Raw genomic sequence first — 55340 nt, forward strand, 5'->3', positions numbered from 1 at the left:
CGAGAAGCGCGAGGCGGTCGGCTACGGCCGGGCGCCGACAGGTGGAGGAGGAGCCCCATGAACCTGCTCGAACAGATCGTCACCGCCTTCGTCGGGCGCGCCGATGTCGGCCATCTCGGCCTCCTGCTCTGGGCCGCGACGGCCTCCGCCGCCGCCTGGTTCGTCCTGCGCGAACTCTCCGCCGCCAACCGGCGCTTTGACGAGTTCGTGCGCGAACTCAACCGCTTCAACGCCCGCCATGAGGGGGACCAGCCATGACACGTTCCGGCGAGAAGAAGCCGTCGCCGCCGCCCTCCTCCGGTTCGGGGCGGATGCAGCCGCAAAAGCCGGCACGCGGGCCTGCGAACGCCGAGACCTTCGGCCGCTTCGTGCGCAACCTGGCCCGGCTGGAAGGTGGGCCCGGCCGCCTCGGCGAGGCTGGGCATCAACGCAACGGGGAGGGCGGCCGATGAGGACCGCCTTCTCGACCGGCCCCTTTGCACGCGAAGCCAAGTTCCTGGCGCTGCCGCCGGCGCGGATCAGGCCCGACGGACTGTTCGAGGGCTATGCCAGCCTGTTCGGCATCGCCGATCTCGGCAAGGACATCGTCGAACGCGGCGCCTTCCGCGACAGCCTGACCAGGCGCGGGTCGACGGGTGTCAAGCTGCTCTGGCAGCATGATCCGGCCGAGCCGATCGGCCGCTGGACCGCACTCACCGAGGATTCGCGCGGGCTGTTCGTGCGGGGCCGGCTCTCGCTTGCCGTTGCCCGCGCCCGCGAGATCCACGCGCTGATGCGGGAGGGCGCGATCGACGGCCTCTCGATCGGCTTCCGCTCAGAGAAGGCCCGAACCGAGCCGCGCAGCGGCCTGCGCCGGCTGGAGCGGATCGACCTCTGGGAGATCTCGATCGTCACCTTCCCGATGCTGCCGCAGGCGCGCGTCTCCGCTGTCAAGGCGCTGCGCGGCGCCCCGGCCTTCGCACAAGCGTCCTTCGTGCACGCCGCCTTCGCCTGACTCCCAACCGATCCACCCGAGGAGAGACCATGACCACTGCCAACCACGCTCCCGAGAGCAAGGCGGCCGGCGCCGATCTGTCGCTGGCCTTCGACGATCTGCGCTACACGCTGGAGAGCTATCGCGTCAGCAATGACGAGCGCCTGGCTGAGATCGAGACCCGCAGCGGCGTCGATCCGCTGACCGAGGAGAAGATGGCGCGGATGGATACCGCGCTTGACGACGCGATGCGCCGCATCGACCGCCTGACGCTCGACCGCAGCCGCCCGGCGCTTGGCCGCGACGAGCCACGCGATCCGCTGGTCGGCGAGCACAAGGCCGCCTTCGCGTCCTATATCCGCAGCGGCGAGGCCGGAGGGCTGAAGCGGCTGGAGGGCAAGGCGCTCTCGGCCGGCTCCGGCCCCGATGGCGGCTATCTCGCGCCCTCGACGGTCGAGAGCGAAATCCTGCGGCGGCTGGCCAGCGTTTCGCCCATCCGCTCGATTGCGACGGTGCGGACGATCTCCTCGGGCACCTACAAGAAGGCGTTCTCGACCACCGGGCCGGCCTCGGGATGGGTCGCGGAAGCCGCCGCACGTCCGCAGACCGGCACGCCGACGCTGGCCGAGCTCTCCTTCCCGGCGATGGAGCTCTACGCCATGCCGGCGGCGACCCAGACCCTGCTCGACGACGCCATCGTCAATATCGACCAGTGGATCGCCGAGGAGGTCGAGAGCGCCTTCGCCGAGCAGGAGGGGGCGGCCTTCGTCATCGGTGACGGCGTCGACAAGCCCAAGGGCTTCCTGGCCTATCCGACGGTGGCGGAGACAAGCTGGAGCTGGGGCAATATCGGCGTGCTCAACACCGGCGTCGCTGGCAATTTCGCGGCCGCGAACCCCTCCGACATCTTGGTCGATCTCGTCTATGCGCTGAAGGCCGGCTATCGCCAGAACGCGTCCTTCGTGATGAACCGCAAGACGCAGGCCACCGTCCGCAAGTTCAAGGACACGACCGGCCAGTATCTCTGGCAGCCGCCGTCCTCGGTCGGGGCGCCGGCGACGCTGCTCGGCTTCCCGCTGGTCGAGGCGGAGGACATGCCCAACATCGCCAACAATGCGGTGGCGCTCGCCTTCGGCGATTTCCGGCGCGGTTATCTGGTGGTCGACCGGGCGGGCGTGCGCATCCTGCGCGATCCCTATTCCGCCAAGCCCTATGTGCTGTTCTACACGACCAAGCGCGTCGGCGGCGGCGTGCAGGACTTCGCTGCGATCAAGGGTCTGAAATTCGCGGCCTGAAGCCAGACTTCAGCGCGAGAACCACCAGCGACGAGGCGGATTTGTGAGCGGCGGAACAGCATCGTTCCGCCGCCATTCGCCTCCGATCGACAATAGTTGATAACTGGCATTCATGATCCAGCTCTGGTGCGTTTCAAGCGATGTGATGGCGGTGAAGCCGCCGCAGACCCGACTGGCATGGGAAGTTAGCGGGCCGCTTGACCAACTCACAATTCCGACGAGGTCTGTGGATGCATAGGCATCGTCGAATGGAATATGGCGCGCGGCCTTATAGCCTTCCCAAGGGTTGATCGCACGCCTCGCCTCTGTCTGGCGCATAACAGGCCCACCTGAGTCCCCGCGGCAGGCGCCTGCACCGGGCTTCTCTCCCAGTCGCTTCGAGTCTACGGCCACTTCGACGGTGTTTTCGGTTGTGTAGCTTCCGCTATTGGCAAGCGCGACCTCGCGCAGTCGTTTCGCGGTACGCTTGTCGTTCTCACTTGATAGACCGAAACCGGATAGCGTGACGGTTTGTCCACGAGTCAGGCTGGGCCCAATAGGAAGCGATTTCATATCTGCAGGCAACGGGTTGGCAAGTCTTAGAAGCGCGAGGTCTATGCCCGGTTGCGTGCGCGGAGTCGTTCCCGGCACGAAGCTTGGGTGAGGCAGAACCGCAATCGCAGCCTGTCGACGCCCGCGGAAATCCGAACTGAGGCTGACAACGCTGACTGCCCCACCGTTCATCAGACAATGAGCGGCAGTCAGGATCAATTCTGGAGCGATCACTGCTCCCGAGCAAATCTCGCCCCGACTGGTCTCAACCATCACCGTCCACGCGCGGGGGCCATCGATCGCGCTGGACGCGATGCCCCCGACAACGGCCAAAGCGGGAGCTGGGGCTGCGCAAAGGCTGACGAGCACGCAAACAGGACCGGATCTTATGAAGTGCTCGAAGAGACTCATTTCCGCCAATCTATGGGCTGCGGCGACGCAGTCCAGCCTTTCCGTCAGCGACTGTTGGTCCAGGACGCCCGCTCTGACCATTTCGCAAGCGTGCCGTCGATCCAGTTGCGTTGCGGGGCGACCAGAACGCCTTGGCTCAACAGGCCGCAGCTCTTGCCCGCAGGGCCCGTCGACCAGCTCGTGACGGCGACGACGCCGCCATCGGCGCCGATCATCGGCCCGCCGGAATCGCCCTGGCAGGCGCCGGGGCCGGGCCGCTTGCCGGCGCCCGCGGGATCGGCCGCCCAGAGCAGGACTTTGCCGGGACCATAGGGCTCGACCACGGACAGCCCGGCGGAGCGATAGACACCCGTCGTGCGGGCCTCGCCTTCGCGCGACACGCCGTAGCCTGCCATGATGATCGGCGCTTCGGCGCGCGGCTGCGCGCCATCGACGAGGCTGGCCGGCGTGAAGCGCGACGGCAGCGCTTCGCCAAGCCGGATCAGCGCGAGATCGACCGAGCGCTGCCGCGCCTCGACGGCATTGGCCCTGAATTCGGGATGGAGCGCGACGGAGGCTGGAGCGATCAGCACCGGCTCGCCGCCGCCATCCTTCCAGTGGATGCGCAGATCCGTGCCGCCGGCGGCACAATGCGCTGCGGTCAGGATCGCCCGCGCCGACAGGACGATGCCGGTGCAGACGCCACCGCGCGCATTGAGAACCATCAGCGTCGAGCCGGCAGCAGGCCCGCCCTCGCGGCCGCCGACGACGGAACTGGCGGGGCTCGCGGCCAAGGCGAGCCCGCAAGCCAAGCCGGCCAAGGCGATCAGTTGTCCGACGCGCATCGGCGCTCCTCCTGAGGGGAGCGCTGGATACCGCGTCGCCCCTCGGAATTGAACCCTGAATCGGAGCGACCATGACGCCGCTTGCCCTGACCCCGCCGGCGCAGGAGCCGGTTTCGCTCCCAGAGGCCAGGATGTTCCTGCGCCTCGACCAGACTGCGGAGGACGAATTGCTGGGCACGCTGATCACCGCCGCCCGGCTGATGGTGGAGGCGGCGTCCGGCCGCTGCCTGGTCAACCAGGCCTGGCGCATCGTCATCGACCGTTGGCCCGACAGCGGCGAGATCCGGCTGCCGCTCTCGCCCGTCAGCGCGATCACCGCCGCGCGGGTCTATGACGTGCTCGGCGCGGCGCAGGCGGTCGCCCCTGGAGCGTTGCAACTCGACACCGCCGCCGATCCGCCGCTCGTGCGGATCGTGGCCGAGGTGCCCGAGATCGGCCGGGCGCGGGGCGCGATCGAGATCGACCTCGTCGCCGGGTTCGGCGCGACGGCCGCCGCCGTGCCGGCCCTGCTGCGCCAAGCGGTGCTGCGGCTGGCCGCGCGCTGGTTCGAGCGGCGCGGCGATGTCGTCGGCCGCGACGCAGAGGCGCTGCCGCCCGAGATCATGGCGCTGATCGCGCCGTTCCGCCGCGCGAGGCTCTGAGCCATGGCGGAATCGCGAGGGGATGGCGCCCCGGTCGGCGCGCTGCGGCGCCGGCTCGTGCTGGAGTCGGCGGCGGCGACGCCTGATGGACTCGGCGGGGGGACGCAAGCTTTTGAGACGGTCGCCGCGCTGTGGGCGCAGGTCGAATTCCTGTCCGGCGGCGAGCACTGGCGTCGCGGCAGGTCCGAACAGGCCGCGACCCATCGCGTCACGATGCGCTGGCGCGCGGGCGTCGATGCAGGCCAGCGCCTGCGCGACGGCGACCGCATCTTCGACATCCGCGCCGTCGCCGATCCCGATGGCAGCCGGCGCCGCCTGGTCTGCCTGGTGCTGGAGATCACGCCATGAGCGACGCGATCCTGGCCCTGCGCGCCGCAATCCAGTCGCGGCTGCAATCCGATGCTGGCCTCACGGCCTTGATCGGGGCGGGCCGCATCCATGACGAGGCCCCGCGCGCCGCGCGCGGCGTTTATGTCGTCCACGGCGATGTCGACGCGCGCGACTGGTCGACCGGCAGCGACAGCGGCTGCGAGCAGGAGCTCGGCCTTACCGTCTGGGCCGGCGAAAGCAGCTCGTCACGGCAGGCACTCGAAGCGGCGGCGCTTGTCGTCGCAGCGCTCAACGACACGCCGCTGACGCCGGCCGGGCATGCCTTGATCAACCTGCGCTGGCAATCGAGCCGGCTGGCGCGCGACGCCGCGACCGGGCTCGCCTTCGTCGCGATCCGCTTCCGCGCCGTGACCGAGACGTTCTGATTTTCGGCAGCACTGGACCTTCATCACCACTGGACAGGGAGAGGCCGGATGTCGGCACAAAAAGGCAAGGACCTGCTGCTCAAGGCGGCGGATGCGGAAGGAGCCTTCGTCACGGTCGCAGGCCTTCGCGCCCGCCAGATCGCGTTCAACGCGGAAACGGTCGATGTGACGCATTCCGAATCGGCTGGGCGCTGGCGCGAATTGCTGGCCGGCGCGGGCATGCGGCGCGCGGCGATCAGCGGCGCCGGCATCTTCAAGGACGAGGCCTCGGACGCGCTGGTGCGCCAGATCTTCTTCGATGGCGCGATCCGCAACTGGCAGGTGATCGTGCCGGATTTCGGCACCGTCACCGGCGCGTTCCAGCTCTCGAGCCTGGAATATCGCGGCGACCATGCCGGCGAGGTCACCTTCGATCTTTCGCTCGAATCGGCCGGCCAGCTCGCCTTCACAGCGCTTTGAGGTGCCGGTCATGATCAACCGTTACCGGGGCGAAAGCGCTCTCATGGTCGATGGCGAGCCGCTGCCGATGCGCCTGACGCTGGGCGCGCTTGCCGAACTCGAGCACGCCTTCAGCGTCGACAGCCTGCCTGCGTTGGGCGAGCGCTTCGCCGGCGGGAGGCTCTCGGCCCGCGACGTGACCCGCATCCTCGCGGCGGGTCTGCGTGGCGCCGGCGGCAGCGTCAGCGAAGACCAGGTCGCAGCGCTCGCCTTCGATGGCGGCCTGAACGGCGCGATCAGGGCGGCGATCGCGCTGCTCGACGCGACCTTCAGCGACCAGACCGAGACGCCGGCTGCGGAAGCCGGAGCCGCAAACCGCCCTTCGCAGCCGCCGGTGGCCTGAGCCCGCCGGCGGCACCGACGCCCTTTCCCTGGCGCGAGGTCATGGCCTTCGGGCTCGGCCGGCTCGGCTGGCCGCCCGAGACCTTCTGGGCCGCGACGCCGCGCGAGATCGGCGCCGCGCTGCGGGCCCACCAACTCGTTGACCTGGCCGCCGCGCCGCCTCGTGAAGCGCTCCAGTCGCTGATGACGGCCCATCCCGACGCCTGATTCCGGCCTTCCCGTTCTCTGATTGCGAGGTCCGCCATGCCCGACGACGACATCGTCCTGTCCTCTCGCCTCTCCGACATGCGGGCGCTCGGCTCGCTGACGCAAAGCCTGAGCAAATCGGCCGAGAGCTTCGGCAAATCGATCACCAATGCCTTCGCCAAGGGCATCATCGAGGGCAAGCGCTTCGAGGATGTGCTGCGCAGCGTGGGCCGCTCGATCACCGAGACGCTGCTCAAATCGGCGCTCAAGCCCCTGCAGGCCGGGCTGTCCAGCCTGCTCGGAACAGGGCTGAAGAGTCTGACAGGGCTGTTCAGCGGCGGCCTGGGCGGCTTCGGGTTCGGTGGCGGCGGCGGCGCGCCAGTGATGCCTTTCGCCGAGGGCGGCGTCATCGCTTCACCCGCCTATTTCCCGCTCGGCCGAGGGCTCGGCCTGATGGGCGAGCGCGGCGCGGAGGCGATCCTGCCGCTGTCACGCGGCGCCGATGGCCGGCTCGGCGTGCGCGCCTCGGGGCAGCAAGAGCGCCGGGCGCTCAGCGTGGTCGTCCAGGTCTCGACGCCTGATGCCGACAGCTTCCGCCGCTCCGAGGCACAGGTCTCGGCGGCGATCGCGCGTGCCGTGGCGCGCGGCAGCCGCGCGCTGTGAGGGGCTGAGGGCGATGACCGATTTCCACGAGATCCGCTTTCCGACCGACGTCGCGCGCGGTGCGCGGGGCGGGCCGGAACGCCTGACGCAGATCGTCACGCTGGCGTCGGGCCGCGAGGTCCGCAACAGCCGCTGGGCCCATTCGCGCCGACGCTACGATGCCGGCGTCGGCATCCGCACGCTCGATGCGCTGGCTGCAGTGGTCGCCTTCTTCGAGGAGCGGCGCGGCCGTCTCTACGGCTTCCGCTGGCGCGATCGGCTCGACTGGAAGAGCGGCCCGCCCTCTCAGGCGCCTGCTGCGACCGATCAGGCGATCGGCACCGGCAACGGCGTCACGGCGTCCTTCCAGCTCTGCAAGCATTACGGCACCGGCATCGCGACCTATCGCCGGCCGATCACCAAGCCCTTGCCGGGCGAGGTGCTCGTCGCGGTCGATGGCGTCGCCGTCACCGACCCGGCGCATGTCGCCTGCGACGCCACGACCGGGCTCGTCACCTTTGCCGCAGGGCACCTGCCGGGGCCGGGCGCCGTGGTTACCGCGGGCTTCCTGTTCGACGTGCCGGTGCGCTTCGACATCGACGCGATCGAGGTCGATCTGTCGGCCTTCGAGGCCGGCGAAATCCCCCGAATCCCGATCGTCGAGATCATGCCGTGAGGTCTTTCCCATGCACGACATCCCATCCGCACTCGCGGCCCATCTCGATGAACGCGCGACCACGCTTTGCCGTTGCTGGAGCCTGACCCGCCGCGACGGCGCCGTGCTCGGCTTCACCGATCATGACGGGCCTCTGTCCTTCGACGGCATCACGTTTGCGGCGACGACCGGGCTCGAGGCGGCCGAGACGACGGCCGAGCTCGGCTTCGCCATCGGTGGCGGCGAGGTCTCGGGCGCCTTCGCGGCGGTGGGCCTGAACGAGGCCGATCTGGCGCGCGGGCTCTACGACGACGCCCGCATCGCGATCTGGCTGGTGAACTGGGCCGACATCGCCCAGCGCATCCCGCTCGAAACAGGATTCGTCGGCGAGGTCAGGCGCGGCGATCTCGGCTTCACCGCCGAGGTGAGGGGGCTGGCCAAGGCCTTCGACGAGGAGCGCGGTCGGCTCTACATGCGCTCCTGCGCGGCCGATCTCGGCGACGCGCGCTGCGGCGTAGCCCTTGCGGCGGTCGCAGCCAGCGTGGCGACGAGCGATGGCCGCCTCGGGCTGACGGCGCCTGCGCTGGCTGCTTTCGCCGACGGGCATTTCACTGGCGGGCGCCTCGTCTTCACCGGCGGTGGCAATGTCGGCTTCTCGACCGAGGTGAAGCGCCATGGCGCTGCCGGCGGCCTCGTCGCGCTCCAGCTCTGGCAGGCGCCGCCCGCGCCGATCGCGCCTGGTGATGCCTTCACCGTCTCGCCCGGCTGCGACAAGAGCTTCGCCACCTGCCAGTCCAAATTCGGCAATGGAATCAACTTCCGCGGCTTCCCGCATATCCCCGGCAACGACTTCATCATCGGTGGCGTCAGGCCGGGCGACGGCGCGCTCGACGGCGGGAGCCTGTTTCGATGAACGTTCCCGTTTCGCGGGCCGACATCGTCGAGGCCGCCCGGCTCTGGCTCGGCACGCCCTATCATCATCAGGCCTCGCTGCGCGGCGTTGGCTGCGACTGCCTCGGGCTGGTGCGCGGCGTCTGGCGCGATCTCTACGGGGACGAGCCGGAAACGCCGCCGCCCTATTCGCAGAGCTGGGCGGAAAGTCTCGGGCCGGAAGGTCTTGGCGCCGAGACGCTGGCGGCGGCGGCGCTGCGCCATCTCGAGCCCGTGGCACGCGGCGCAGAGCAGCCGGGCGACGTGTTGCTGTTCCGCTGGCGCGCGCATCTGCCGGCCAAGCACTGCGCCATCCTGAGCGCGCCCGACCGCATCGTGCATGCCCATGACGGCGCGCAGGTCAGCGAGGTGGCGTTCTCTGCGTGGTGGTGGAGGCACCTGAGCCACGCCTTTTCCTTTCCCGGAGTGAGCGACTGATGGCCACGCTTCTTCTGCAGGTCGCCGGCAGCGCGCTCGGCACGGCGCTGGGCGGCCCGATCGGCGCCGTCATCGGTCAGGCCATCGGCGGTATCGCCGGCGCGCGGATCGACCAGTCGCTGCTCGGAGGCTCTGGCGGGACGCGCAGGGTCGAGGGGCCGCGCCTCACGCAGGTCGACGGGTTGGCGTCGAGCGAGGGCGCGGCGATCCCGCGGGTCTATGGTCGCGCCCGCATCGGCGGGCAGCTGATCTGGGCAACGCGCTTCGAGGAGGAGATCAAGGTCTCGGTGACGCGGACCAAGAGCGGCGGCAAGGGCAGCCCGAAGCAGAAGACCGTCGAGACCACCTACAGTTACTACGCCAATCTCGCGATCGGCCTGTGCGAAGGCCGCATCGCCTTCATCCGCCGCATCTGGGTCGATGGCAGGGAGCTCGACGTCACCACCGTCAACATGCGCGTCCATGACGGACATGAGGGGCAGGAGCCCGACCCGCTCATTGCCGCCAAGGAGGCCGGCACCGCCCCAGCCTATCGCGGCCTCGCCTATGTCGTGTTCGAGCGGTTCCCGCTCGGCGACTACGGCAATCGCGTGCCGCAATTCGCCTTCGAGGTCGTGCGCGCCGTCGAGGGGCTCGGCGGCATGATCCGCGCCGTGACGCTGATCCCCGGCGCGAGCGAGTTCGTTTACGAGATGCGCGCGGTCAGCCACGAGCCGGAGCCCGGCGTGAGCGAGAGCTTGAGCCGCCACCAGCTCTATGGCGGCTCCGACGTTGATACCGCACTCGGCCATCTCATGGCGCTCTGTCCGAACCTGCGGCGGGTCTCGCTCGTCGTGTCCTGGTTCGGCGACGATCTCCGCGCCGACGCCTGCACTCTCTCGCCGCGCGTCGAGATCGCGCACAAGCCGACCGCCGGCGCGGAATGGTCCGTCGCGGGGCTGAACCGCGCCACGGCACGCGTCGTCAGCGAGGTCGGCGGTAAGCCGGCCTTTGGCGGCACCCCGTCGGATGCCAGCGTGATCAGGCTGATCCGGCGGCTGCGCGACGATTACGGCCTGGAGGTCGTGCTCTATCCCTTCGTGATGATGGACATCCCGGCCGGCAATGCGCTGCCCAATCCAGTGACCGGCGCCGCCGGCCAGCCGCATTATCCCTGGCGCGGACGCATCACCTGCACCCCGGCGCCGGGCAGTCCGGGCAGCGTCGATGGCATGGCGGACGCCGACACGCAGGTCGGGTCCTTCCTCGGCACCGTTTCCGCCGCCGATATGTCGGCCGAGGGCGAGCAGATTGCCTGCACCAGCCCTGATGAATGGAGCTACAGCCGCTTCATCATGCACTATGCCATCCTCGCCCAGGCGGCCGGCGGCGTGCACGGCTTCGTGCTCGGTTCGGAACTGCTCGGCCTGACGCGGGTGCGCGGCACGGCAGGCTATCCGATGGTGGACGGGCTCGTCGGTCTCGCCGGCGAGGTCGCGACGCTGCTGCCATCCGCCACGCTGACCTATGCCGCCGACTGGACCGAATACGGCGCCCATGTCCGCAATGGCGGGCTGGATGTGAGCTTTCCGCTCGATCCGCTCTGGGCCTCGGCGGCGATCGGCGCGATCGGCATCGACTTCTATCCGCCGCTGTCGGACTGGCGCGATACCAGCGACCACGCCGATACCGCCATCGCGAGCGGGCCAAGCGATCTGGCCTATCTCCGCGCCCGCCTGAACTCCGGCGAGACCTATGACTGGTATTACGCAGACGCCACGGGGCGCCTCGCCCAGACGCGCCTGCCGATTACGGATGGCGCCCATGGCAAGCCCTGGGTCTTCCGCCAGAAGGATCTCGTCGGCTGGTGGAGCAATCCGCATGTCGAACGCGTCGGCGGCGCGGAGACTACCGCGACCGCTTTCGTGCCGGGGGCCAAGCCGATCTGGCTGACCGAGATCGGCATTCCCGCGGTCGACAAGGGCGCCAATGCGCCCAATGTCTTCCCCGACGCGAAATCGGCCGAGAGCGGCTATCCGCATTTCTCCAGCGGTGCCCGTGACGATCTCGTCCAGGCGCGCGGGCTCGAGGCGATCATCTCCGGCTTCGATCCAGCGCGCGAGGGCTTTGTGGCGGCGCGCAACCCGGTGCATCCGGTCACCGGAATCCGGATGATCGATCCGGCCAACATCTTCGTCTGGAGCTATGACGCCCGGCCGTTCCCGGCCTTCCCCGATCTCGGCGCGGTCTGGGCTGATGGCGCGAGCTATGACACCGGCCACTGGCTCAACGGACGCATCGAGGGCACGCCCGTCGACCGCCTCCTGCGCCGGCTCCTGGCCGATTTCGGATTGCCGGCCGCCGATGAGATCGCCGTCGACGGCTTCCTCGACGGCTATGTGCTGGATCGGCCGATGTCGGCGCGGCAGGCGCTTGAGCCGCTCGGTCAGGCGTTCGGTTTCGATGCGACGATGAGCGCTGGGCGGCTGCGCCTCCATGGCCGGGCCGGCACCATCGCAAGACGGGTCGACGAGGACGATCTCGTGCTCGATGGCGATGGCCGCCCCTATGACCTGCGCCGCGCGCAGGAGACGGAGTTGCCGCTCGAACTGCGCCTCGCCTTCAGCGATGGCGAGGACGATTATCGCACCAGCGCGGCCCGCTCGCGCCGCCTGGCGGGTGCCGCCCGTCGCGAGGTCGGCGTCGAGACGGCGATCGTCACCCGGCCGGCCGAGGGCCAGCGCCTCGCCGACCAGCGCCTGCAGGAGGAATGGGCCGGCCGCGAGACGCTGGAGATCGAACTCTCGCCGCGCTGCCTGGATCTCGAACCGGGCGATATCGTCGCCGTTCCCGTCGATGGGCATGAGCGCCTCTTCCGCCTGACGCGGATCAGCGACGGCCCGAGCCGCAAGGCCAGCGCGCGGGCCGTCGAGCCCGCCATCTATCGCAGCAGCGGCGTGCCCAGCCTGCCCCGCCCGCCCAAAACCGCGCCGGCGCTGCCTGGTCGCCCGGCGGTCATACCGCTCGCGCTGCCGATCGTGCGGACGCAACCGCCGCCACTTCTGTCGCTGGCAGCCTTTGCTTCGCCCTGGCCGGGCGCGCTGGCGATTTGGCAGGCCAACGGTGCGGGTCAGTTCGAGCTGTTGCGACTGATCGAGGCGCCCTCCATCGTCGGTGAGACCCTGACCTTGCTGCCGCCGGGGCCGCTCTGGCGCAGCGATGCCCATACCGTGCTCGATGTCCGTTTGCGCGGTGGCGTCCTGCATTCCGTGTCGCCGGAAGCAGCGCTGGCGGGAGCCAATGCGCTGGCGATTCTCGATGGGGCGGGCGAGGTCGAGATCGTCACGGCCGCGACCGTCGAACTGATCGGGCCGCAGCGCTTCCGGCTTTCGGGGTTGGTGCGCGGCATCGCCGGCTCGGAGGCTGCGGCCGCTCGCAGCCTCCCAATCGGTTCGCGCATCGTGGTTCTGGACGGCGCGGCCGTGACCCTCACCGACGACCTCGCTGATCTCGGGCAGGAGCGGCAGTACCGCATCGGCCCGGTCCAGCGCGATGTCGGCGACCCGTCGATGGCCGAACTCACGACCGCTGCCAGCGTCGCGGCCCTGCTGCCGCTGGCGCCGGTGCATCCGCGTGCACGGCGGACGGACGACGCGATCGCGATCGGCTGGATCCGGCGCACGCGCATCGATGGCGATTCCTGGGAGCTGGCCGAGGTGCCGCTCGGGGAGGAGGCCGAACTCTACGAGATCGCGATCTGGGACGGCGACACGCAATTGCGACGGATGAGGACCAACGCGCCTGTCTGGTCCTATCCGGCGGCCCTCGAACTCGCCGATTTCGGCGAGATGCAGGCCGAGATCGAGATTGTGATCGCACAACTCAGTGTTGTGGCCGGGCGAGGACATGAATGGCGTGGACGCGTAGCCGTGCGCTGACATAGGCTGGGATTTCCCAGCATTCATGGCGCGTTCACGCGTGCGGGATTAGCCCATGTCGATGATGCCCGTCGAACCTGTCCTTGCCCTTGCCCTGATGGCGACGCCGCTGCCGATCGTCCGGATCGACAGCCCGGAGCCGATTTCCTGCCTGTCTGCCGACGAGATGCGTGATGCCGTCGCCGAGGGCCGCGTCATGCAGCCGGCCCAGGCCTCGCTCCATGCCCGCCACGCAGCGCCGGGCGAGGTCGTGCGGATCAGGCTGTGCCGGCAGGGCGAGGACTATGTCTATGTGGTCACGACGTTGAAGCGCGACGGGCGCGTTGCCCGCGTGACGCTGGAAGGACAATCCGGCAAGGTCGCGACCATTCGCTGATTCCTGACCCCGCGCCGCCGACCCTATCGCCAACAGGAGCTGACCCGCCGTGAGACTGCTCGTCGTCGAGGACGACAAGGACCTCAACCGCCAGATTGTCACCGCGCTTGAGAATGCCGGCTACGCCGTCGACAAGGCTTTCGATGGCGAGGAGGGGCTGTATCTCGGCGAGACCGAGCCCTATGACGCTGTGATCCTCGATCTCGGCCTCCCCAAGGTCGATGGCGTCTCCGTGCTGCAGGGCTGGCGCCGCGCCGGCAAGCTCATGCCCGTGCTGATCCTGACCGCGCGCGACCGCTGGAGCGACAAGGTCGCGGGCTTCGATGCAGGTGCCGACGACTATGTCACCAAGCCGTTCCATGTCGAGGAACTGCTGGCGCGCGTCCGGGCCCTGCTGCGCCGCGCCGCCGGCCATGCGACCTCCGAGCTGGTCTGCGGACCCGTCAGGCTCGACACGCGGGCGAGCCGCGTCGTCGTCGACGGCAATCCGGTCAAGCTGACCTCGCATGAATACCGGCTGCTGGCCTATCTGATGCACCATCAGGGCCGCGTCGTCTCGCGCACGGAGCTGGTCGAGCATCTCTACGACCAGGATTTCGACCGCGATTCCAATACGATCGAAGTCTTCGTCGGCCGCCTGCGCAAGAAGCTCGGCGTCGAGGTGATCGAGACCGTGCGCGGCCTGGGCTATATCGCAGCCGCGCCCGAGAAGGTCTGATCACAGGAGATGCCGTTCAGGTCGCATCGCTATTCGCTCGGCGCGCGGCTTTTCATCTCGGCGGCGATCTGTTGCGCCCTGGTGCTGCTCCTGGCCGGATTCGGCCTGACGACGTTCTATCGCCGCTCGGCCGAGCGCGGCTTCGACGAGCGCCTGAGCGTCTACATCAAGGAGCTGATCGCCGATCTCGCCGCGCCGCCCGAGACCGAGCGGCAGGCGATCGGTGATCTCGGCGAGCCGCGCTTCGACCTGCCGCTGTCGGGCTGGTACTGGCAGATCATCCGGCTCGACGCCGAGCGGCCGAGCATCCGCGCCTCGCGCTCCCTCGTCGGCGGCCAACTGCCCAAGCTGCTCGACCAGCCGATCGCGCCCAATGCGCGCGGCCTGCGCGAAAGCTACATCTCCGGGCCCGACGACCGCTCGCTGCGCATACTCGAACGCGAGATCGATGTCGGCGAGGATGGCCGCTTTACGGTCGCCGTCGCCGCGCCCTCCGACGAGATCGACGCCGATATCCGCGACTTCCGCCTGGCGCTGACCATGACCTTCGTCCTTCTGGGATTGGCACTGGTCGCCTCCACCATCGCCCAGGTCCGGTTCGGCCTGCGCCCGCTCGTGCGCCTGGGTGCCGCCGTTGGTATGGTGCGCACTGGCGAGACGCCGCGCATCGTCGGGCAGTATCCGCCCGATCTTGCGCCGCTCGCCGGCGAACTCAACCAGCTCATCGACGCCAATCACGAGATCCTCGACCGTGCCCGCACCCAGGTTGGCAATCTCGCCCACGCCCTCAAGACGCCGCTCAGCGTGATGCTGAACGAGGCCGAGGCCGATGGCGGCGAGGGCCAGTTGCCCCAGACGGTGAAGAGCCAGGCCGCGATCATGCGCGATCAGGTCCAGTATTATCTCGACCGCGCCCGTGCCGCCGCGCTCTCGGGCGCGCTCGGCGGCGTGACCGAGGTTGCGCCCTCGCTCGATGCGCTGATCCGGACCTTCACCAAGATCTCGCAGGGCAGGGGCATCGCTGGCAGTCACAGCGTCCCGCCGCGTGCCCGGTTCCGCGGCGAGAAGCAGGATTTCGAGGAGATGCTGGGCAACCTGCTCGACAACGCCTTCAAATGGGCCGAGGCGACGGTCGAGGTCTCGCTGGACGATCAGCAGGATGGCGAACCCGGCCGGATCGTCCTGCTGATCGACGATGACGGCCCCGGCCTGCCGGACGAGGCGCTGGCCGATGTGCTGAAGCGTGGCCGGCGGCTCGACGAGGCGATACCGGGTTCCGGCCTCGGCTTGTCGATCGTGGTTGATCTCGCCAAGCTCTATGGCGGCGAGCTCTCGCTGCAGCGTTCGCCGCTCGGCGGCCTGCGGGCGCGCCTCGCGCTGCCCTCGGTCTGAGCCGTGCGCCCGCGTGACCCTTTGTCGCCATCTTCGGACATGAAGCTGGGCCCGTCTTTGGCTAAGACCTTCCCATGCTGATCTGGATCATCTTCGCGGTCATGACGGGGGCGGCGATCTTCGCCCTGCTCTGGCCGCTCAGCCATGGCCGCGTGGCGGCGCTCGCTGACGTGGCCGATGCGACGAGCCTCTACCGGGCCCAGCTCGGCGAGATCGATCGCGATCTGGCGCGCCGGCTGATCGGGCCAGCCGAGGCCGAAGCCGCGCGCACTGAGGCCGCACGCCGCCTGCTGCGCGCCTCCGGCGAGGACGCGGGCCCGACAGGCGAGACCGAATCCTCGCTGCGCCGCCGCCGCGCGAGTTCTGCGCTGGCCCTGTCCTGCGTGCCGCTTCTGGCCCTGCTGGTCTATGGCGCCTATGGCTCGCCGGGAAACCCGGACCAGCCCCTGTCGGCGCGTCTGCAGGCCGATCCGTCGCGCCAGGATTTCGCGCTGTCGCTATCGCGGATCGAGACCCATCTCGCCAATAATCCGTCGGACGCCAAGGGCTGGTCGGTGATCGCGCCGGTCTATCTGCGCCAGGGCCGCTATGACGATGCGGCGAGCGCCTTTGCGGCTGCGATCCGCCATGGCGAGGTGAATTCCGAGGCGCTGGCCGGGCTCGGCGAAGCCCGCACGCTGGCCGCTGGGGGCGTCGTCACGGCCTCGGCCCGCGAGAGCTTCGCCGAAGCCGTCAGGCTCGATCCGGCAAACGCTCGCGCCCGTTTCTTCCTCGCCATCGGCAAGGAGCAGGATGGCGATGCTCCCGCTGCGATCACGGCTCTGCGTGAACTGCTCGGCATGGCCGATGCCGATGCGCCCTGGAGTGCTACCGTGCGCCAGCGCCTCGAGCGGCTGGAAGCGGAGACCGCCGGCAGAGCGATCACGTCACTGGCCCCGGTCGATCAGCAGGCTGCGATCCGCGCCATGGTCGACGGATTGGCCGAGCGCCTGAAGGCCGGTGGTGGTACCCTGCCTGAATGGACGCGGCTGATCCGCTCGCAGACCGTCCTCGGCGACAGGACTGCCGCCCTGAGCGCTCTCGCCACGGCGCGGGAGCGCCTCACGGATACGGCGGCGCTGGCGGAGCTCGATGCGCTTGCGGGCGAGCTCTCGCTGAAGGAGACCGCGCCATGACGGCAGCCGAGCAGCCCCGCACCATGGCCCCGAAACGACGGCTGACGCGCAAGCAGCGGCGGTTCGTGCTGATCGCCGCGGCGGGCGCCGTGCTTTGCCTCGCGGCCGGGCTCGTGCTGTTCGCGCTGCGCGACACGATCGTGTTCTTCTATGGGCCGTCCGAGATCGCCGAGAAGGGCGTCGCGCCCGGGACCCGGATGCGCCTCGGCGGGCTGGTCGAGACCGGCTCCGTCACGCGCGGACCGGGCCAGCGCATCGTCTTCTCGATCACCGACAGCCGCACCGCGATCAAGGTCAGCTATGAAGGGCTGCTGCCCGACCTTTTCCGCGAGGGGCAGGGCGTGGTGACGGAGGGCGTGTTCCAGGGAGCTGGCCAGTTCCGCGCCGATTCCGTCCTGGCCAAGCATGACGAGACCTATATGCCGCGCGAAGTCGCCGACACGCTGAAGAAGCAGGGCCATTGGCAGCCAGGCAGCAGCGCCCCCACGCCGCAGGCCAAGCCGTGAGGCGCGCATGATCGTCGAGATCGGCCATTTCGCGCTGGCGCTGGCGCTCGGCGTTGCCGTCGTGCAGGCGCTGGTGCCGCTTTGGGGCGTCGCGCGCCATGACAGGGCGTTGGCCGGCGTCGGCTCGGCCGCAGCGGTCACTTGCTTCCTGCTTGTCGCGCTGTCCTTCGGGGCGCTGGTCGCCTCCTATGCGCGCTCCGATTTCTCGGTCGAGAACGTCGTCGCCAACTCCCATTCGACGCAGCCGCTGATCTACAAATTCACCTCCGTCTGGGGCAACCATGAGGGCTCGATGCTGCTCTGGGTGCTGATCCTGACGCTGTTCGGGGCACTGGTCGCATTGTCGCGGCGCTCCCTGCCGGTCCGGCTGCGCGCCGGCACGCTGGCCGCGCAGGGCATGGTCACCGTCGCCTTCTTGGCCTTCACCCTGCTGACCTCGAACCCGTTCCGGCGGATGCTGCCGGCCCCGCCCGAGGGACAGGATCTCAACCCGATCCTCCAGGATCTCGGCCTCGCGATCCATCCGCCGCTGCTCTATGTCGGCTATGTCGGCTTCTCCATCACTTATGCCTTCGCGGTCGCAGCCCTGATCGACGGCCGCATCGACGCGGTCTGGGCCCGCGCGGTGCGGCCCTGGACGCTGCTCGCCTGGGTCTTCCTGACGCTCGGCATCGCGATGGGCTCCTACTGGGCCTATTACGAACTCGGCTGGGGCGGTTGGTGGTTCTGGGACCCGGTCGAGAACGCCTCGCTGATGCCCTGGCTCGCCGGCACGGCGCTGATCCATTCGACGGTGGTGATGGAGAAGCGCGACGCGCTCAAGGTCTGGACGATCCTGCTCGCGATCCTGACCTTCTCGCTCTCGCTGCTCGGCACCTTCATCGTCCGCTCCGGTGTGCTGACCTCGGTGCATTCCTTCGCCAGCGATCCCTCGCGCGGGCTGTTCATCCTCGGCATCCTGATCTTTTTCGTCGGCGGCTCGCTGGCGCTGTTCGCCTGGCGTGCGCCGCTGCTGCGGCAGGGCGGGCTGTTCGCGCCGGTCTCGCGGGAAGGCGCGCTCGTCGTCAACAACGTCTTCATCGCGACCGCCTGCGCGACGGTCTTCATCGGCACGCTCTATCCGCTCGTGCTGGAGATGCTGACCGGCGACAAGATCTCGGTCGGCCCGCCCTTCTTCAACGCCACCTTCGTGCCGGTGCTGGTGCCGCTGCTGCTGGTGCTGCCGCTCGGCCAGTCGCTCGCCTGGAAGCGCGGCGACCTGCTCGGCGCGGCGCAACGCAACGCCATGGCCTTCGGCATCGCCATCGTGGTCGCCTTGGCCGCCATCGCCCTGACACGCGGCGGCCCGGTGCTGGCGCCGCTCGGCATCGGGCTCGGCATCTTCCTCGTGGCCGGGGCGGCCTTCGATCTCGGCGAGCGCATCGTGGCGCGGGCGAGCGGCTGGCCGGCGATACTGTCGCGAGCCAAGGGCCTGCCCCGCTCGACCTGGGGCGCCGCTTTCGCCCATGCCGGCGTCGGCTTGAGCGTCATCGGCATCGCGGCGGCTGCCTGGAGCACGGAGGCGATCGGCGTGCTGAAGCCGGGCGAGCGCCTGACCAGTGGCCGCTACACGATCGTGCTGGAATCGATCCTGCCCCGCAGCGGGCCGAATTTCCGGGCCGAGGTCGCGCGCTTCCAGATCTTTTCCGGAAACCGGGAGCTCGGTCCGCTCGAAGCCGGCAAGCGCGTCTACACCGCCCGCGCCATGCCCACGACGGAGGCCGGCATCCACACCGACGGCTTGAGTCAGGCCTATGTCGCGCTGGGCGAACCGCAAGGCGACGGCGCCATCGCGGTGCGGCTCTACGACAAGCCGCTGATCCTGCTGATCTGGATCGGCGCCGTCATCATGGCCTTCGGCGGCGCGCTGTCATTGACCGACCGGCGCTTCCGCCTGGCGGCGCCGAAGCGGGCGATGCCGCCCCCCGCCGCCGTACAGCCGGCGGAGTGAGTGCGATGGCCGCCCTATCGAGATACACAGCCCTCATCCTGAGGAGCGCTCCGCAGGAGCGCGTCTCGAAGGATGCTCCAGGAGGCTCCGGAACCATCTGGAGCATCCTTCGAGACGCGCCTGCGGCGCTCCTTAGGATGAGGGCCGTGGGTTGGCATCGCTTGTTCCTGCTGGCTTTGCTGTCGTGTACCTCGGCCTCCCTCGCGGTGCAGCCCGGCGAAATCCTGCCCGACGCCGCGATGGAGCAACGGGCGCGCGCGATCTCCTCGGAACTGCGCTGCCTCGTCTGCCAGAACCAGTCGATCGACGATTCCGACGCGCCGCTTGCCAAGGATCTGCGCGTACTCGTGCGCGAGCGGCTGGTCGCCGGCGACAGCGACACGGCGGTGCGCGATTTCGTCGTGGCGCGCTATGGCGACTTTGTCCTGCTGCGCCCGCCCTTCGATGTCAGGACCGCGCTGCTCTGGGCGGCGCCTTTCCTGATCCTGCTCGCCGCGCTCGGCTTCCTGTGGCGCCGGGGCAGGGCGATGGCGGCGCCTGCCAGCGCGGCCCCCCTGTCCGAGGATGAGCGCGGCCGGGTCGCGCGGCTGCTGGACGACGAGGCTCCCTGAGCGGCCCGGCTCCCGCGGAAACTCTTCGTCACCTTACCAAAACGTCATCTTCGGGCGAAATCGGCGTAAGGCTGCGCCCGTCATGGTCCTCGTCACGAGCAGGGAAGGTCCTGCCGATGATTTTCGAGGTTTCCCATGACCACCACCAGCAACTCACGCTCCATCCTGAAGCGCAGCGCCCTGCTTGCCGGCGCGGCGACGCTCGGCATCGGGCTTGCCGCCGGCCTCGCCGACGGCGCGCTGAAGTTCGACCATCCCGCTTTCGCCCAGCCGATCCAGCTCTCGGGCGTCCAGACCAATCTCCCCTCCTTCGCAGACATGGTCGAGAAGGTGAAACCCGCCGTCGTCTCCGTGCGCGTCAAGCAGAAGATCGACGGCGCCGAAGAGACGGACGGCCAGGGCAGCCTCGACGATCTGCCGCCCGGGCTGCGCCGCTTCTTCGAGCAGCAGATGCCGCGCAGCGCCAATCCCGGCCGGCCGCAGCCTCGCCAGGGCATGGCCCAGGGCTCGGGCTTCTTCGTCAGCCAGGACGGCTATGTCGTGACCAACAACCACGTCGTCGACAAGGCCGCCGAAGTCCAACTCGTCACCGATGACGGCAAGACGCTGAGCGCCAAGGTCATCGGCACCGATCCGCGCACCGATCTCGCGCTGCTCAAGGTCAACGAGAGCGGCAACTACCCCTTCGTCCAGCTCGCGACGGCTAAGCCGCGCATCGGCGACTGGGTGCTGGCGGTCGGCAACCCCTTCGGTCTCGGCGGCACGGTCACGGCCGGCATCGTCTCGGCGCAGGGCCGCGACATCGGCTCGGGTCCCTATGACGACTTCCTGCAGATCGACGCGGCCGTGAATCGCGGCAATTCGGGCGGCCCGACCTTCAACCAGAAGGGCGAAGTCGTCGGCGTCAACACGGCGATCTACTCGCCGTCGGGCGGGAATGTCGGCATCGCCTTCGCGGTTCCCGCCGCGACCGTCGAGCAGGTCGTAGCGGCCCTCAAGAAGGACGGCACGGTGGCGCGCGGTTTCATCGGTGTGGCGATTCAGCCGGTGACCAGCGAGGTCGCCGATGCGATCGGCCTAAAGGACGCCCACGGCGCGCTGGTCGCCTCTGCCGAGCGGGACGGTCCTGCCGCCAGGGCCGGCATCCGGCGCGGCGACACGATCATCTCGGTCGATGGCGAGCAGATCAAGGATGCGCGCGACCTCTCGCGCAAGATCGCCAAATACGCCCCCGGCACCAAGGCGAAGATCACCATCTGGCGCGACGGCAAGGAGCGCGACCTCTCCTTCGAGGTCGGCAAGCAGCCGGCGGCCTGAGCCAGGGTCCGATGAACATGCTGCCGACCCTACGGTCGGCGGCATTCCAGGCAAGGCTCGTGTTCTTCCGGCAGCCTGTCGCCCCCCGCCGGGAGACCAGCCTTCACCGCGGCAGGCCGGATGCGTATCCTCCGGCCTGCCGTTTTTGCGTTTTGTACGCTAGGGTTAGGCCATGCGACTCCTGATCGTCGAAGATGATGCCGAGGCTGCGGCCTATCTGACCAAGGCCTTCCGCGAGGCTGGCCATGTCGCCGACCATGCCGGCGACGGGCTCGAGGGCTATGCGATGGCCGAGGGCGGCGGCTACGACGTGCTCGTGGTAGACCGGATGCTGCCGCGCCTCGACGGGCTCTCGCTGATCCGCTCTCTGCGCGAGCAGAAGGATGCGACGCCGGCCCTGATCCTATCTGCGCTGGCGCAGGTCGACGACCGCGTGAAGGGCCTGCGCGCCGGTGGCGACGACTATCTGCCCAAGCCCTATGCCTTTTCAGAGCTGCTGGCCCGGGTCGAGGTGCTTGCCCGCCGCCGTGGCGCGCCGGCCTCCGAGCCGACGACCTATCGCGTCGGCGATCTCGACCTCGACCGTCTGGCCCATCGCGTCACGCGCGGCGGGACCGAGATCCTGCTGCAGCCGCGCGAATTCCGGCTGCTCGAATATCTGATGAAGCATGCCGGTCAGGTGGTGACGCGCACCATGCTGCTGGAGAACGTCTGGGACTATCATTTCGACCCCCAGACCAATGTCATCGACGTGCATGTCAGCCGCCTGCGCGCCAAGGTCGACAAGGGCTTCGAGCATCCGATGATCCACACCATCCGCGGCGCGGGATACATGGTCCGTGACACCGCACGCTGATCGCCCGAGCGGAGGCGCCGTCACCCCGTCGCGGCAGAAGCAGCACCTTCTGCCAAATCTGTTCCGGACGACCGCCTTCAAGCTCACGGCGGTCTATCTTGTCGTCTTCGCGCTCTTCGCAGGCGTGCTGCTAGGCTATGTCGCCTGGAACGCCAAGCGGCTGCTCGACGACCAGATCCGTTCGACCATCGACGCAGAGATCCAGGGCCTGGCCGAGCAGCAGCGGCTCGGTGGCATCAGGCGGCTCGTCAATGTCATCGAGCGCCGCTCGGGCGCGCCGGGCGCCTCGCTCTATCTCGTCACCACCCCGGTCGGCGAGCGCATCGCCGGCAATGTCGAGGTGTTGCCGCCGGGCACGCTCGACCGCCCCGGCGAGACGGAGATCGAATATGCCCGCTCCAGCGATACGCTGGACAAGCCGGGCCGGGCCATCGTGCGCATCTTCATGCTGCCGGGTGGATTCCGCCTGCTGGTCGGCCGTGACGTCGAGGAGCGCGAGCGGCTGGGCATCGTGATCCGTCGTGCGGCGGCCTGGTCGCTGCTGCTCGTCTTCGTGCTCGGCTGCCTGGCGAGCTGGTTCGTGGCGCGGCGCGTTCTGAAGCGCATCGACGACATGACCGGCACGGCCCAGTCGATCATGGACGGCGACCTCAAGGGCCGGCTTGCGATCTCCGGCACCGGCGACGAACTCGATCGGCTGGCGCTGAACCTCAACGCGATGCTGGACCGGATCGGCGAACTGATGGCCGGGATGCAGCAGGTCTCCGACAACATCGCCCACGACCTGAAGACACCGCTGACGCGCCTGCGCAATCGCGCCGAGGAGGCGCTGCGCACGGCAGCCACGCCGGATGAGCTGCGCGCCGCGCTCGATGGCTCGATCGACGAGGCCGACAATTTGATCCGCGTGTTCAACGCGCTGCTGATGATCGCAAGGCTCGAAACCGGCCGCATCCAGGACAGCATGGATGTCCTCGACCTCTCCGAGATCGTCTCCGGCATGGCCGAACTCTACGAGCCGCTGGCCGAGGAGGCGGGGCTGTCGCTGGTCACCGAGGTCGCGCCCGGCCTGCGCGTCCAGGGCAATCGCGAACTCATCGGCCAGGCGCTGGCAAACCTGATCGACAATGCGCTGAAATACGGCCAGCCGGCGGAGGGCGGACAAGCGCTGGTGACGGTCGCTGCGAAACAGGCCGATGGCGAGGTCCTGCTCTCGGTCGCTGACCATGGGCCCGGGATTCCGCAACAGGATCGCGGCCGTGTCCTCGACCGCTTCGTGCGGCTCGATGCCAGCCGCAGCAAGCCGGGCTTCGGCCTGGGCCTGTCCCTCGCGGCCGGTGTCGTCAGGCTCCATGCCGGCCAGTTGCGGCTGGAGGACAATATGCCTGGCCTGCGCGTCGTCATCGCGCTGCCTGCAGGGGACGCCGGTGCGATCGAGCCCCGGCTTGTCGAAACCAAGCCTGTGGACGCAGCCTCACCATCGCCGCTTCCCGCCTCGACAGGACCGGCAAACCCTGCTGGCTTGCCATCCCTCTGAGGGGATGCGGAATGACCGAGCGGCTCTGTGACAGGTTGGAAGCTGCGCCGGTCCTTCCGGCGCGGGCCCGCGTCGAGACGCTGCTTGCGCGCGAGCTGATCGAGCGCCTCCATCACGAGACGGCGGCGGAAGCGCTGAAGGCGCATTTCGTTGAATATCCGCGCTCGTCCGCGCTCGTCGCGGGCATCCTCGCTCACGCACCGTTCCTGACGCAGATCATGCGGCAGGACCCGGCCAGCCTGCTCGCCTGCCTGACGAGTGAGCCCGGAGCGCGCCGCGACGCGCTGCTCGCCGACATCGCCGCGCAGGGCACGGCTGCGACCGACGCGCCTGAGCTGATGCGCCTGCTGCGCCGTTTCCGCCGGGCGATGGCGCTCCTGATCGCGCTTGCCGACATCGGCGGCGTCTGGGATGTCGAGACGGTCACATCGGCTCTGACCGCGATGGCCGACATGGCGGTGCGGCTGGCGAGCGACCATGTCCTGCGGCAGGCGGCCGATCTCGGCCGTATCCGCCTGGCCAACCCGGCCGAGCCGGGGGAGGGCTCCGGTCTGGTCGTGCTGGCGCTCGGCAAGCATGGTGCCGGCGAGCTGAACTACTCCTCCGATATCGACATCGTCGTCTTCTTCGATCCCGAGGTGGCGGAAGCCGCCGGCGTCGCCGAGCCGACGAGCTTCTATGTCAGGCTCACGCAACAGATCGCGCGCATCATCCAGGAGCGCACGCCGGAGGGCTACGTCTTCCGCGTCGATCTGCGGTTGAGGCCGGACCCGGCCTCGACCCATGTCGCGGTCGCGCTGCCCTCGGCCTATTCCTATTACGAGACGGTCGGCCAGAACTGGGAACGCGCGGCGATGATCAAGGCGCGCCCCGTTGCCGGCGACGTCGCGCTCGGCCGACGCTTCATCGCCGATCTCGCCCCCTTCATCTGGCGCAAATATTTCGATTTCGCCGCCATCGCCGACATTCACGCGATGAAGCGCCAGATCCAGACGGTGAAGGGCCACGAGACCATCGCGGTGGCCGGCCACAATGTGAAGCTTGGCCGAGGCGGCATCCGCGAGATCGAGTTTTTCGTGCAGACGCAGCAGCTCGTCTTCGGTGGCCGGCGGCCCGCCCTGCGCGGGCCGCGCACCTTGGAGATGCTGGGCGAGCTGACGAAGGAGGCCTGGATCACGCCGCAGGCACGCGATCAGCTGGCGGAATCCTATCGCTGGCTGCGCACCATCGAACACCGCCTGCAGATGCGCCATGACGAGCAGACTCAGACCCTGCCCAAGCAGGCGGACGATCTGGAAGCCTTCGCCCGCTTCTGCGGCTATCGCTCGACGGCGGCTTTCGGCAAGGCTCTGACCTCCCACTCAAGGCGTGTCGAGGGCCACTACGCATTGCTCTTCGAGGAAGGGCCGAGTCTGGCGAGTGAAGCCGGCACGCTCAGCTTCACCGGGACGGAGCTGGACCCCGACACGCTGGAGACCCTGCAGAAGCTCGGCTTCCGCACCCCGAAGATCGCGGCCGAGACCGTGCGCGGCTGGCATTTCGGCCGCCGCTCCGCCGTGACGAGCGCGCGGGCCCGCGAGGTCCTGACCGAGCTGACGCCGGCGCTGCTCGTCGCGCTCGGCCGCACCGCCGATCCCGACGGCGCGCTCGCCCATCTCGACAATGCCTTCGTGCGCATGCCGGCCGCGGTCGAGCTCCTGACCCTGCTGCGCTCGCACGACTCGCTGCTGACACTGTTTGCCGAAATCCTGGGCAGCGCGCCGCGCCTGGCCAAGGTCGCGGAACTGCATCCTCATGTCCTCGACGGCGTCATTGATCCCGCCTTCGGCCAGGCTGCGCTCGATTGCGACGCGCTGACACGGCGCATCCGCAGCGTCGTCGGTGCGCCGCCGCCCAGCGTCGAGGACGGGCTCGACCGGCTCCGCGATGCGGCGCGGCAGGAGAATTTCCTGGTCGGTGCGCGGCTTCTCTCCGGCGTCTACTCCGCGCAGGCAGCAGCCCAGGCCTATTGCGCCGTGGCCGAGGCCTGCCTGCGTGTCGCCTTCGCCGACACGCGCGAAGCTTTCGCGGCTGACCATGGCGTGGTCGAGGGTGCGCAAAGCGTCGTGCTCGGCCTCGGTCGCCTCGGCGCCGGCGAACTCACGCCGTCCTCCGATCTCGACCTGATCCTGCTCTATGACCGGCCCGAGGATGCCGAGCCCAGCAACGGCGGCAAAGCGCTCGATCCCGTCACCTGGCACGTCCGCTTCACCCAGCGGCTCGTCGCGGCGCTGACGGTGCCGACGCGGCGCGGCACGCTCTACCAGGTTGACATGCGGCTGCGGCCCTCCGGCGGCAAGAGCCCGGCCGCGACCCAGTTCGCCGGCTTCGAGGCCTATCACGCGGGCGAGGCCGAGATCTGGGAGGAAATGGCGCTGACGCGCGCCCGTGTCGTCGCGGGCGATGCGGAACTGGCAGCGCGCGCCGAAGCTTCGATCCGGGCGATCCTGACCCGTCGTCGCAAGCCGGCGAAGGTTGCGGCCGCCGTGGCGGAGATGCGCGCGCTGATCGCCAGGGAGAAGGGCGAGAAGAATCCCTGGGATCTCAAGCTCGCGCTCGGCGGCCTGACCGATCTCGACTTTCTCGCGCAGTTCTTCGTGCTCGCCTATTCCTGTGACCATCCCGGTCTGCTGGCGCGCGACACGGCGTCCATTTTCGCCGCGGCCCGGGAGGCCGGGTTGCTGGCGGGGGCGGATGGGGCGGCGCTGGAGCATGCGGTGCGGCTGATCGGCGATGTCCAGCTCTGGCAGCGCTTTACGGTGGAGGAGGCCTTCGATCCCGCCGCCGTGCCGCCCCGCGTCCTCAACCGGATCGCGACGGCCCTCGGGCGGCCCGATACGAAGGTGCTCAGGGCGGAGCTTGACGAAATCCGCACCGGAGTGCGTGCCATCTTCACCCGGGTCCTGGCGGCAGCGCGGGCCGGCTGAGGGCGCGCTGGACGCTTACGCGGCCCGGGCGATGGCCCGGCCCGTTCCTTCAAGCGGCAGATGGACCATGACGATGGTGCCGGCGCCGATCGCGGAGCGCAGGCGCAGCGAGCCGCCATGCAACTCTGTCAGCGAGCGGGCGATGGCGAGGCCCAGCCCCGAGCCCTTGTAGCTGCGGGTCAGGTCGCCCTCGACCTGCTCGAAGGGCCGTCCGATGCGCTCGATCTTGTCCCGGGGGATGCCGATGCCGGTATCCTCGACGAAGATGTTCAGAGCGCCCGGGACCTGGCGGACGCGGATGGCGATCTGCCCGTCATCCGGCGTGAACTTGACTGCGTTGTCCAGCAGGTTGCCGAGGATCTGGTAGAGCGCGTGCGGGTCGGCCTCGAGATGCGCGTCTTGCGTTCCCTCGATGGTCAGCGCGAGGCGCTTGCGGTCGATCTCGTCCTGCGACTTGCGAACCGCCTCGTTGATGACGAGCCCGAGCGAGATGTCGGATTTTTCGAGATTCACCTTGCCGGATTCGAGACGCGACATGTCGAGGATGTCGTCGATGATCCCGAGCAGATAGCCGCCGCTGGAACGGATATCGCGGACGTAGTCGGTGTATTTCTCGCCGAGCGGCCCGAACATGCCGTTCTCCATGATTTCGGAGAAGCCGATGATGGCGTTCAGCGGCGTGCGCAGCTCATGGCTCATATTGGCCAGGAATTCGGATTTGGCGCGGTTGGCGCTTTCGGCCGCCGCCTTCTGTTCGAGATAGCGCTCGGCCATGTCGGCGAGCTGCTGCGCCTGCGCTTCGAGCTTCTGGCGCGAGGCCTTGAGGTCGGTGACATGCATGAGGAGCTGATGCTCGGACTGGGTCAGCCGTTCTTCCTGCTGCTTCAGCTTGGTGATGTCGGTGCCGACCGAGACCGAGCCGCCATCCTTGGTGCGCCGGCCGTTGATCTGAAGCCAGCGGCCATCCGAAAGGCGCGCCTCATAGGACGAGGCGCCGTCGATGCTGTGGAGCGCGCGCATCGATTTGCGGTCGATGTTCGGCTGTGCGCTCAGCAGCATGATCTGGTCATGGCTGGCGCCACCCTGGGCCAGTTCGGAGGGGAGCTGGTGCAATTGCTGGTACTTGGCGTTGCAGAGCACGAGGCGGTTATCTGCGTCCCAGAGCACGAAGGCCTCGGAGATCGCCTCGACGGCGTCGCGCAGGCGGCTGTCCGCGGTCGCGGTACGCTCGGCCATGCGGCGCTGCTCGGAGATGTCGACCACGATCCCGACGAGATGTTGCGAACGGGTGCGGCGATCCGTGACGAGTTCGGCGCGGGCCTTCAACCAGATCCAGTTGCCGGCGCTGTCGCGGACGCGGAATTCCTGGTCGAGATGAGTCGCCTCGCCACGGCTGATCGCATCGGCGAAAGCATAGAGATCGACGTCGTCGCGATGGATGAAGCCGCTGACCTCGCCAAAGGACATGTACTGGCCGGTGCGGTCATAGCCGAGCATGGCGTACATCGAATCCGACCAGTAGATGCGTCCGCGCGCCAGATCCCAGTCCCAGAGGCCGCAATGGCCGCGGTTGAGCGCCGTATCGATGCGTTCGCGCACGCAGTCGCAATCCTCGTCGGCGGCGCGGGCCCGCTGCGATTGCAGGACGAAGCCGACCGTGATCGCGGTGAGCACGATGCCGGCCATGGCGAAGAGCAAGGCGAGGCCGCTGCGACGCTGCTGCCAGGTCGAGAGCACCCGCGAAACCGGCTGCATCACGGCGACCTGGCCGAGGGGGGCGGCGAGGTTCCTGACGGCGGCGAGGACCTCCATGCCGCCGGGCAGCGTGATCCGCATGACGCCGGCGCGATCGCCGAACACCGTCAGCGGCTGGGTCTGGCCGAGGAAATCGACCAGCGTCCGCTGCGTCTGTCCGATGACGGGCTCGCTCGCAATGAGATGGCCGTCTTCGCTGCTCACATGGACGATACGGCCCTGCGCGGCGAGATGGCGGGAGGCCAGCGCAGAGAGCACGCTGGAGGGTTCCGTGCCCGTGCGGGTTGCGTTGTCGAGGTCCCGCGCCAGCAGGGCGGACACCAGATCGATCTCGCCTGCTGCGTCCAGCAAGGCGTCTTCGCGCATGGCCGTGGTCTGCATCGCCGCGCCTGCCGCGAGGATGATGATGAACAGCGCAACCAGTCCGGGAATGACGGTCCTGAACGTGGGCTCGAGGCTTTCGAACCGCTGATACAGCGGATGTGTCAGCGATCTCGCTACGCCCAGAATCGTATCTGCGCGCACAGTTGCGCAGCTCGCGTTGGCACGCGTCATGCCCGTCCCCCTTCGGATACTTTACCGTCAGCAGATCGGGAGACGTGCCGCATCCCCGCGAATCACGTTCAATAGAATCCGCAGGGGTCGCTTTGTCTAGCCTTGAGTTGAGTATCGCCTTACGAATTCATCTTCAGGTTGCATGGCTGAGTCGGATGAATCCTGAGCGGGTAATGAAACGTTAACCTTGCCGACAGGTGAGCGAATCGAGGCTCAGGCGAGGGCCCTTTCGGCGATGTCGGCGACGTCCCGCGAGAGGCTCGGCGTCTGGGCCACCATAGCGAGCTTCTGTTCCGCCAGCGCCTTGCGGGTGGGCTCCAGCATGCGCCAACTCTTGAACGAACCGAGCAGGCGCGAGGCGACCTGCGGGTTGGTCCGGTCGAGCGCGACGACCATGTCGGCGACGAAGGCATAGCCCTCTCCGTCGGGCCGGTTGAACTGGGTCAGGTTGGCGGCGAAGCCACCGATCAAGGCCCGCACCCGGTTGGGGTTGCCGAGCGAGAAAGCGGGGTGCTGCATCAGGCCCCTGACCCGGTCGAGCGTGCTCGGTTCGGCGATCAGCGCCTGCGCCATCAGCCATTTGTCGAGCACCAGCGGCTCGGCCGCATAGGTCTTGCTGAAGCGCGTGATCAGCGCCTCGCGGGCATCGCCGGGCACCAGCGTCATCGCCGCCAGCGCAGCCAGCCGGTCGGTCAGGTTGTCTGCTGCCGCAAACTGCGCTTCGGCGAGACGGGCGCCGGCATCCGGATCGGCCAGTGCGATCAGCCCGAGAGCTTCGTTGCGCAGCGCGCGCCGGCCGGCGGAGGCCGCATCGGGCCGATACGGCGCTGACGTGTCCAAAACCTCGCGCAGTTCTAGGAGATGCGGGCGCAGTCGCAGGCCGATCACCGCCGCGAGGCGGCGATGAGCGGCATGGATCGCATCCGGATCGACGTCCCGGCCGATCTCGCGGGCGATGTCGGCCGGCACCGGCAGGCGCAGCACCTGCGCCGCGAAGGCGGGGTCGGCCGGCGCCTGGATATGCAGGAAATCACCCAGCGCTTCGGCGAGTTCGGCAGCCGTCGCAATCAGGGCGTCGTCGCTGCCGTGCATGCGCCCGGCGCTCACCAGCGCCCGGCTCGCCACGCTCTGCAGCGCCTGCCAGCGGTTGAAGGAATCGCTGTCGGCAGAGAACAGCCGCAGCAGGTCGGCATCGGCCAGATCGAGTTCGAGCCGCACCGGCGCCGAGAACCCGCGCAGGAGCGAGGGGATGGGCGGCTCCGCCACATCGTCGAACGTCACACTCAGCGAGGGCTGGTCGAGCACGATCACGCCGTCGCTGGCATAGGCGCCGGAGCCGGTCTTCAGCGGCAGGTCGCCGGCCTTGCCGACCAGGCCGAGCGCAACCGGCAGCACGACCGGCAGTTTGTCGGGCTGGCCTGGCGTTGGCGCGGTCGTCTGGGCGAGGTCGAGCGTGTACGTCCTGGCTGCGGCATCGTAGCGGCCCGAGGCGACGATCGTCGGTGTCCCGGCCTGCTCGTACCAGCGCGCGAACTGCCTGAGGTCCTTGCCGGAGACCTTCGAAAAGCAGGCGAGAAACGCTTCGATCGTCGAAGCCGTGCCGTCGCAGCGCTCGAAATAGAGATCCATGCCGGCCCGGAAGGCCTCGTCGCCGACCAGGGTCTTGAGCATGCGGATCACCTCCGCGCCCTTCTCGTAGACTGTCGGCGTGTAGAAGTTGTTGATCTCCTTGTAGGCGCGCGGCCTGACCGGATGCGCCAGCGGCCCGGCATCCTCGGAGAACTGGGTCGAGCGCAACGTGCGGACATCGGCGATCCGCTTGACCGGGCGCGAGCGCTCGTCGGACGAGAATTCCTGGTCGCGGAAGACGGTCAGGCCCTCCTTGAGGCAGAGCTGGAACCAGTCACGGCAGGTGATGCGGTTGCCGGTCCAGTTGTGGAAATACTCATGCGCGATGATCGCCTCGATCGAGGCGTAATCGCCGTCGGTCGCCGTCTGCGGGTCGGCCAATACATATTTGTCGTTGAAGATGTTGAGGCCCTTGTTCTCCATCGCGCCCATGTTGAAGTCCGAGACGGCGACGACGTTGAACACGTCCAGATCGTAGTTGCGGCTGAAGACACGTTCGTCCCAGCGCATGCAGCGCACCAGGCAATCCATCGCCCAGCCGGCGCGGCCGGCCTTGCCCGGCTCGACATGGACGGCAAGCTCGACCTTGCGGCCATCGGCGGTGACGTAGTCCTGCCGGACATGATCGAGCGCGCCGCCGACGAGCGCGAAGAGATAGGCCGGCTTGGGGTGCGGGTCGTGCCAGACGGCAAAATGGCGCTCGCCGCCGGGCATTTCACCGGCGGCCACGAGATTGCCGTTAGAAAGCAGCACCGGCGCCTCGAGCTTCGCCGCCTCGAGTCGCACCGTATAGACCGACATCACGTCCGGACGGTCGAGGAAATAGCTGATCCGGCGGAAGCCGTCGGCCTCGCACTGCGTGCAATACACCCGCGACGAGCGATAGAGCCCCATCAGCTTGGTATTGGCGGATGGGTCGACATGGGTGTCGATCATCAGCGTGAAGCGTCTGCGCGGTGGCTCATGCAGCGTCAGCGCCTGCGCCGTGGCGCTGTAGGCGCTGTCGTCGATCAGCAGCCCGTCCAGCCTCAGTGCGCTCAGCGAGAGTTCGTCGCCGTCGAGAACGAGCGGCGCGCCTGGTCGCCCGGCTGGATTCGGCCGCAAACCCAGCAGCGCCCGCACCCGCGTCTTGGTCGGGTGCAGGCTGATGTCGAGGTCGACCGTATCGATCAGCCAGTCGGAGGGGCGGTAATCCTCGAGGCGGATCAGCGGGGTATCGTCGGAGCGCATGACAAACTCTGAAAGGCCGCGTGTTCGGGCAAATTGACGGAGTAGCAAATGACACGGACAATTGCGTGTCTTTGCAATCTAGTCCCTCTGGCTCGTCTGTAGCTGGCTCGCCGGCGCGCTGAAAGGGCGGGGCTTGCCGCTAGCTTGTCGCGGTCCCGATCGCGGGCTCTGCATGACTCACGAGGCGGCAGACCTGCGGCCGGGCAATCCTGACCGCGCGCTCGATCTGGTCGACGGCGGCGTGCACGGAGGCGACGTCGAGCGCGGGATCGACGCGGCAATGATAGTTCACCACCAGCCCGTTCTGGGTCTGGCGCACCCTGACGCTGTGGATGTCGTGGATCGGCCCGTTTCGCTGTGCCGTCTCGCCCGCCAGCGCCTTGCCGATGTCCTCGACCGTATCCCAGGCGGCATCGTGGCCCGTCGGCGTCTCGGTCTCCATCGGCTCGATATGGGTCTCGACCTCGGTATCGCCGCCGAATTCGGCTCGGATCGCCGATTCGAGGCGCGTCGCGATCTCATGGGCATGGCCGAGCGGCAGCTTTGAATCGACCTCCATGTCGAGGCTGACCGAGAGGCGCGGGCCGATGCTGTGGACGGTGACGTGGTGCACCGGGATCTTGAGCTTGAGCGCGATCAGCAGCACGCGTTCGAGCGCCGTCTCGTCGTCGACCTGCACCGGGTCGGCCGTCACGGCGATCTCGACGCCGGGCTCGATGCGCTCGAACTCCGCCGCCAGAGCCTCCCGGATCGCGGCGACACGCTCGAGCGGCAGCGTGCGCGAGACGCTGATCCCGATCTCGCCATGGACGCGCCCGCCGATCGGTCGGACCTTGAGCCAGTTGACGCCGACGACGCCCGGCACCGCCTCGGCCGTCCCGCGCAGCCGCTCGCTGACGCCCTGCGGCGCGGCGTCGAGCAGGGCGTCGATGGTCCGGCGCGCCAGCCGGTAGGCCGACAGCGCGGTGAAGGCGGCGATCGCGAAGGCGGCGATCGTGTCGGCCCGCGCGATGCCGTACCAGACCCCGATCAGCCCCGCGAGCACCAGCGCCGAGCCGACGAAATCGGTGGAGAAATGGGTCGCTTCGGCTGCCAGCGCTTCGCTGCCGGTCTCCTTCGCGACCTTGGTCAGCGAGCGCCAGCGAATGGCATCGACGACCATCGACAAGAGCATGATGCCGATGACCACAGGCGTGACCTGCACATGCTCGATGAGGCCGGTCCAGAGCCGGTTGCCGGCCTCCCACAGGATCGCGCCGGCCAGCGTGAACAGGATCCCGGTCTCGACCAGCGCGGCCAGCGCCTCGACCTTGCCGTGGCCGTAATGGTGCTCGTCATCGGCCGGCTTGTCCGAGACGCGCACGGCAAACCAGGTGAACAGCGTCGAGCCGACATCGATCAGCCCCTGCAGCGCGTCGGTCAGCAGGGCGAGCGAGCCCGACAGGATCGCGCCGACGATCTTCGCGCCGGTCAGGAGCAGGGTCGCCATCACCGAGAGGATGGCGGCGCGCTGCTTGATCTGCGCGATCTGGGCCGGCGTGGCGCGAACAGGCTTACCGTCCGGACCGCCTTGCGTTGAGGTCATGGCCTGTCCTGCGCGCTTGCGTCTTGGAAGTGTCTTCCGGAGCGGGGATGCTTTCGCCCGATTCACGGGTAGGATCAACCCGCACTCCCTTGCGGACTTAAAGCTGGAACGAGCCCGGCCCCTCAATGCCGGCCGAAGAGGACCTTCAAGATGCGATATCTCCACACCATGGTCCGCGTCACCGATCTCGATGCGGCGCTCGACTTCTACGTGACCAAGTTCGGCCTGATCGAGACGCGGCGTATCGAAAGCGAGAAGGGCCGCTTCACGCTGGTCTTCCTCGCGGCCCCCGACGATCTCGATACCGTCAAGGCGACGGGCTCGCGCGGCCGCCCGACGCTGGAACTGACCTACAACTGGGACCCCGAGGTGTATACCGGCGGCCGCAATTTCGGCCACCTCGCTTATGAGGTTGATGACATCTACGCCACCTGCGACAAGCTGATGAAGGCCGGCGTCACCATCAACCGCCCGCCGCGCGACGGCAACATGGCCTTCGTTCGCTCGCCCGACAATATCTCGATCGAAATCCTGCAGAAGGGCGATCCGAAAGCACCGGCCGAGCCGTGGCTGAGCATGGCGAACATCGGGGTCTGGTGATCCGGGTCTATTGTCGCTGATATCACTCCCTGATATCATAAGGTGATATCAGGGAGCCGGTCATGGGAATTCTCGTCAGGGATGCGCAGATCGATCGCGACATTCGTGAACTCGCTGAACAGGACGGCCTGACTCTTCAAGGCGCAATCGGTCTGGCCGTGCGCCTTGAACTGGACAGGCGTGCCGAACGGCGCAAACTCGTCTTTGACGCGGCTGAGAAAGCGCGCGCCCGTATTGCGACTTTCAATCTCAAGGATGACGGTTTGTCCCATAAGGAGTTCTTCGACCGCGAATATGGCGACGCCTGATGTTTCTCGATGCCTCGGTCATTTTGGCTGTTCTGCTCAAGGAGCAGGAGGGAAACGCGGCTCTCGAAGCGATCGCTTTGTCGGCACGAATCAGATCGTCCGCTTTGGCGGTGTTCGAGGCTTCGTCCAGGCTGGCAGGCCAAGGGGCAACATTCGATGAGGCTCTCGCCGTCGTCATGCAGTTCGTCGATGACGTTAAGGGCGAGATCGTCGAGATCGGGGAGCCGGCCATGAGGGCCGCCCATGCCTGCGCCTCCCGCTATCATCACCTCACGGGGCATCCCGCGCGTCTGAACATGGGCGACTGCTTCGCCTATGCAGGCGCCCGGACATCGGGGCTGAAGCTCGCCTACAAGGGCAACGACTTCATCCATACCGATATCGAAGGCGTCCGCTTCGGACCGGGCGACGCCCCGTCCCGTCCATGACCGGCGTCTTCTGCCTGGGTATCTCGACGCTCGACTATGTCTACAGCGTCGAGACCATGCCGACGCGTGGCGAGAAGTACCGCTCGAAGGGGCTGGCCGTGGTCGGCGGCGGTTGCGCCGGCAACGCTTCGGTTGCGATCGCCCGGCTCGGCGGTCGCTGCTGGCTGGCGACACGCCTCGCCGATGACCTGACCGGGGACGAGATCGTTGTCGATCTGGCACGGGAAGGCGTCGAGACGAGTTTCGCTCGCCGCGTCGCAGGCCTGCGCTCGCCGGTCTCGGCCATCCTGGTCGATGCGCAGGGCGAGCGCATGGTGATCTCCTATTCCGATCCGGAGATGCCGGAGGATACCGACTGGCTCCCCACGACGCTGCCTGCTGAAGCCCGTACCGTGCTCGCTGATACCCGTTGGGGCGGGGGCGCGCTCGCGGCTTTGCGGCTGGCGCGGGCGGCGGGTGTTCCCGGTGTCCTCGACGGCGACCGCAAGCCGCCCCATCCCGATCTCGTGGCGACCGCGAGCCATGTCGCCTTCAGCGCCCAGGCGCTGGCCGAACTCTCCGGCGAGGACGACCCGGGCGCCGGGCTCGCTCGGCTGGCGAAAGATGGTCCGACCTGGCTCGCCGTCACGCTCGGCAAGGACGGCGTGCTGTTCGTCGAGAACGGGGAGATCGCTCATATTCCTGCCTTCACGGTCGAGACCGTCGACACGCTCGGTGCGGGCGATGTCTGGCACGGCGCCTTTGCACTGGCGCTGGCGGAGGGGCAGGGCGAGCGCGCCGCGATCCGTTTCGCCTCAGCCGCTGCTGCGATCAAATGCACCCGCTTTGGCGGGCGTGCGGGTGCGCCACGCCGCGACGAGGTTGCGGAGTTCCTCGCCGCAGCAGGCTGATAGGTCCGTGACGCAAAACGTTGCCTGAAATTTGGGCAGCACGGGTCGCGCAGGCCCTTGCCCGGCAAACGGGCGCGCGGAAGATTGGCGGCGTTCTTCGTTCCGGGATCCTCCATGTTCGCGCCGCCCGTTCCGGCAGCCAGTGATCCACTTCTTCCGGCCTATGTCCGCGCCGCAGGCGGTGTCCGGCTGCGCTTCGGGCGTGTCGGCGCCCAGACGCACCGTCTGGACGTGGCGGAATCCGGCGGCTACCGCGCCCGCTTCCCGACCACCTTCGACACGACCAGCGAGGCCGTGCTGATCAACACTGGCGGCGGCATGGCCGGCGGCGACGCCATGCGCGTCGCCGTGACGCTGGAGCCCGGTGCCGACGCGGTGGTCACCTCCCAGGCGGCGGAGAAGATCTATCGCAGCCAGGGCTCGGACACCCGCGTCGAGACCACCCTGTCGGTCGGGGCCGGGGCGAGCCTCGCCTGGCTGCCGCAGGAGAGCATCCTGTTCTCCGGCGCGCGGCTCACCCGCAGCCTGACGATTGATCTCGCCGCCGATGCCCGCCTGATCGCCTCCGAGGCCGTGTTCTTCGGCCGCAGCGCCATGGGCGAGACGATGCTGCGCGGCGCTCTGCGGGATCGCTGGCGCATCCGCCGCGAGGGCAAGCTGGTTTTCGCCGAGGATCTGCGGCTTGAGGGCGCCGTCTCCGAGACGCTGGCGCGGCTGGCCGTGGGGGCGGGCGCCCGCGCCGGGGCCACGATCGTCGTTGCCGGCCAAGATCTGGCCGGCCAGGATCTGCAGGACAGGCTGGAACAGGTCCGGGCGTGCGGCGATGAGGCCTCCGCGCGCGCTGTCGAGCTTGGTGCCGGCATCGTCTCGGACCTGCTCGTGATCCGACTGCTCTCTCCCGATGCCCAGGCTCTGCGTCGCGTGCTCGTCACGCTGCTCGGGCATCTGACCGGCCGTGCGCTGCCGCGCACCTGGTCAACTTGAGGAGAGCATCATGCTGGCGATCCAGGGTCTGAAATGCATCTATGACACCGGCGCGCGGGGCTGGGCGATCGAACTCGCGCTCAGCGGCGAAGGCGAGGAGGCGGTGCGCCGCTTCGACGTTGATGGACCCGACGATGCGGAAATGCTGATCGAGGCTTTCGAGGATTCGACCTCCAGCGCCTTCGATCCGGCGACGGGCGAGATCGTCTTCGCCTATGAATATGCCGATTTCGGCGCCGAAGACGAAGACGACGAAGACGGCGAAGAGGAAGACGGCGAGGACGAGGACGAGGTCTCCGAAGACGAGACCTCCGGGGACGAAGAGAAGGTCAAGGCATGAATCTGACGCCGCGCGAAAAGGACAAGCTGCTCGTCTCCATGGCAGCCATGGTGGCCCGCAGACGACTGGAGCGCGGCGTCAAGCTCAACTACCCCGAGGCCGTCGCGCTCATCACCGACTTCGTCGTCGAGGGCGCGCGCGACGGCAGATCGGTCGCCGATCTGATGCAGGCCGGAGCCCATGTCGTTACGGCCGACCAAGTCATGGACGGCATCGCCGCGTTGATCCACGACGTCCAGGTCGAGGCGACTTTTCCCGACGGCACCAAACTCGTCACCGTGCACGAGCCGATCCGCGGCGCGGCCGATGCGATGAAGCCCGGCCAGGTCACCACGCTGCCGGGCGACCTGATCATGAACGAGGGCCGCGAAAGCCTGACCCTGACGGTGGCCAACACCGGCGACCGGCCGATCCAGATCGGCTCGCACTATCATTTCTACGAGGCCAACCCCGCGCTCGCCTTCGAGCGCGACAAGGCGAGGGGCTTTCGCCTCGACATCCCCGCCGGGACGGCGGTTCGCTTCGAGCCCGGCCAGACCCGCGAGGTCAGGCTGGTCGCACTCGCCGGCAAGCGCGAGGTTTACGGGTTCAGGCAAGAGGTGATGGGGAAGCTCTGAGCTCTTGGCTCTGAACTGCCGCATGCCCCGATCCGCCTCGAGGAGATGACACGATGCCCTTCAATTTCCCGCGCAATGCCTATGCCGCGATGTTTGGCCCCACCACCGGCGACACCGTGCGCCTCGGCGACACCGAACTCGTCATCATGGTCGAGAAGGATTTCACCACCTATGGCGAGGAGGTGAAGTTCGGCGGCGGCAAGGTCATCCGCGACGGCATGGGCCAGAGCCAGGTCACCAACGCCGACGGCGCGGTCGACACCGTCATCACCAATGCGCTGATCCTCGACCATTGGGGCATCGTCAAAGCCGATATCGGCATCAGGGCAGGGCGCATCTGCGCCATCGGCAAGGCCGGCAACCCCGATATCCAGGCCGGCTTCGGCAATTTCGATCCCCACGAGACGATCATCGTCGGCCCCGGCACCGAGGTCATCGCCGGCGAAGGCAAGATCATCACCGCCGGCGGCTTCGACAGCCACATCCACTACATCTGCCCGCAGCAGATCGAGGATGCGCTGATGAGCGGGCTGACCACCATGCTCGGCGGTGGCACCGGCCCCGCCCATGGCACGCTGGCGACGACCTGCACGCCCGGCCCCTGGCATCTCGGCCAGATGATCAAGGCCGCCGACGCCTTTCCGATGAACCTCGCCTTCGCCGGCAAGGGCAATGCCGCATTGCCCGGCGCTCTGATCGAGATGGTCGAGGCGGGCGCATGCGCGCTCAAGCTGCACGAGGACTGGGGCACGACGCCGGCCGCGATCGACAACTGCCTCTCGGTCGCTGACGACTACGACGTCCAGGTGATGATCCACACCGATACACTCAACGAGTCCGGCTTCGTCGAGGATACGATCGCGGCCTTCAAGGGCCGCACGATCCACGCCTTCCATACCGAAGGCGCCGGCGGCGGCCACGCGCCCGACATCATGAAGGTCGCCGGCCTGCCCAACGTCCTGCCCTCATCGACCAACCCGACGCGGCCCTTCACGGTCAACACGCTCGACGAGCATCTCGACATGCTGATGGTCTGCCATCACCTGTCGCCGTCGATCCCGGAGGATCTCGCCTTCGCCGAGAGCCGCATCCGCAAGGAGACGATCGCCGCCGAGGACATCCTGCATGATCTCGGCGCGCTCTCGATGATGTCGTCGGATTCGCAGGCGATGGGCCGCATCGGCGAGGTCATCACCCGCACCTGGCAGACCGCGCACAAGATGAAGGTCCAGCGTGGGGCATTGGCGCAGGATGTCGGCACCGGCGCCGACAACTTCCGGGCCAAGCGCTATGTCGCGAAATACACGATCAACCCGGCGATCTCACATGGCATCTCGCGCCATATCGGCTCGGTCGAGATCGGCAAGCTCGCCGATTTGGTGATGTGGTCGCCGGCCTTCTTCGCCACCAAGCCCGACATGGTGATCAAGGGCGGCATGATCGCGGCGGCTCCCATGGGCGACCCCAACGCCTCGATCCCGACGCCGCAGCCGGTGCATTACCGCCCGATGTTCGGCGCCTTCGGCAAGGCGGTGACCTCGACCTCGCTGGTCTTCGTCTCGCAGGCGGCGATCGCCAACGGACTTCAGAAGCGGCTCGGCACCGACAAGGAGATGGTCGCGGTCGAGAACACCCGCGGCGGCATCTCCAAGAAGAGCATGATCCACAACGACGCCACGCCCGACATCCAGATCGACCCCGAGACCTATGCGGTCGTAGCGGATGGGGAACTGCTGGTCTGCGAACCGGCGAAGGAACTGCCGCTGGCGCAGCGCTACTTCCTGTTCTGAGCCCAGTCCGCGCCGAGCCCCAACGGCACGGAACAGCCGGGCCGAGTGGACGTTCCTCCCCTGCCAGAACAGGGAGGCTCGCCATGGCCAATGAGAATGCCGCCGATCCGAAGGGCCGGCAACCCGAAGCGCTCGCCACTTTCGCCGCCAGCGCCCGCAATGACGCCAGAAAGCCGGACGATGTCGGGCTGACGGCGACGCCCGAAACGGCTCCGCTAAAAACCTCTTCCAACAAGAAAGCCGAGGCGGCGACGAAGGTGTTGCGCGAGGGCGTGCTCAAGCGTGATCAGGGCGCGGATGAAGCGGTCGACGCCTTGCCGGATCGGACACGGGACCGCTGAAGTCCTGATACATTTTGAGCCATCGACTGCATCCACAGCGAGGCCGGATCCGTAACCAAGACACATTGCGTCTCGGATTAATTTTATCGTGTCAGAACCCTTCATCGTCATCGCCCGTGTCGAGGTTCGTCCCGACGCGCGGGAGCTTTTTGTCGCAGCCGCCGCAGACTGCATTGAAGCAACCCGGCGCGAGCAAGGCTGCCTCGCCTATGACATCCATGAAAGCGTCACCCAGCCCGGTCGCTTTGTCTCCTGCGAAAGCTGGGAGACGCGCGCCGATATCGATCACCACATGCGCTCGCCGCATGTGGTAGCGTTTCTGGAGACGGCGAGGGCTTGCGTCACGGCGCCTCCGGTGGTCGAAGTGGTCGAACCGCGGTCGATCGACCGCCTCTGATCCATTCTGTCACGGACGTTTCATCATGCTTCGCGCCACCTCCGTCGTTCGCAAGGCCGCCGTCAGGCCAGACCGCGTCGTCGATACGCTGACGCTCGACCATGACGATCGCAACCGTCGCCGCCTCGCCCTGACGGCCGATGGCGGGCTCGGCATCCTGCTCGATCTCGACAAGGCGACCGCGCTCGGTGACGGCGACGCCGTCAAGCTGGAGGATGGCCGGCTCGTACTGATCAAGGCCGCGCCCCAGAGCCTGCTCGAAATCCGCGCCGAGAACCCGCTGCGGCTGATGCGGGTGGCCTGGCACATCGGCAACCGCCATACCCCGGCCGAGATCACCGCGGACGCGATCTACATCGAGAACGACCATGTCCTGGCCGAGATGGTGCGCGGGCAGGGTTGCGCGATGAACGCCGTGAACAGGCCGTTCCAGCCCGAGCGCGGCGCCTATGACCACGACCACGCCAATTGCGACCATCCCAGCCACGATCACGCAAGCCACGCGCCTCACGACCACGCCGGTCATGGCCATGATCACGGTCACGATCATGGCTCGCATGCTCACGGCCATGCTGAGGCGCATGCGCATGGCGACCACGCGCACGCACAGGCCGAGACCCATGCGCATGCCCATGGCGATGCCTGCGGCTGCGGGCATGATCACGCACATCACGACCACGGCCACAAGCATGGCGCCGAGCACGGCCATAAGGGCCATACGCACGATCATTGAGCGCCTGCCATGGCGGCCCATCTGCCCCTGATGGTCTGGCTGTCGCCGTCCTTCCCGGTCGGCGCCTTCGCCTATTCGCATGGCCTGGAATGGGCCTTCGAAAGCGGCGACCTGCATGATGCCGCAACCCTGCGCGACTGGCTCGACGCGCTCGTCGGCCATGGCTCGCTGCGCAACGACCTGATCCTCTTCGCCTGCACGGCCCGCGCGATCGAGGACGATGACGAGGCCGCGCTGATCGAGATCGCGGAACTCGCGCTCGCGCTCGCGAACTCCGCCGAGCGGCGCCTTGAGACTGTGACGCAGGGCAACGCCTTCGTCGCGGCGCTGCGTGCGGCCTGGCCCTGCGCCGCGATCGAACGCCTCAAGGCCGTCTGGGGCGGCGACGTCGCCTATCCGGTCGCCGTCGCTGTCGCCAGTGCCGGCCATGCCCTGCCGCGGCCGGCATCGCTGGAGGCTTACGGCCTGGCCTTCGTCGCCAATCTGGTCTCGGCCTCCGTTCGGCTCGGCATCGTCGGCCAGACGGACGGGCAGAAGATCACGGCTGGTCTGGTGCCGGCGTTGCACAAGGCGGCGGAAGCCGCCGGCTCCGCCACGCTCGACGATCTCGGCAGTTGCACGCTGCGCTCCGACATCGCCTCGCTGCGTCACGAGACCCAGTATTCGCGGCTGTTCCGCTCATGACGGCGATGGCCGGCCTGCCGCATTCGCCGCTTTGTCATGCCGTCGCGGCCGGCTAGGCTGGCGATTGCTCAAGGGATTCTGATCATGTCGCGCTCTCCCCATGGCCCGCTCCGAGTCGGCATCGGCGGTCCCGTCGGCTCCGGCAAGACCGCGTTGATGGAGGTGCTCTGCAAGCGCATGCGCGGCACCTACGACATCTGCGCCATCACCAACGACATCTACACCAAGGAGGATGCGCGGCTGCTGACGGTCGCCGGCGCGCTGCCGCAGGAGCGCATCATGGGTGTCGAGACCGGCGGCTGCCCCCATACCGCCATCCGCGAGGACTGCTCGATCAACCTCGCCGCCGTCGAGGAGATGCGGGGCAAGTTCCCGAACCTCGACATGATCCTGATCGAATCCGGCGGCGACAATCTCGCCGCCACCTTCTCGCCCGAGCTCGCCGATCTGACGATCTACGTCATCGATGTCGCGGCCGGCGAGAAGATTCCGCGCAAGGGCGGCCCGGGCATCACGCGCTCCGATCTGCTGGTCATCAACAAGACCGATCTCGCCCCCCATGTCGGCGCGGATCTTGCAGTCATGGACCGCGATTCGAGGACGATGCGCGGCAAGCGCCCCTTCGTCTTCACCAATACAAAGGCCGGCGAGGGCGTCGACGCGGTGATGGATTTCATCGAGACGGCCGGCGGGTTGAGAGCTGCTCCAGCAGCGTGACGGGCAAGGACGGGAGATGACCATGCAGGCGGTTGTGAAGCGGATGGGTGTGACTCTGCTGGTCGCGGGCATGGCCGGGCCTGCGCTGGCTCATACCGGCGTCGGTGCCGTGCACGGTTTCCAGGCTGGCCTGCTGCATCCGTTGTTGGGCCTGGACCATGTGCTGGCCATGGTTGCTGTCGGCCTTTGGGCCGGGCTGGTCGGCGGCACGGCGCGCCTGGCCTATCCGCTCGCCTTTGTAGCGATGATGGTCGTTGCCGGCCTTTGGGGCATGTCGGGTGCGCAACTGCCCGGCGTCGAAATCGGCATCGCCGTCTCGGTCATCGTGCTTGGCCTCGCGATCGCGCTCAAGGCGACCCCGCCTCTGGCTGCGGGGGCTGCCGCCTGCGCCATCTTCGCGATCTTCCACGGCCATGCCCATGGCGCCGAGCTGCCCGATGGCGCCGGTGCCTTCAGCTATGCCGCCGGCTTCGTGCTGGCGACGGTGGCGCTGCATGGCGCGGGCTTGGCTGCGGCTGGTGCCCTGGCGCAGCGCGCACCGCTGCTGGCGCGGGTCGCGGGCGGCGGGCTGGCGCTGGCCGGCGTCGCCATTCTCGCCAGTTAGGACTAAGTCTCGCCGAAGCAGCCGCGTGGCAGGCGGGCGAGCCTGAGGGCTCGCTGCTCCACCGGGGATCATGAGGCCCGATCTGAAAATCCTGATCGTCGATGCCAATCCGGTGCGCGCGGCCATCATTGACGAGGGCCTGCGCGAGGCTGGCTTCACCGACCTCGTCCGCATCGGCGTGACGCATGGGCTTATCGCGGCGATCGAGACGCATGATCCCGATGTCGTGGTCATCGATCTGGAAGACCCCAGCCGCGATGCGCTCGCCGACATGTTCCTGGTCAGCCGCCATGTGAAACGGCCGATCACGATGTTTGTAGACCAGTCGGATTCGGCCTCGATCGAGGCGGCGGTCGAGGCCGGCGTCTCCGCCTATATCGTCGATGGGCTGAAGAAGGAGCGCATGCAGCCGATCCTTCAGACCTGCATCAGCCGCTTCAACGCCTTTCGCAAACTGCGCGAGGAACTCGACGAGGCCCGTTCCCAGCTCGAGGAGCGCAAGCTGGTCGACCGCGCCAAGGGCATCGTCATGCGCATGAAGAACCTGTCGGAGGACGAGGCCTATGCCCTGCTGCGGCGCACGGCGATGAACGACAAGCGCAAGCTCATCGACATCGCGCGCTCGATCATCACCGCCGCCGAGGTGCTCAAATGACCAAGGTGCTCACATGACCCTGCACCTGCGTGTCGGCTTTATGCCGCTGATCGATTGCGCGCTGGTCGTGCTCGCGAAGGACGAAGGCTTCGCCGAGGCCGAGGGGCTCAATCTCGAACTGGTACGCGAGGTCTCCTGGTCCAATCTGCGCGACAAGCTGAATGTTCGCCTGTTCGATGCCGCGCATATGCTGGGGCCGGCTGCCGTCGCCGCGACGCTCGGCGTCGGCGGGGTCAAGGCGCCGATGGCCGTGCCGCTGGCGCTCAATCTCGACGGTGCGGCGATCACTGTCTCGCTTCGTCGCTATGAGGAGCTGGCGCGGCTGGCCGATGGCGACATGGTCGACACGACGGTCTCGGCCCGCGCGCTCGCGGCCATGGTCGCGCGGCGCAAGGCGTCGGGCCTGCCGCCGCTGACATTCTCCGCCGTCTTCGGTTTCTCCAGCCACACCTATCTGCTCTGCGAATGGCTGGCCAAGGCCGGGCTGGTCCTTGGTACGGACATCCGCTTCGAGGTCGTGCCGCCGCCGCAGACGGTCGAGGCCCTGACCAGCGGGCGCGTCGACGGCTTTTGCGCCGGCGCTCCGTGGAACGCGGCGGCGGTTGCCGCCGGTGTCGGCGCCATGGTCCACACCGGCACCGATCTGCGCCGCAACTGCCCCGAGAAGGTCCTCGCCTGGCAGGCGGATGACATCGAGCGCCGCCCCTCCGCCGTCCGCAAGCTCACCGCCGCGATCCTGCGCGCGAGCGATTGGGCCTGCGACCCGGCCAACATCCCCCGCTTCGCCAAACATCTCTCGGCGCCCGACCGGCTGGCCCTGCCCGTCGAAATCCTGGAACCGACGCTGCGCTTCAGCCTTCTCCAGGGCGCCGGCCGGCCGCCCCGCCAGGTCGAGCGCTTCATCCGCTTCGACCGTGCCGCGCTGCGGCCGGAGCCGGCCCATGCCGACTGGATTCTGGCCGGGATGGAAAGCGCCGGACAGATCGTCCGCACGCCCGAGATGAGCGAGCAGGCAAGGGCGGTTTTTCGTCCTGCCTATTTTCCGGGCGCCATCGACTGATGGGCTAGTTTGCGAATTACTTATGCAAATGCGTTCGTTTTGTGCGGCGCGGGATAAGTGTGCGCATTGCTGCTCCGTGCAGCTCTCATAAGCTAACTTATTGTAATTCCAGATTTCTCGTGAAGTCAGCGGGATTGGCACGATCCTTGTAGGGAATGCTGCAACGCGGCCAACGCTGCCCGCGTCATCCTCCGAACCGGAATGCACAGCAACGCCGCTGTCGAAACGTGCCTTCAGGCGCATTTCGCGCGGCGTTTTTCGTGTTCGGCGGTTGGCGGGCATTCACTTCCACAGCGAGAGGCAATCGATGACCAAGACAGTCGGCACCAAGCCTAAAGCCATTGCCATCGACGACAGGGCCATCGACGCTGGCCGTCGCCAGTTGCTCAAGCTCTCGGGCGCCGCCGCCCTGCTGAGCGCTGCCAAACTCGCGCTGCCGTCGGGCGCCTTCGCACAGGCCGCCGGCCCCGAGGTCAAGGGCACGCGGCTCGGCTACATCGCCCTGACCGATGCCGCCCCTCTGATCATCGCCAAGGAAAAGGGCCTCTACGCCAAATACGGCCTGCCCGACATGGACATTGCCAAGCAGGCCTCCTGGGGCGCCACGCGTGACAACATGGCGCTTGGCTTCAAGGCCAATGGCATCGATGGCGGCCACATCCTGCGCCCGAAGACGCATCTCTACGCGACCGGCAAGGTGATGCAGAACGGCCAGCCGCTGCCGATGTACACGCTGCTCAACCTGAACGAGGACGGCCAGGCGATCTCGGTCTCCAACGAATACAAGGACCTCAACGTCCAGAAGGATTCCTCGCCGCTGAAGCAGGCTTTTGAGCGCAAGAAGGCCGCCGGCAAGGAACTCACCGCCGCGATGACCTTCCCGGGCGGCACCCATGATCTCTGGATTCGCTACTGGCTCGCCGCCGGCGGCATCGACCCCGACACCGACATCAAGGTCATCACCGTGCCGCCGCCGCAGATGGTGGCGAATATGAAGGTCGGCACCATGGACTGCTTCTGCGTCGGCGAGCCCTGGAATGAGCAGCTCGTCAACCAGAACATAGGCTACACCGCGCTGACCACCGGCGAGCTCTGGTCGCGCCACCCCGAGAAGATCCTCGGCATGCGCGCCGATTTCGTCGACGCCAATCCCAAGGCGACGCAGGCTATCCTGATGGCCGTCATGGAAGCCCAGATCTGGGCCGACAAGCGTGAGAACCGTCAGGAACTCGCCGAGATCGTCGGCAAGCGCCAGTGGTTCAACGTTCCAGTCACCGACATCAACAAGCGCCTGCTGGGCGACATCAACTACGGCAATGGCCGCGAGGTGAAGGGCACCAATCTCCAGATGAAGTTCTGGGGCGAGGGCGGCTCGTCCTCCTATCCCTGGAAGAGCCTCGACACCTGGTTCGTCACCGAGAACATCCGCTGGGGCAAGTTCGAGCCGACGATCGACATCAAGGCTCTCGTCGACAAGACCAACCGCGCCGATCTCTGGCGGGAAGCCGCCAAGACGCTGGGCGTGGCCGGCGCTCCAACGGCCGACTCGCGCGGCGTCGAGACCTTCTTCGACGGCGTGAAGTTCGATCCGGCGGCGCCGATGGACTACCTCAAGGCCCTCAAGATCAAGCGGATCGCCTGATCCAATGGCCGAGCCCCTGATCATCGTCGGGAAGGGCATGGCCGCGACGCGGCTGGTTGACGAACTCAGCCAGCGCGCGCTCGGCCGCTATTCCATCGCGGTGATCGGGGCGGAAAGCCGCCTGGCCTATAACCGGGTGCTGCTCTCGCCCCTGCTGGCGGGCGAGATCACCGAGCCCGACATCGAGCTGAAGCCAGCCGCCTGGTGGAAGGCGCGCGGCGTTTCGACACTCTATGGCCGCGCTGTCTCCGGCATCGACCGGGCAGCAAAGAGCGTGACGCTCGAAGGCGGCCTGAGCCTGCCCTATGGCAAGCTCGTCCTGGCGACAGGCTCCAAGCCGCTGAAGCCGCCCTTTCCGGGCGGCGACCTGCCGGGCGTCGCGACCTTCCGCGATACCGCCGATGTCGGGATGATGCGGGCCTATGCCGGCCGCGGAGCGAAGATCGTCGTCATCGGCGGCGGCCTGCTCGGGCTCGAAGCCGCCTATGGCCTCTCCAAGGCCGGCGGCCAGGTGACGCTGCTGCATCTCGTCGACCGGTTGATGGAACGGCAGCTCGATGCCGAGGGCGCCGCCTTGCTGGCCTCGGCCATCACCGCGCGCGGCATCAGCGTTCGTCTTGGCGCTGCCACCAAGGGCTTCGTCGGCACGGACCGCGTCGAAGGCGTCGAGCTCTCGGACGGGGAGGTGATCCCGGCCGATCTCGTCGTCATCGCCATCGGCGTGCGCCCCAATGTCGACCTCGCCAGGGCGGCGGGGGTCGGCGTCAACCGCGGCATCGTCGTCGATGACGGCATGGCCAGCGACGACGACAGCATCTTCGCCATCGGCGAATGCGCCGAGCATCGCGGCAGCGTCTACGGGCTGGTCGAGCCGGCCTATGAGCAGGCGCGCGTGCTGGCGACGCGGCTGGCAGGCAAGTCTGCCGCCTATGAAGGCTCGCTGCTCGCGACCAATCTCAAGGTCAGCGGCGTCGGCGTGTTCTCGGCCGGCGAATTCGAGGCGGGCGATGGGGCGCAGACGCTCGTGCTGCGCGACCGCCTCAGTGGAATCTACCGCAAATTCGTGTTGCGCGAAGGCAGGCTCGCCGGCTGCGTCCTCGTCGGCGATACCCAAGGCGCTCTATTCTATCTCGGCCTGATCCGCTCCGGGCAGGACATCTCGGCCATCCGCGCCGACCTGCCCTTCGGCGAACCCTATTGCGTCAGGGAGGCGGCCTGAGATGCGCAGCGATGCGAACCTCCCCGGCCCCGGCATGCCGGATGGCGCGATCCGCACGACCTGCCCCTATTGCGGCGTCGGCTGCGGCGTCCTCGTGACTCCGGGTGAGAACGGCGTCGTGACGGTTGTTGGTGATCCGGCGCACCCCGCCAATCTCGGCCGGCTCTGCTCCAAGGGCTCGGCGCTGGGCGAGACGCTGGGGCTGGGCTCGCGCGTGCTGCATCCGCTGCGGCGCAACGATGCCGGCGGCTATGACCGGGTGAGCTGGGACGTCGCGCTCGACGCCGTGGCCGAGGGCCTGACGCGCATCATCGCCCGCGACGGCCCCGAGGCGGTCGCCTTCTACCTCTCGGGTCAGCTTCTGACCGAGGACTATTACGTCGCCAACAAGCTGATGAAGGGCTTCATCGGCTCGCCGCATGTCGACACCAATTCGCGGCTCTGCATGTCCTCGACGGTCGCCGGCCACAAGCGCGTGCTCGGCTCCGACACCGTGCCGGGCAATTACGAGGATCTCGATTGCGCCGACCTGATCGTGCTCGTTGGCTCCAACACGGCCTGGTGCCACCCGGTCCTGTTCCGTCGCATGCAGCAGAACCGCACCGAGCGCGGCGCCCGCATCGTCGTCATCGACCCGCGCATCACCGCGACGGCGGAAGATGCCGACATGATGCTGGTCATCAAGCCCGGCTCGGATTCGGTGCTGTTCGCGGGCCTGCTCGTGCATCTAGCCGCCAATGGCCTGACCGACGGCACCTATCTCGCCCGCCATGTCTCCGGCTACCAGGACGCGCTCGCGAATGCCCGCCAGCTCGCCCCGACGATCGCAAGCGTGGCCGAGCGGACGGGACTGACCCCTGTCGCGATCACCAGCTTTTACGAATTATGGGGCGCGACGCCGGCCGTCGTCACGGCCTGGAGCCAGGGCGTCAACCAGTCTGCGCAGGGCACCGACAAGGTCGCCGCGATCCTGCACTGCCATCTCGCCACCGGTCGCATCGGCCGTCCCGGCGGCGGGCCGTTCTCCCTGACCGGCCAGCCCAACGCCATGGGCGGGCGCGAGGTCGGCGGCCTCGCCAACATGCTGGCCGCCCATATGGGTTATTCGCCGGCTGAGATCGACCGTGTCGGGCGCTTCTGGCAGGCGCCGAACATGGCGCGTCATGAGGGCCTCAAGGCCGTCGCCATGCTGGATGCGGTCGCCGAGGGGCGTATCAAGGCGCTTTGGGTGATGGCGACCAATCCGGCCGTTTCGCTGCCCCGCGCCGACCATGTCCGCGCGGCGATGGCGGGGCTCGATCTCTTCGTCGTCTCAGAAAACGTGCTCTCCAACGACACGCTCTCGGCCAAGCCGCACATCATCCTGCCTGCCGCAGCCTGGGGCGAGAAGGAGGGCACCGTCACCAATTCCGAGCGCCGGATCTCGCGCCAGCGCGCCTTCCTGGCCCTGCCCGGCGAGGTCAGGCCGGATTGGTGGATCATCTGCGAGGTGGCGAAGCGTCTCGGCTTCGGCGCGGCCTTCCCTTACGCAGGCCCCGACGAGATCTATGCCGAGCATGCGGCGCTCTCGGCCTTCGAGAATGCCGGCACGCGCGATTTCGACATCGGCGCCCATGCGACGCTGCCGAAGCGGGCCTATGACGCGCTGAAGCCGGTGCAATGGCCGGTGCCAGTCGGCCAGCCGCTCGGCACGCAGCGCCTCTTCGCGCAGGGCGGCTTCTTCACCGGCGACGGCCGCGCCGGGATGGTGCCGCTGGCGGTGCCGGCGCTTGCGTCCGCGACGAGCGAGGCCTTGCCGCTGCTGCTCAACACCGGCCGCGTCCGCGATCATTGGCACACGATGACGCGCACGGGCCTCAGCCCGCGCCTCAGTGCCCATGTCTCCGAGCCCTGCGTCCATGTCCACCCAGCCGATGCAGTGCGCTTCGGCCTGATCGAGGGCGGTTTCGCTCGCATCGCCAATGCCTTCGGCGCGGTCGTGCTCAAGGTCGGGCTCGACGCAGGCGTTCAGCCGGGCTCGCTCTTCGCGCCGATCCACTGGTCGGGCGAGACCGCTTCGCATGCCCGCATCGGTGCGGCCGTCCAGCCGGCCTGCGACCCGTTTTCCGGCCAGCCCGAGATGAAGGCGACACCGTCTTCGATCGCGCCCGTGGCCTACGCCTCGCAGGGCTTCGTACTGTCGCGCGACGGCTTTGCCCTGCCCGAGGGCAGCTGGTGGTCGAAGCTCGCGGTCGAGGGCGGCGAGGGCCGTCTCTTCGCCACCAACGCGACCTCGGCCGAACTGATGGAAAGCGTCCGCGCCGCCTTCGGCGAGGACGGCCTGACCGAGATGATCGACAGCGAGGGCGGCGTCTATCGCTGCGCCGTGATCAGGGACGGCGCGCTGGTGGCTGCGCTTTTCGTTGCCCCCGCCGGCCGCGCGCCGCTCTGGGACACGGTCAAGCTCGCCTTCGCCGATGCCGGTGCCATGCCGGAGAACCGGCTCGCCTTGCTTGCCGGCCGCAGCCTCGATGGCGCCGCCGATCCGGGTCCGACCGTCTGCGCCTGCTTCGGCGTCGGGCTGAACGCGATCCGCGCTGCTTTCGCGGGCGGCGCGGCGACGCCCGAGGACATCGGCAGTCAGCTCAGGGCCGGAACCAATTGCGGCTCATGTCTGCCTGAAATCCGCCGGATCGGCGCGCAGTCACGCAGCCCGGTGGCGGCATGACCATCAACGCATTCAAACGCATCAACCAGAGGAGAACCGGCATGGGTCGGGCTGTCTTGAAGGAAGTGCCGGCGGGAGCGAAAGTCGTCGCGCTGCCGGGGGGCAATCCAGGCGTCGTCTCGCTTCCGGCAGCGGCGAGCAAGCCATTGTCCGCGCGCCTCGCGCCCTGGCTGACCTCGCTTCTCGTCAACATCGTGCCGCCGATGATCACGGTCGCGCTGATTCTGCTGTTCTGGCAGCTCGCCGCGCATGGACCGCAATCCTCGCTGCCGACGCCGACCAAGATCTGGGCCGAGGCGAAGGATTTGATCACCGAACCGTTCTTCTGGAACGGCTCGCAGGATATCGGGCTCGGCTGGCGCATCCTCGTCTCGCTCCAGCGCGTCGCCATCGGCTTCAGCCTGGCGGCGATCGTCGGCGTGCTGCTCGGCGCGCTCGTCGGCCAGTCGGTCTGGGCGATGCGGGGCCTCGATCCGGTGTTTCAGGTGCTGCGCACGGTGCCGCCGCTGGCCTGGCTGCCGCTCTCGCTGGCGGCGTTCCGCGACAGCCAGCCCTCGGCGATCTTCGTGATCTTCATCACCGCGATCTGGCCGGTGATCATCAACACGGCAGTCGGCATCCGCAACATCCCGCAGGACTATCGCAATGTCGCGCAGGTGCTGCGGCTCAACCAGATCGAGTTCTTCTTCAAGATCATGGTGCCTTCGGCCGCGCCCTACATCTTCACCGGCCTGCGCATCGGCGTCGGCCTGTCCTGGCTCGCCATCGTCGCGGCCGAAATGCTGACCGGCGGCGTCGGCATCGGCTTCTTCATCTGGGACGCTTGGAACTCCTCGCGCCTGTCCGACATCATCGTGGCGCTCGTCTACATCGGCGTCGTCGGCTTCGTGCTCGACCGCCTCGTTGCGCTCATTGGCACCATCGTCACCCGCGGCACCCTGACCAACTGAGGAGGATGCGATGAGCTATCTCAAAATCGATCACGTCGACAAAACCTTCCAGCGCGGCGCGGCCTCGACCGAGGTCCTGAAGGACATCAACCTCGTCATCGAGAAGGGCGAATATGTCTCGGTGATCGGCCATTCCGGCTGCGGCAAGTCGACCCTGCTCAACATCATCGCGGGACTGACGCCGATCAGCGCGGGCGCCGTCCTGCTCGAGGGTCGCGAGGTCAAGGACCCCGGTCCGGAGCGCGCCGTGGTCTTCCAGAACCACTCGCTGCTGCCCTGGCTCACCGTCTACGACAATGTTGCGCTCGCCGTGAACAAGGTCTTTGGCGGCCGCAGGTCGAAGGCCGAGCGGCATGACTGGATCATGCACAATCTCGACCTCGTCCAGATGGCTCACGCCAAGGACAAGCGCCCGGCCGAAATCTCCGGCGGCATGAAGCAGCGCGTCGGCATCGCGCGCGGCCTCTCGATGGAGCCCAAGATCCTGCTGCTCGACGAGCCCTTCGGCGCGCTCGACGCACTGACCCGCGCGCATCTGCAGGATTCGATCATGCAAATCCATGCCGCGCTCGGAAACACGATGATCATGATCACCCATGACGTCGACGAGGCCGTGCTGCTCTCGGACCGCATCGTGATGATGACCAACGGTCCCTCCGCCCGCATCGGCGAGGTGCTCGACGTTCGGCTCGACCGCCCGCGCAAGCGGCTCGATCTCGTCTCCGACCGGACCTACATCGCCGCGCGCGAGGCGGTGCTGAAGTTCCTCTACGAGCGCCACCGCTTCGTCGAAGCAGCCTGAGGGGAATGGTCATGACGCCCGATCAGATCGCCCAGGTGCGCTCCAGCTTTGCCAAGGTCGCGCCCATCGCCGAGCCGGCCGCCGCCCTGTTCTATGGGCGCCTCTTCGAGATCGCGCCCGAGGTCCGTGGCCTGTTCAAGGCGGACATGACCGAGCAGGGCCGCAAGCTCATGACGACGCTGGCTGTCGTGGTGAACGGCCTCGACAATCTGCCGGCGCTGATGCCGGCGGTAAACGCGCTGGCGAGGAAGCATGTCAGTTACGGCGTCACCGCCGCCCATTACGCGCCTGTCGGCGCGGCCCTGCTCTGGACGCTGGAACAGGGCCTCGGCGAGGCCTTCACGCCCGAGGTCAAGGATGGCTGGGCGCAGGCCTACACCACCCTGTCGGGCGCCATGATCGCGGCGGCCGAAGCCAGCCCCGCTGCGGCCTCCTGATCCGCAGGGAAGCAAGACCACGATGAGCGAAGACTTCACCCCCGACCAGAAGCGTTATCTCGAAGGCTTCATGTCCGGCATGCAGTCGGCCCGCACCGCGCGCGGGCTGGCTCCGCTTGGCGGCACCGGCGGCGGCGCCGGCGCCGGCACGGCGCCTTCGGGCCCCGACAGGGAGCATCTGGAAGCGCAGGCGAAAACCGTCGCTGCTGGCGGCAAGCTCGTCGACCAGGAGAAGTGGAAGGCGGCCGAACATCCGTTCGATGCCTATGCCCGCTTCAAGGACCAGGCCAATGCCGGCCTCTATCCCAAGCCCGAGGACAATTTCCGCTGGCGCTATCACGGCTTGTTCTATGTGGCCCCGGCGCAGAACAGCTATATGTGCCGGCTGCGGATCCCCAACGGCATCCTGAAGGCGTGGCAGTTCGCCGGCGTCGCCGATCTCGCGGAAAAGCTCTGCGGCCCCTACGCTCATGTCACCACCCGCGCCAATCTGCAGGTTCGCGAGATCCCCGCCGAGAATGCTCCACTGCTGCTCGAAGGGCTCGCCGATCTCGGTCTGACCGCCAAGGGCTCCGGCGCCGACAACATCCGCAACGTCACCGGCTCGGCGACCGCCGGCATCGATCCCTATGAACTCCTCGACACGCGGCCCCATGCCCGCGCCTGGCACCACCACATCCTCAACGATCGCTCGCTCTACGGCCTGCCGCGCAAGTTCAACGTCGCCTTCGACGGCGCGGGCTCGATCGCGACGCTGGAGGACACCAACGACATCGGCTTCCAGGCGATCGACGTCATGGAAGGCGCGACCTTCGACGGCCAGCCGGTCGAGCCCGGCATCTGGTATCGCCTGGCGCTCGGCGGCATCACCGGCCACAAGGACCTCGCCCGCGACACCGGCGTCATCGTCGCGCCATCGGACGCCGTCGCGGTCGCCGATGCCATCGTCCGCGTCTTCACCGCCAGCGGAAACCGCACCGATCGCGCAAAGTCGCGGCTGAAATACGTGCTGGATGCCTGGGGCTTCGAGACATTCCTGGCTGCCGTCGAGGAGAAGCTCGGCCGCAGGCTGGTCCGGCTCGATACGGCCTTCGTCAGGCCGCGTCCGGTCTATGATCGGCTCGCGCATATCGGCGTGCATCCCCAGTTCCAGCCGGGCCTGAACTGGGTCGGCGTGGCCCTTCCGGTCGGCAAGCTGACCGTCCAGCAGATGCGCGTGATCGCGTCCATCTCGAACGAATGCGGAGACGGTGATATCCGCCTGACCGTCTGGCAGAACCTGCTGATCTCCGGCGTGCCGGACGACAAGGTCGAGGACGTCGTCGCCAATCTTCAGGCGATCGGCCTGTCCGCCGAGACCTCGATCCTGCGCGCCGGGTTGATCGCCTGCACCGGCGCCACCGGCTGCAAATTTGCCGCCGCCCATACCAAGGAGGATGCGCTCGCCATCGCCGCCCATTGCGAGCCGCGCATCACGCTGGACACCGCCGTCAACATCCACCTGACCGGCTGCCACAACTCCTGCGCCCAGCACTATATCGGCGATCTCGGCCTGATCGGCGCCAAGGTGCCGGTGAGCGAGGAGGGCGACACGGTGCCCGGCTACCATGTCTTCGTCGGCGGCGGCTTTGGCGTCGAGGGCGGCATGGGCCGCGAATTCCGCACCGATGTGAAGGCGGAGGAGGCACCGGCGCTGGTCGAGGCGATCCTGCGGACCTGGCAGACCCACCGCGCCGCGCCCGACGAGAGCTTCGTCGCCTTCGCCCGCCGTCACGAGATCGCGGCGCTGCAGGCGCTGGTCGCAGAGACGGGGGAGGCGGCATGACCGTTCAGACCGCAAATCCGATCGTCCAGGTCCTGCCCGAGACCGCGCCCTTCAGCGACGAGCAGCGCTCCTGGCTGAACGGCTTCTTCGCAGGCCTCCTCTCGCTCGACAATGCCGGCGTCACCGCGCTGTCGCCGGCCGAGAACGCTGCCGTGATGGGGCAGGCCGACGACGGCGCGCCCTGGCACGACCCCTCGATGGAACTGCCCGAGCGCATGAAGCTCGCCGAGGGCAAGCCGCTGACGCGCAAGCTCTTCGCCGCCATGGCGCAGCAGGATTGCGGCCAGTGCGGCTATGTCTGCGAGACTTATTCCGCCGCCATCGCCGAGGGCAAGGAACCGCGGCTGAACCTCTGCGCGCCAGGCGGCAAGGACACGCTGCGCATGCTGAAGACGCTAGTGGAGGAGGGCGGCTCGACGTCCGCCGCCGCAGCTTCGGCGGAAGCCGCTCCCGCCGCAGCACTCGGCCCGCTCGGCCGCTGCCGCGAGAACCCGGCGCTGGCGACCTTCCTGTCGCGCCGCAAGCTCAACGGCGAGGGCTCCGAGAAGGAGACCTGGCATGTCGAGTTCGACCTGTCGGAATGCGGGCTCGACTACATCGTCGGGGACGCCTTCGGCATCGTCGCGCAGAACGATCCGCGCCTGGCCGACGCCGTCATCGCGCTGCTCGGCGCGCGTCCGGATGCGATCGTCAACGGCAAGAACCTGCGTGAGGCGCTGATCTCCGACCTCGCGCTCGGCCCCGCGCCCGACGCGCTGTTCCAGCTGATCTCCTATGTCACCGGCGGCGAGACCCGCGCCAAGGCCAAGCGGCTGGCGGCGGGCGAGGACCCAGACGGCGATCTCGACCGGCTCGACGTGCTCGGGACCCTGCATAAATTCGGGCAGGCGCGACTCTCGCCCGAGGCGTTCGTCGAGGCGCTCGATCCGCTGCAGCCGCGGCTCTACTCGATCTCGTCCTCGCATAACGCCGGTCCCGGCCGCATTTCGCTGACGGTCGACACGGTTCGCTACAAGATCGGCAGCCGGCCGCGCTGGGGTGTGGCCTCGACCTTTCTCGCCGAGCGGGTCCGGCCCGGTGACAAGGTGCCGGTCTATGTCCAGCGCGCCCATGGCTTCGGGCTTCCGGCCAACCCCGAGACCCCCGTGATTATGTGCGGCCCGGGCACCGGCGTTGCGCCCTTCCGCGCCTTCCTGCACGACCGCAGGGCGACCAAGGCGCCGGGGAAAAATTGGCTCTTCTTCGGTCATCAGCGCCGCGCCAGCGACTTCTTCTACGAGGACGAACTGACGGCGATGAAGGAGGAAGGTGTCCTCACAGGCCTGACGCTGGCCTGGTCGCGCGACGGCACGGAAAAGATCTACGTCCAGGACC

At 68.0% G+C, this 55340-nt stretch carries 56 protein-coding genes (2 of these 56 cut by a window edge); 51 read left to right on the forward strand and 5 right to left on the reverse strand.

All coding sequences use genetic code 11. The features are described 5' to 3' along the window. The 5 genes in view from AC1DYU_RS17810 to AC1DYU_RS17830 are tightly spaced (at most 29 nt apart) and all read left to right on the forward strand, a layout consistent with a single transcriptional unit that may run on beyond the window. On the forward strand, positions 1-61 hold the 3' portion of the coding sequence (locus tag AC1DYU_RS17810) for a phage portal protein (RefSeq protein WP_476792796.1). It extends 1124 nt beyond the left edge of the window; the window shows 61 of its 1185 coding nt (coding positions 1125-1185); its start codon lies off the left edge, out of view; its stop codon occupies positions 59-61. Continuing rightward, positions 58-258, forward strand: coding sequence for a hypothetical protein (locus tag AC1DYU_RS17815; RefSeq protein WP_158485492.1), 201 nt, complete (start codon positions 58-60; stop codon positions 256-258). The genes AC1DYU_RS17810 and AC1DYU_RS17815 overlap by 4 nt, the downstream gene beginning before the upstream one ends. Then, positions 255-452: a hypothetical protein gene (locus tag AC1DYU_RS17820; protein WP_476792797.1), complete on the forward strand. Its 198-nt coding sequence runs from the start codon at positions 255-257 to the stop codon at positions 450-452. The genes AC1DYU_RS17815 and AC1DYU_RS17820 overlap by 4 nt, the downstream gene beginning before the upstream one ends. Then, positions 449-994, forward strand: coding sequence for an HK97 family phage prohead protease (locus AC1DYU_RS17825; protein ID WP_476792798.1), 546 nt, complete (start codon positions 449-451; stop codon positions 992-994). Before AC1DYU_RS17820 ends, AC1DYU_RS17825 begins: the two co-directional genes overlap by 4 nt. Before the next feature lie 29 nt (positions 995-1023). Continuing rightward, the gene (locus tag AC1DYU_RS17830; RefSeq protein WP_476792799.1) at positions 1024-2268 is read left to right on the forward strand and encodes a phage major capsid protein; all 1245 of its coding nucleotides are present in this window, start codon (positions 1024-1026) and stop codon (positions 2266-2268) included. A gap of 9 nt (positions 2269-2277) precedes the next feature. Here the strand turns inward: AC1DYU_RS17830 and AC1DYU_RS17835 are convergent, their stop codons facing one another. Further along, complete coding sequence (locus AC1DYU_RS17835) at positions 2278-3291, reverse strand: S1 family peptidase (RefSeq protein ID WP_476792800.1); 1014 nt, start codon at positions 3289-3291, stop codon at positions 2278-2280. Continuing rightward, positions 3255-4034: a S1 family peptidase gene (locus tag AC1DYU_RS17840; protein WP_476792801.1), complete on the reverse strand. Its 780-nt coding sequence runs from the start codon at positions 4032-4034 to the stop codon at positions 3255-3257. The genes AC1DYU_RS17835 and AC1DYU_RS17840 overlap by 37 nt, the downstream gene beginning before the upstream one ends. 71 nt (positions 4035-4105) lie before the next feature. On the opposite strand from AC1DYU_RS17840, the gene AC1DYU_RS17845 reads away from it, so the two are divergent. From AC1DYU_RS17845 to AC1DYU_RS17950, 22 genes are all read left to right on the forward strand, one after another. Further along, complete coding sequence (locus AC1DYU_RS17845; protein ID WP_476792802.1) at positions 4106-4675, forward strand: head-tail connector protein; 570 nt, start codon at positions 4106-4108, stop codon at positions 4673-4675. A gap of 3 nt (positions 4676-4678) precedes the next feature. Further along, complete coding sequence (locus AC1DYU_RS17850) at positions 4679-5023, forward strand: phage head closure protein (protein WP_476792803.1); 345 nt, start codon at positions 4679-4681, stop codon at positions 5021-5023. Then, the gene (locus AC1DYU_RS17855) at positions 5020-5430 is read left to right on the forward strand and encodes a DUF3168 domain-containing protein (protein ID WP_158485484.1); all 411 of its coding nucleotides are present in this window, start codon (positions 5020-5022) and stop codon (positions 5428-5430) included. Before AC1DYU_RS17850 ends, AC1DYU_RS17855 begins: the two co-directional genes overlap by 4 nt. 48 nt (positions 5431-5478) lie before the next feature. Beyond that, entirely contained in the window at positions 5479-5889 is a 411-nt protein-coding gene (locus AC1DYU_RS17860) for a phage major tail protein, TP901-1 family (RefSeq protein ID WP_158485483.1), read from the forward strand. Between the two features lie 10 nt (positions 5890-5899). After that, complete coding sequence (locus AC1DYU_RS17865) at positions 5900-6271, forward strand: gene transfer agent family protein (protein WP_476792804.1); 372 nt, start codon at positions 5900-5902, stop codon at positions 6269-6271. Beyond that, positions 6268-6477, forward strand: a complete 210-nt coding sequence (locus AC1DYU_RS17870; RefSeq protein WP_476792907.1) for a phage tail assembly chaperone — start codon at positions 6268-6270, stop codon at positions 6475-6477. The genes AC1DYU_RS17865 and AC1DYU_RS17870 overlap by 4 nt, the downstream gene beginning before the upstream one ends. Before the next feature lie 36 nt (positions 6478-6513). Continuing rightward, on the forward strand, positions 6514-7119 hold the full coding sequence (locus AC1DYU_RS17875; protein WP_476792805.1) for a phage tail tape measure protein: 606 nt from the start codon (positions 6514-6516) through the stop codon (positions 7117-7119). 13 nt (positions 7120-7132) lie between these two features. Continuing rightward, complete coding sequence (locus AC1DYU_RS17880) at positions 7133-7774, forward strand: phage distal tail protein, Rcc01695 family (protein ID WP_476792806.1); 642 nt, start codon at positions 7133-7135, stop codon at positions 7772-7774. 10 nt (positions 7775-7784) lie between these two features. Continuing rightward, positions 7785-8666 carry a DUF2163 domain-containing protein gene (locus tag AC1DYU_RS17885; RefSeq protein ID WP_476792807.1) on the forward strand — a complete coding sequence of 294 codons (882 nt, stop codon included), beginning with the start codon at positions 7785-7787 and terminating at the stop codon, positions 8664-8666. Further along, complete coding sequence (locus AC1DYU_RS17890; protein ID WP_476792808.1) at positions 8663-9121, forward strand: C40 family peptidase; 459 nt, start codon at positions 8663-8665, stop codon at positions 9119-9121. The genes AC1DYU_RS17885 and AC1DYU_RS17890 overlap by 4 nt, the downstream gene beginning before the upstream one ends. Beyond that, positions 9121-13038 carry a baseplate multidomain protein megatron gene (locus AC1DYU_RS17895; RefSeq protein WP_476792809.1) on the forward strand — a complete coding sequence of 1306 codons (3918 nt, stop codon included), beginning with the start codon at positions 9121-9123 and terminating at the stop codon, positions 13036-13038. The genes AC1DYU_RS17890 and AC1DYU_RS17895 overlap by 1 nt, the downstream gene beginning before the upstream one ends. Positions 13039-13093: 55 nt before the next feature. Beyond that, complete coding sequence (locus tag AC1DYU_RS17900) at positions 13094-13414, forward strand: hypothetical protein (RefSeq protein ID WP_158485480.1); 321 nt, start codon at positions 13094-13096, stop codon at positions 13412-13414. Between the two features lie 49 nt (positions 13415-13463). Further along, complete coding sequence (locus tag AC1DYU_RS17905; protein WP_158485479.1) at positions 13464-14132, forward strand: response regulator transcription factor; 669 nt, start codon at positions 13464-13466, stop codon at positions 14130-14132. A gap of 9 nt (positions 14133-14141) precedes the next feature. Continuing rightward, on the forward strand, positions 14142-15524 hold the full coding sequence (locus tag AC1DYU_RS17910) for an ATP-binding protein (RefSeq protein ID WP_158485478.1): 1383 nt from the start codon (positions 14142-14144) through the stop codon (positions 15522-15524). Positions 15525-15598: 74 nt separating this feature from the next. After that, on the forward strand, positions 15599-16699 hold the full coding sequence (gene ccmI, locus AC1DYU_RS17915; protein WP_476792810.1) for a c-type cytochrome biogenesis protein CcmI: 1101 nt from the start codon (positions 15599-15601) through the stop codon (positions 16697-16699). Positions 16700-16740: 41 nt separating this feature from the next. Beyond that, the gene (ccmE, locus tag AC1DYU_RS17920; RefSeq protein ID WP_476792908.1) at positions 16741-17205 is read left to right on the forward strand and encodes a cytochrome c maturation protein CcmE; all 465 of its coding nucleotides are present in this window, start codon (positions 16741-16743) and stop codon (positions 17203-17205) included. Between the two features lie 7 nt (positions 17206-17212). Continuing rightward, positions 17213-19195, forward strand: a complete 1983-nt coding sequence (locus tag AC1DYU_RS17925; protein ID WP_476792811.1) for a heme lyase CcmF/NrfE family subunit — start codon at positions 17213-17215, stop codon at positions 19193-19195. 137 nt (positions 19196-19332) lie between these two features. Then, positions 19333-19806, forward strand: coding sequence for a cytochrome c-type biogenesis protein (locus AC1DYU_RS17930; protein WP_476792812.1), 474 nt, complete (start codon positions 19333-19335; stop codon positions 19804-19806). A gap of 135 nt (positions 19807-19941) precedes the next feature. Then, complete coding sequence (locus AC1DYU_RS17935; protein ID WP_476792813.1) at positions 19942-21123, forward strand: Do family serine endopeptidase; 1182 nt, start codon at positions 19942-19944, stop codon at positions 21121-21123. Positions 21124-21295: 172 nt separating this feature from the next. Beyond that, complete coding sequence (locus AC1DYU_RS17940; protein ID WP_054209395.1) at positions 21296-21979, forward strand: response regulator transcription factor; 684 nt, start codon at positions 21296-21298, stop codon at positions 21977-21979. Positions 21980-22028: 49 nt separating this feature from the next. Beyond that, a complete protein-coding gene (locus AC1DYU_RS17945) occupies positions 22029-23516 on the forward strand; it encodes a sensor histidine kinase (protein WP_476792909.1) in 1488 nt (495 codons plus the stop codon). Between the two features lie 11 nt (positions 23517-23527). Then, positions 23528-26482: a bifunctional [glutamine synthetase] adenylyltransferase/[glutamine synthetase]-adenylyl-L-tyrosine phosphorylase gene (locus AC1DYU_RS17950; RefSeq protein WP_476792814.1), complete on the forward strand. Its 2955-nt coding sequence runs from the start codon at positions 23528-23530 to the stop codon at positions 26480-26482. 15 nt (positions 26483-26497) lie between these two features. Here the strand turns inward: AC1DYU_RS17950 and AC1DYU_RS17955 are convergent, their stop codons facing one another. The 3 genes from AC1DYU_RS17955 to AC1DYU_RS17965 all read right to left on the reverse strand — a co-directional run bounded on the left by AC1DYU_RS17955 (position 26498) and on the right by AC1DYU_RS17965 (position 33236). Continuing rightward, the gene (locus AC1DYU_RS17955) at positions 26498-28792 is read right to left on the reverse strand and encodes a PAS domain-containing sensor histidine kinase (protein ID WP_476792815.1); all 2295 of its coding nucleotides are present in this window, start codon (positions 28790-28792) and stop codon (positions 26498-26500) included. A 213-nt stretch (positions 28793-29005) separates the two neighbouring features. Then, complete coding sequence (pepN, locus tag AC1DYU_RS17960; protein WP_476792816.1) at positions 29006-31651, reverse strand: aminopeptidase N; 2646 nt, start codon at positions 31649-31651, stop codon at positions 29006-29008. Between the two features lie 139 nt (positions 31652-31790). Continuing rightward, entirely contained in the window at positions 31791-33236 is a 1446-nt protein-coding gene (locus AC1DYU_RS17965; protein ID WP_476792817.1) for a cation diffusion facilitator family transporter, read from the reverse strand. 150 nt (positions 33237-33386) lie between these two features. Here AC1DYU_RS17965 and AC1DYU_RS17970 point away from each other — a divergent pair, with 150 nt between their 5' ends. From AC1DYU_RS17970 to AC1DYU_RS18085, 24 genes are all read left to right on the forward strand, one after another. Beyond that, positions 33387-33836, forward strand: a complete 450-nt coding sequence (locus tag AC1DYU_RS17970; RefSeq protein WP_158485470.1) for a VOC family protein — start codon at positions 33387-33389, stop codon at positions 33834-33836. Positions 33837-33898: 62 nt separating this feature from the next. Beyond that, complete coding sequence (locus tag AC1DYU_RS17975) at positions 33899-34144, forward strand: type II toxin-antitoxin system VapB family antitoxin (protein WP_158485469.1); 246 nt, start codon at positions 33899-33901, stop codon at positions 34142-34144. After that, entirely contained in the window at positions 34144-34572 is a 429-nt protein-coding gene (locus tag AC1DYU_RS17980) for a type II toxin-antitoxin system VapC family toxin (protein ID WP_158485468.1), read from the forward strand. The genes AC1DYU_RS17975 and AC1DYU_RS17980 overlap by 1 nt, the downstream gene beginning before the upstream one ends. Continuing rightward, entirely contained in the window at positions 34569-35462 is an 894-nt protein-coding gene (locus AC1DYU_RS17985; RefSeq protein WP_476792818.1) for a PfkB family carbohydrate kinase, read from the forward strand. Before AC1DYU_RS17980 ends, AC1DYU_RS17985 begins: the two co-directional genes overlap by 4 nt. Before the next feature lie 114 nt (positions 35463-35576). Continuing rightward, the gene (locus tag AC1DYU_RS17990) at positions 35577-36446 is read left to right on the forward strand and encodes an urease accessory protein UreD (RefSeq protein WP_476792819.1); all 870 of its coding nucleotides are present in this window, start codon (positions 35577-35579) and stop codon (positions 36444-36446) included. Positions 36447-36456: 10 nt separating this feature from the next. Next, the gene (locus tag AC1DYU_RS17995) at positions 36457-36786 is read left to right on the forward strand and encodes a hypothetical protein (protein ID WP_476792820.1); all 330 of its coding nucleotides are present in this window, start codon (positions 36457-36459) and stop codon (positions 36784-36786) included. Then, the gene (locus AC1DYU_RS18000; protein WP_476792821.1) at positions 36783-37403 is read left to right on the forward strand and encodes an urease subunit gamma; all 621 of its coding nucleotides are present in this window, start codon (positions 36783-36785) and stop codon (positions 37401-37403) included. Before AC1DYU_RS17995 ends, AC1DYU_RS18000 begins: the two co-directional genes overlap by 4 nt. 53 nt (positions 37404-37456) lie before the next feature. Then, on the forward strand, positions 37457-39193 hold the full coding sequence (gene ureC, locus AC1DYU_RS18005; protein WP_476792822.1) for an urease subunit alpha: 1737 nt from the start codon (positions 37457-37459) through the stop codon (positions 39191-39193). A gap of 83 nt (positions 39194-39276) precedes the next feature. Then, positions 39277-39534 carry a hypothetical protein gene (locus tag AC1DYU_RS18010; RefSeq protein WP_476792823.1) on the forward strand — a complete coding sequence of 86 codons (258 nt, stop codon included), beginning with the start codon at positions 39277-39279 and terminating at the stop codon, positions 39532-39534. 88 nt (positions 39535-39622) lie between these two features. Continuing rightward, positions 39623-39931 (forward strand): putative quinol monooxygenase, encoded by a 309-nt coding sequence (locus AC1DYU_RS18015; protein WP_476792824.1) that lies wholly within the window; start codon positions 39623-39625, stop codon positions 39929-39931. Between the two features lie 25 nt (positions 39932-39956). Then, the gene (locus AC1DYU_RS18020) at positions 39957-40664 is read left to right on the forward strand and encodes an urease accessory protein UreE (protein ID WP_476792825.1); all 708 of its coding nucleotides are present in this window, start codon (positions 39957-39959) and stop codon (positions 40662-40664) included. A gap of 9 nt (positions 40665-40673) precedes the next feature. Beyond that, positions 40674-41348, forward strand: coding sequence for an urease accessory protein UreF (locus tag AC1DYU_RS18025; protein WP_476792826.1), 675 nt, complete (start codon positions 40674-40676; stop codon positions 41346-41348). 84 nt (positions 41349-41432) lie between these two features. After that, positions 41433-42065 carry an urease accessory protein UreG gene (gene ureG / locus AC1DYU_RS18030; protein WP_158485457.1) on the forward strand — a complete coding sequence of 211 codons (633 nt, stop codon included), beginning with the start codon at positions 41433-41435 and terminating at the stop codon, positions 42063-42065. Between the two features lie 22 nt (positions 42066-42087). After that, positions 42088-42669 (forward strand): HupE/UreJ family protein, encoded by a 582-nt coding sequence (locus tag AC1DYU_RS18035; RefSeq protein ID WP_476792827.1) that lies wholly within the window; start codon positions 42088-42090, stop codon positions 42667-42669. Between the two features lie 70 nt (positions 42670-42739). Beyond that, positions 42740-43324, forward strand: coding sequence for an ANTAR domain-containing response regulator (locus AC1DYU_RS18040; protein ID WP_476792828.1), 585 nt, complete (start codon positions 42740-42742; stop codon positions 43322-43324). Between the two features lie 13 nt (positions 43325-43337). After that, positions 43338-44384 (forward strand): CmpA/NrtA family ABC transporter substrate-binding protein, encoded by a 1047-nt coding sequence (locus AC1DYU_RS18045; protein WP_476792829.1) that lies wholly within the window; start codon positions 43338-43340, stop codon positions 44382-44384. Between the two features lie 307 nt (positions 44385-44691). Further along, on the forward strand, positions 44692-46026 hold the full coding sequence (locus AC1DYU_RS18050) for a CmpA/NrtA family ABC transporter substrate-binding protein (RefSeq protein WP_158485454.1): 1335 nt from the start codon (positions 44692-44694) through the stop codon (positions 46024-46026). Between the two features lie 4 nt (positions 46027-46030). Then, a complete protein-coding gene (locus AC1DYU_RS18055) occupies positions 46031-47245 on the forward strand; it encodes an NAD(P)/FAD-dependent oxidoreductase (protein ID WP_476792830.1) in 1215 nt (404 codons plus the stop codon). A gap of 1 nt (position 47246) precedes the next feature. Then, positions 47247-49952, forward strand: a complete 2706-nt coding sequence (locus AC1DYU_RS18060; RefSeq protein WP_476792831.1) for a nitrate reductase — start codon at positions 47247-47249, stop codon at positions 49950-49952. A 41-nt stretch (positions 49953-49993) separates the two neighbouring features. After that, positions 49994-50902, forward strand: a complete 909-nt coding sequence (gene ntrB / locus AC1DYU_RS18065; protein WP_158485452.1) for a nitrate ABC transporter permease — start codon at positions 49994-49996, stop codon at positions 50900-50902. 10 nt (positions 50903-50912) lie between these two features. After that, positions 50913-51704: an ABC transporter ATP-binding protein gene (locus AC1DYU_RS18070; protein ID WP_476792832.1), complete on the forward strand. Its 792-nt coding sequence runs from the start codon at positions 50913-50915 to the stop codon at positions 51702-51704. Positions 51705-51715: 11 nt separating this feature from the next. Further along, positions 51716-52141 carry a globin family protein gene (locus AC1DYU_RS18075; protein ID WP_476792833.1) on the forward strand — a complete coding sequence of 142 codons (426 nt, stop codon included), beginning with the start codon at positions 51716-51718 and terminating at the stop codon, positions 52139-52141. Positions 52142-52163: 22 nt separating this feature from the next. Further along, a complete protein-coding gene (locus AC1DYU_RS18080) occupies positions 52164-53966 on the forward strand; it encodes a NirA family protein (RefSeq protein WP_476792834.1) in 1803 nt (600 codons plus the stop codon). Beyond that, on the forward strand, positions 53963-55340 hold the 5' portion of the coding sequence (locus AC1DYU_RS18085; RefSeq protein WP_476792835.1) for a sulfite reductase subunit alpha. 209 nt of this gene lie beyond the right edge of the window; the window shows 1378 of its 1587 coding nt (coding positions 1-1378); it begins with the start codon at positions 53963-53965; the stop codon falls past the right edge of the window. The genes AC1DYU_RS18080 and AC1DYU_RS18085 overlap by 4 nt, the downstream gene beginning before the upstream one ends.

The organism is Allobosea sp. P2_B12 (genome assembly GCF_056404835.1).

Excerpts from the sequence above, each read along its gene's own strand:
- ureG (WP_158485457.1), top strand. The coding sequence starts at position 41,433 with ATGTCGCGCTCTCCCCATGGCCCGCTCCGAGTCGGCATCGGCGGTCCC.
- AC1DYU_RS17840 (WP_476792801.1), bottom strand. The coding sequence starts at position 4,034 with ATGCGCGTCGGACAACTGATCGCCTTGGCCGGCTTGGCTTGCGGGCTC.
- AC1DYU_RS18035 (WP_476792827.1), top strand. The coding sequence starts at position 42,088 with ATGCAGGCGGTTGTGAAGCGGATGGGTGTGACTCTGCTGGTCGCGGGC.
- AC1DYU_RS18080 (WP_476792834.1), top strand. The coding sequence starts at position 52,164 with ATGAGCGAAGACTTCACCCCCGACCAGAAGCGTTATCTCGAAGGCTTC.
- AC1DYU_RS18070 (WP_476792832.1), top strand. The coding sequence starts at position 50,913 with ATGAGCTATCTCAAAATCGATCACGTCGACAAAACCTTCCAGCGCGGC.
- AC1DYU_RS17895 (WP_476792809.1), top strand. The coding sequence starts at position 9,121 with ATGGCCACGCTTCTTCTGCAGGTCGCCGGCAGCGCGCTCGGCACGGCG.
- AC1DYU_RS17975 (WP_158485469.1), top strand. The coding sequence starts at position 33,899 with ATGGGAATTCTCGTCAGGGATGCGCAGATCGATCGCGACATTCGTGAA.
- AC1DYU_RS17860 (WP_158485483.1), top strand. The coding sequence starts at position 5,479 with ATGTCGGCACAAAAAGGCAAGGACCTGCTGCTCAAGGCGGCGGATGCG.
- AC1DYU_RS18050 (WP_158485454.1), top strand. The coding sequence starts at position 44,692 with ATGACCAAGACAGTCGGCACCAAGCCTAAAGCCATTGCCATCGACGAC.
- AC1DYU_RS17815 (WP_158485492.1), top strand. The coding sequence starts at position 58 with ATGAACCTGCTCGAACAGATCGTCACCGCCTTCGTCGGGCGCGCCGAT.
- AC1DYU_RS17890 (WP_476792808.1), top strand. The coding sequence starts at position 8,663 with ATGAACGTTCCCGTTTCGCGGGCCGACATCGTCGAGGCCGCCCGGCTC.
- AC1DYU_RS17900 (WP_158485480.1), top strand. The coding sequence starts at position 13,094 with ATGTCGATGATGCCCGTCGAACCTGTCCTTGCCCTTGCCCTGATGGCG.
- ureC (WP_476792822.1), top strand. The coding sequence starts at position 37,457 with ATGCCCTTCAATTTCCCGCGCAATGCCTATGCCGCGATGTTTGGCCCC.
- AC1DYU_RS17990 (WP_476792819.1), top strand. The coding sequence starts at position 35,577 with ATGTTCGCGCCGCCCGTTCCGGCAGCCAGTGATCCACTTCTTCCGGCC.
- AC1DYU_RS17950 (WP_476792814.1), top strand. The coding sequence starts at position 23,528 with ATGACCGAGCGGCTCTGTGACAGGTTGGAAGCTGCGCCGGTCCTTCCG.
- AC1DYU_RS17965 (WP_476792817.1), bottom strand. The coding sequence starts at position 33,236 with ATGACCTCAACGCAAGGCGGTCCGGACGGTAAGCCTGTTCGCGCCACG.
- AC1DYU_RS17855 (WP_158485484.1), top strand. The coding sequence starts at position 5,020 with ATGAGCGACGCGATCCTGGCCCTGCGCGCCGCAATCCAGTCGCGGCTG.
- AC1DYU_RS17830 (WP_476792799.1), top strand. The coding sequence starts at position 1,024 with ATGACCACTGCCAACCACGCTCCCGAGAGCAAGGCGGCCGGCGCCGAT.
- AC1DYU_RS18025 (WP_476792826.1), top strand. The coding sequence starts at position 40,674 with ATGGCGGCCCATCTGCCCCTGATGGTCTGGCTGTCGCCGTCCTTCCCG.
- AC1DYU_RS17980 (WP_158485468.1), top strand. The coding sequence starts at position 34,144 with ATGTTTCTCGATGCCTCGGTCATTTTGGCTGTTCTGCTCAAGGAGCAG.
- AC1DYU_RS17930 (WP_476792812.1), top strand. The coding sequence starts at position 19,333 with ATGAGGGCCGTGGGTTGGCATCGCTTGTTCCTGCTGGCTTTGCTGTCG.
- AC1DYU_RS17850 (WP_476792803.1), top strand. The coding sequence starts at position 4,679 with ATGGCGGAATCGCGAGGGGATGGCGCCCCGGTCGGCGCGCTGCGGCGC.
- AC1DYU_RS17925 (WP_476792811.1), top strand. The coding sequence starts at position 17,213 with ATGATCGTCGAGATCGGCCATTTCGCGCTGGCGCTGGCGCTCGGCGTT.
- AC1DYU_RS17910 (WP_158485478.1), top strand. The coding sequence starts at position 14,142 with ATGCCGTTCAGGTCGCATCGCTATTCGCTCGGCGCGCGGCTTTTCATC.
- ccmI (WP_476792810.1), top strand. The coding sequence starts at position 15,599 with ATGCTGATCTGGATCATCTTCGCGGTCATGACGGGGGCGGCGATCTTC.
- pepN (WP_476792816.1), bottom strand. The coding sequence starts at position 31,651 with ATGCGCTCCGACGATACCCCGCTGATCCGCCTCGAGGATTACCGCCCC.
- AC1DYU_RS18040 (WP_476792828.1), top strand. The coding sequence starts at position 42,740 with ATGAGGCCCGATCTGAAAATCCTGATCGTCGATGCCAATCCGGTGCGC.
- AC1DYU_RS18010 (WP_476792823.1), top strand. The coding sequence starts at position 39,277 with ATGGCCAATGAGAATGCCGCCGATCCGAAGGGCCGGCAACCCGAAGCG.
- AC1DYU_RS17845 (WP_476792802.1), top strand. The coding sequence starts at position 4,106 with ATGACGCCGCTTGCCCTGACCCCGCCGGCGCAGGAGCCGGTTTCGCTC.
- AC1DYU_RS17935 (WP_476792813.1), top strand. The coding sequence starts at position 19,942 with ATGACCACCACCAGCAACTCACGCTCCATCCTGAAGCGCAGCGCCCTG.
- AC1DYU_RS18045 (WP_476792829.1), top strand. The coding sequence starts at position 43,338 with ATGACCCTGCACCTGCGTGTCGGCTTTATGCCGCTGATCGATTGCGCG.
- ntrB (WP_158485452.1), top strand. The coding sequence starts at position 49,994 with ATGGGTCGGGCTGTCTTGAAGGAAGTGCCGGCGGGAGCGAAAGTCGTC.
- AC1DYU_RS18020 (WP_476792825.1), top strand. The coding sequence starts at position 39,957 with ATGCTTCGCGCCACCTCCGTCGTTCGCAAGGCCGCCGTCAGGCCAGAC.
- AC1DYU_RS17985 (WP_476792818.1), top strand. The coding sequence starts at position 34,569 with ATGACCGGCGTCTTCTGCCTGGGTATCTCGACGCTCGACTATGTCTAC.
- AC1DYU_RS18000 (WP_476792821.1), top strand. The coding sequence starts at position 36,783 with ATGAATCTGACGCCGCGCGAAAAGGACAAGCTGCTCGTCTCCATGGCA.
- AC1DYU_RS17820 (WP_476792797.1), top strand. The coding sequence starts at position 255 with ATGACACGTTCCGGCGAGAAGAAGCCGTCGCCGCCGCCCTCCTCCGGT.
- AC1DYU_RS18055 (WP_476792830.1), top strand. The coding sequence starts at position 46,031 with ATGGCCGAGCCCCTGATCATCGTCGGGAAGGGCATGGCCGCGACGCGG.
- AC1DYU_RS17995 (WP_476792820.1), top strand. The coding sequence starts at position 36,457 with ATGCTGGCGATCCAGGGTCTGAAATGCATCTATGACACCGGCGCGCGG.
- AC1DYU_RS17885 (WP_476792807.1), top strand. The coding sequence starts at position 7,785 with ATGCACGACATCCCATCCGCACTCGCGGCCCATCTCGATGAACGCGCG.
- AC1DYU_RS17865 (WP_476792804.1), top strand. The coding sequence starts at position 5,900 with ATGATCAACCGTTACCGGGGCGAAAGCGCTCTCATGGTCGATGGCGAG.
- AC1DYU_RS18075 (WP_476792833.1), top strand. The coding sequence starts at position 51,716 with ATGACGCCCGATCAGATCGCCCAGGTGCGCTCCAGCTTTGCCAAGGTC.
- AC1DYU_RS18060 (WP_476792831.1), top strand. The coding sequence starts at position 47,247 with ATGCGCAGCGATGCGAACCTCCCCGGCCCCGGCATGCCGGATGGCGCG.
- AC1DYU_RS17835 (WP_476792800.1), bottom strand. The coding sequence starts at position 3,291 with ATGGTCAGAGCGGGCGTCCTGGACCAACAGTCGCTGACGGAAAGGCTG.
- AC1DYU_RS17880 (WP_476792806.1), top strand. The coding sequence starts at position 7,133 with ATGACCGATTTCCACGAGATCCGCTTTCCGACCGACGTCGCGCGCGGT.
- AC1DYU_RS17875 (WP_476792805.1), top strand. The coding sequence starts at position 6,514 with ATGCCCGACGACGACATCGTCCTGTCCTCTCGCCTCTCCGACATGCGG.
- AC1DYU_RS17940 (WP_054209395.1), top strand. The coding sequence starts at position 21,296 with ATGCGACTCCTGATCGTCGAAGATGATGCCGAGGCTGCGGCCTATCTG.
- AC1DYU_RS17970 (WP_158485470.1), top strand. The coding sequence starts at position 33,387 with ATGCGATATCTCCACACCATGGTCCGCGTCACCGATCTCGATGCGGCG.
- AC1DYU_RS17955 (WP_476792815.1), bottom strand. The coding sequence starts at position 28,792 with ATGACGCGTGCCAACGCGAGCTGCGCAACTGTGCGCGCAGATACGATT.
- AC1DYU_RS17825 (WP_476792798.1), top strand. The coding sequence starts at position 449 with ATGAGGACCGCCTTCTCGACCGGCCCCTTTGCACGCGAAGCCAAGTTC.